Here is a 57,671-nt window from a genome sequence, read left to right as displayed (position 1 = left end):
GGAAGTTAAGGCGTCCAAGGGTCGTCAGAAAAGTTCTGCTACACCAATGCTGGATCAGTACAGCCGTGATCTGACAGAACAGGCAAGTCAGGGAGAACTGGATCCGGTCATCGGAAGAGAAGAGGAAATAAAACGTATTATTCAGATTCTGAGCAGACGTACAAAGAATAATCCCTGCTTAATTGGAGAACCCGGAGTAGGTAAAACTGCCATTGCAGAGGGATTAGCGCAGAAAATTGTCGCCGGAGCAGTCCCCAGGACTATTCAGGATAAGCGTGTTGTAACATTGGATCTGGCAAGTATGGTAGCAGGATCTAAGTATCGTGGTGAATTTGAGGAACGAATTAAAAAAGTTATAAAAGAGGTAATGGATTGCAAAGATGTTCTTCTTTTCATAGATGAACTCCATACAATTATTGGAGCCGGGGGAGCAGAAGGCGCTATGGATGCTTCTAATATTTTAAAACCATCCCTTTCCAGAGGAGAGATACAGCTAATCGGTGCTACAACAATCGAGGAGTATCGCAAGTATATAGAGAAAGATCCTGCGCTTGAACGTAGATTTCAGCCGGTTACGGTAGAGGAACCAACAGAGGAAGAAGCAATAGAGATTTTAAAAGGACTGCGTCCGAGTTATGAGAAACATCATCGCGTCATCATCACAGATGATGCTATAGAATCAGCTGTAAAGTATTCTATGAGATTTATAAGCGACAGATTTCTGCCGGATAAGGCCATAGACCTGATCGATGAAGCTGCATCCAAAGTTCAGCTGAAGGGATATCAGGTTCCTGCGAATCTGGAAGAACTTCAAAATGAAGTATTTGATCTTGCCCAGGAAAAGGAAGAGGCAATCAAAGAAGGTGATTTTGATGAGGCAGCCAGACTGAAGAAGGAACAGGAGACCAAAGAAAAGAAGTTATCCAATCTGCGTAATCGAATTGAAAAGAAAAATGCTGCTAAGCAGCTGATGGTAGAAGAGCCTGATGTTGCGGAAGTAGTATCTATGTGGACGAAGATTCCGGTACAAAAACTGGCTGAAAAAGAAACCCATCGTCTGCTCCGCTTGGAACAGACACTGCATCAAAGAGTCATTGGACAGGATGAAGCAGTGACAGCGGTTGCCAAGGCCATCAAGAGAGGCAGAGTCGGATTAAAAGATCCCAAGCGTCCAATCGGTTCATTTTTATTTCTGGGACCAACCGGTGTAGGTAAGACTGAGTTGTCCAAAGCGGTTGCAGAGACTGTTTTTGGCAGTGAACAGGCTATGATTCGAGTTGATATGTCTGAATACATGGAGAAACACAGCGTTTCTAAACTTGTAGGTTCCCCTCCGGGATATGTAGGTTATGAAGAGGGTGGGCAATTAAGTGAAAAAGTACGTCGTAACCCTTATTCGGTCATCTTATTTGATGAAATTGAAAAGGCTCATCCGGATGTGTTTAATATCCTGCTTCAGGTATTAGACGACGGGCATATAACAGATGCGCAGGGGCGGAAGATAGATTTTAAAAATACAATTCTGATTATGACTTCCAATGCAGGTGCACAATCAATTATCTCTCCCAAAAAACTGGGTTTTGCCGCAGTTGATGATGAGAAGCATAATTATAATGTCATGAAGGGCAATGTTATGGAAGAAGTTCGCCGGATGTTTAAGCCGGAATTCTTAAACCGTATTGACGAAATTATAGTTTTCCATTCTTTAAACAAAGAAAATATAAAGAGCATTGTTGGACTTTTACTGAAAGAATTTACGATACGATGCAAGGAGCAGATGAATATTACTTTAAATGTACGGGATTCTGTAAAGAGCTTTATTTCGGAAGAGGGATTTGATGATAAGTATGGAGCAAGACCATTAAAGCGGGCAATTCAAAATAAGATAGAAGATGCATTAGCAGAAGAAATCCTGGAAGGAAAAGTGAAATCAGGGAATACGGTAAGCGTTGGGTTGTCAAATAAAGAAATTAAATTTTATATAAAATAGAGTGGAAGCCACCCATTAAATTTTCATGAAGAATGAATAAATCACTAGCATATTTCTCCGTTTTATGATAAAATTTTAAGAACAATAGAATAGAGGATAACTATCAACGAAATACTAGGAGGGCATACTAATGTCAGTTGTAAAAGAATTAATACGTACAGAAGATGACGGAACAATTAGTTTCGGGAATTATGAATTGGACCAGAAATCAAAGCTTTCTGATTTTGAATATAATGGAGACTTGTACAAGGTAAAAACATTTAAAGAAATCACCAAGTTAGAAAGAAATGGAATGTTCGTATATGAATCAGTTCCCGGAACTACCGTAAATCATCTTTCAGCAGATGCAAATGGGGTCAGTTTTGAAGTAGAGGGACCAACAGATGCACAGATCACAGTTGAACTGGAGGAAGATACTGCTTACGAAATCTTTATTGATGACGAGAATGCCGGAAAGATGCAGACAAATCTGGGCGGTAAGCTTTCTTTAAGCGTAGAATTGGATAATACTGATAAAGCTTTTGTTAAAATCTTGAGAGCTTAGAGCCTGTTTTTCAAACACGTTCTGGTACGTTGACGTATTAAGGCTTTGTAAATAAAGTAAAATGGAAGTCCGGACTTTTCACAAATACTGTGAAGATGCCGGACTTCTTGCGAATAGAAAAGAATTATGAAAGGAGGAATTTATGGCTAAAGGAAAAACGACCGTATTTTTTTGTCAGAACTGTGGGCATGAATCCAGTAAATGGTCAGGCCAATGTCCCGCCTGTAAAGAATGGAATACATTTACAGAAGAGGTGATTCAAAAGACTTCTTCCGTGAAGGCGGTAAAAAAGGCAAATGAGATAGAACCAATGAAACTTACCAGTATACAGATGAAAGAAACTGACCGGATGCAGACTGGAATCATGGAGCTTGACAGAGTGCTGGGGGGAGGGCTGGTACAAGGGTCTTTGATTTTGGTCGGAGGAGATCCGGGAATTGGAAAGTCAACATTACTGCTTCAGGTGTGCAAGAACCTGACGGATAAGGCGGTCAAAGTATTATATATATCCGGGGAAGAATCTTTACAGCAGATTAAACTAAGAGCCAGCCGGATTGGAGAATTTAAAGATTCTCTTCTCATTTTGTGTGAAACAAACCTGGAAATTATTCAGGAAGTAATCAAAAAAGTAAATCCGGAGGTTGTTGTAATAGACTCGATCCAGACTATGTATCGTGATGAGGTGAGTTCCGCACCGGGAAGTGTTTCTCAGGTAAGAGAGTCTACGAATGTTTTTATGCAAATAGCAAAAGGGCTTGGGATTTCTATATTCTTGGTTGGACACGTTACCAAAGAAGGTGTAGTGGCCGGACCCAGAGTACTGGAGCATATGGTGGATACCGTATTATATTTTGAAGGTGACCGCCATGCCGCGTATCGAATCCTTAGAGGGGTAAAGAACCGGTTCGGATCCACAAATGAAATCGGGGTATTCGAGATGAGGGATATTGGATTGGTGGAAGTAGCAAATCCATCGGAGTTTATGCTAAATGGTAAACCGGAAGGTGCATCCGGTTCGATTGTGGCATGTTCTATGGAAGGAACTCGACCGATATTAATAGAGATACAGGCACTGGTATGTCAGAGCAATTTGGCTATTCCCAGGAGAACTGCAGCAGGAACTGATTATAACAGGGTGAATTTATTAATGGCTGTATTAGAGAAAAGGCTTGGCTTGCACCTCTCGGCATGCGATGCCTATGTTAATATTGCGGGTGGAATCAAAATGAATGAACCAGCAATTGACCTTGGAATTATCATGGCAGTTGTATCCAGTTATAAAGATCGGGCAATTGATGAGAAGACAATTGTTTTCGGGGAAGTAGGATTGAGCGGCGAGGTGAGGGCTGTCAATATGCCTGAACAAAGAGTGCAGGAAGCCAAGAAACTTGGATTTGAGACAGTAATTATGCCTAAGGTTTCACTAAAATCTGTTGAAAAAATTAAAGGAATACGCATTGTTGGAGTACAGACGGTAAAAGATGCGGTTAATTGTATTTAGTAAATAGTCATCCAGTGATTGGTCTTCATAACAAAATAGATAATAGCATCATTACTTAAGGATGTAGCAGTCAAAGGAAATAAACTGCTATGTCCTTATTTTTTATCGTTCGGCGCGGAAGAAGAGTGTTTTTTAATATTTTAAGACTAATTTTAACAAATACTCAGATATACGTTAAAAAATAAGGTGTTGACACTCTCGTGGCGTAATGGTTTACGATTAGTTTGAAAGGAGGTAAGGGTGAAAGAAAATTATAATGATAAAGAAATAAAAATGAAAACAGTTAAAGATGTGTCAGAAATAACAGGGATTAGTATCAGAACGCTCAGGTATTATGATGAAATAGGGTTGTTAAAGCCTACACAATTAACGGAAGCAGGTTATCGTCTTTATGATAACAAAGCATTAGAAAAATTGCAGCAGATTATGTTCTTCAGGGAAATAGAAGTGCCATTGGCTGATATAAAGGAAATCATGGAGAAGCCCGGATTTAATAAAGAACAGGTACTATTAACGCAAAAAAATTTTCTAGAAAAGAAGCGAAATAGTCTAAACGGGATTATTGAACTAATAACGGATGTGATGAAAGGGGTTAATACAATGAGTTTTGAAGCATTCAATGATAGTGATATAGAAAAAATTTTAGACCACATGCTGGAATGCATGTCTAGGGAAGATTTTTTACAACAAATTAAAAAATTTGGCAGTGTAGAAAAAATGCGTGAACAACTGCAAGATAGCCTTGAAAATGAATATACTATGGCAGATTTGATCAAATGGTATGGAAGTAAAGAAAAAGCAGTAGAGGCTGCATTACAGTCTACAGGAAAGAAAGAAGATTTTGTACCTCAGCAAAATAATAATGATGAGATCTATAGACAATTTTCGATGGCAAGAGAAACAGGGAATATAGACCAGGAACAAGAAGCGGTAGCAAAACTTGCAGAAGTATACAAGATTTTGTTTAAGTTAGATAATGCCAGATCAATTCTTCTCGATTTAGCGAAAGAGTATTCCAAGGGAGAAAATCTGGCGGAAGCGACCGATGCTCAGTACGGGAAAGGAATTGCCAAATACATCGCGCAGGCAATCCAGTATTATTACGGAGTATAAAGATATGTAAGTATAAAGTTTAGCTTTTACATGGGTTTTTAATTTCTATCACCTGTCTGAATATTGATTACTGATATTGTGCATTACATTTTGCAGGGAATTTGTTCTGTAAAAGCAACAATTAACTATGTCAAGGTTCTAGTACTACAGCGAACAATTTCATCTTAAATTGGTTTAGCTGATTAATGACGCTTTGTGGATGTAGGTAGTGTACGGAAAGATGGGTGTGGGAAACTGGCATGGGCTCCGTCAGCTGGCCGCAGAACTGGTATTTTCTAACCTTTCCGAAGTGCTTTTTGGCGGCACGCGGGTATTCACCGAGAAATCCTGATGCATTTCTCGGTTCAGTACCCGCTTAGTATCCGATGGTAGCCAGTCGAATACTATCCGCCAAAAAACACTTCGAAAAGGTAAGTAAATACTCAGCTCAGCTCTACGCTTCCTATGCCCATACCAGTTTCCCACACCCATCTTTCCGAGATAGCATTCGTTGATACAAAGCTGGTTTTCTCAGCAGGTTGGAACCCCTGGGCTGTGGCAGGCTGTTCTTTTTTGGATGCTGCGCTATGTTTCGGCTGTTTGCGTAAAAGAAGATGGAAGTTTGCTCCTTTTTCTGATTACAGACAGAATGAAAAACAAATTCCGTCCTCAAGATCAGTTGCTTTACTCCAATCGCGTCCGGCATGCCACAACCCCAGGATCCCATCATGCTGAGAAAACCAGCTTTCCGTACACTACCTACATCTACAGAGCGCCATGCCTCAGCTAAACCCAAATTCAAGAAACTGTTCGCTCTAGTAATTTTAGAACCAATTCTCCATAATGTGTGACGCACAGTTGTCAGAAAGCGATTTTAAACGCTCTAGGATTTCTTGGTTTTTAGAAAAGTGGGATATAAGGTAATAAAGGGAAGCTAATAAATAGAAATTGAATCAATTGTGCAAAAAATATGAAAAAATTACAAAATAAGTGTTGACAGATCGGTTTCCAGGTGGTATCATAACAAAGTTGTCTCAAACAGACAGCAAAGAACAAAATCCGACACGAATGTAACACGAGAAATCGACTCGAATAAAGTTGAAAAAACTCAAAAAAAGTGTTGACAAATGATTTACAAAATGGTATCATATAAAAGTTGCTGTGAGAATGGCGACGAGATACATAAAAAACTTTTAAAAAAAGTTGTTGACAAAGACTTGGCGGTGTGATAGGATATAGAAGTTGCGCTAAAGAGTACAACAACAAAGAAAAGCAAGCAGAACCTTGATAATTGAACAGTGAAACAACCTTGAAAGATTCTATTAAAAGAGATTTCAAAATTAAGAACCGTATCAGAAATGATACAACCTTAAAACAGTAATAAAGGGATAAAATTAGCTAGTAGTTGATTTTTGAACTAAGATCAAAACTTTATTTGAGAGTTTGATCCTGGCTCAGGATGAACGCTGGCGGCGTGCTTAACACATGCAAGTCGAGCGAAGCATTAAAACCGATTTCTTCGGAAAGAAGTTTTAATGACTGAGCGGCGGACGGGTGAGTAACGCGTGGGTGACCTGCCTCATACAGGGGGATAACAGACAGAAATGTCTGCTAATACCGCATAAGCGCACAGTGCTGCATGGCACAGTGTGAAAAACTCCGGTGGTATGAGATGGACCCGCGTCTGATTAGCTAGTTGGTAAGGTAACGGCTTACCAAGGCGACGATCAGTAGCCGGCCTGAGAGGGTGAACGGCCACATTGGGACTGAGACACGGCCCAAACTCCTACGGGAGGCAGCAGTGGGGAATATTGCACAATGGGGGAAACCCTGATGCAGCGACGCCGCGTGAAGGAAGAAGTATTTCGGTATGTAAACTTCTATCAGCAGGGAAGAAAATGACGGTACCTGACTAAGAAGCCCCGGCTAACTACGTGCCAGCAGCCGCGGTAATACGTAGGGGGCAAGCGTTATCCGGATTTACTGGGTGTAAAGGGAGCGTAGACGGCATGGCAAGTCTGGTGTGAAAGGCAGGGGCTCAACCCCTGGACTGCATTGGAAACTGTCAGGCTGGAGTGCAGGAGAGGTAAGTGGAATTCCTAGTGTAGCGGTGAAATGCGTAGATATTAGGAGGAACACCAGTGGCGAAGGCGACTTACTGGACTGTAACTGACGTTGAGGCTCGAAAGCGTGGGGAGCAAACAGGATTAGATACCCTGGTAGTCCACGCCGTAAACGATGAATACTAGGTGTCAGGGAGCAAAGCTCTTTGGTGCCGCAGCTAACGCAATAAGTATTCCACCTGGGGAGTACGTTCGCAAGAATGAAACTCAAAGGAATTGACGGGGACCCGCACAAGCGGTGGAGCATGTGGTTTAATTCGAAGCAACGCGAAGAACCTTACCAAGTCTTGACATCCTCTTGACCGGACAGTAACGTGTCCTTTCCTTCGGGACAAGAGTGACAGGTGGTGCATGGTTGTCGTCAGCTCGTGTCGTGAGATGTTGGGTTAAGTCCCGCAACGAGCGCAACCCTTATCTTCAGTAGCCAGCAATTCGGTTGGGCACTCTGGAGAGACTGCCAGGGATAACCTGGAGGAAGGTGGGGATGACGTCAAATCATCATGCCCCTTATGATTTGGGCTACACACGTGCTACAATGGCGTAAACAAAGGGAAGCAGCCCTGYGAAGGTGAGCAAATCCCAAAAATAACGTCTCAGTTCGGATTGTAGTCTGCAACTCGACTACATGAAGCTGGAATCGCTAGTAATCGCGAATCAGAATGTCGCGGTGAATACGTTCCCGGGTCTTGTACACACCGCCCGTCACACCATGGGAGTCGGAAATGCCCGAAGTCAGTGACCCAACCGTAAGGAGGGAGCTGCCGAAGGTGGAGCCGGTAACTGGGGTGAAGTCGTAACAAGGTAGCCGTATCGGAAGGTGCGGCTGGATCACCTCCTTTCTAAGGAAAGAATGAGTAAAGGTTGTTTTACTGTTCAATTATTAAGTAATAAAAAGAGTATTCTGGGAAGCCGGGCAAAAGCCGGGCAGAACAAAATGCAGAAATGAAATTACTATAATAATATAAAATTTCTGGTGGCGATGCGCTTAGGGGAAACACCCGTACCCATCCCGAACACGATGGTTAAGACTTAAGCGGCCGATGGTACTGCACTGGTAACGGTGTGGGAGAGCAGGTGGCTGCCAGATTTAAAGAGGGCTTATAGCTCAGCTGGTTAGAGCGCACGCCTGATAAGCGTGAGGTCGGTGGTTCGAGTCCACTTAAGCCCACTAGGTTTTAAGCTAAGATAATTCCTCGGCAGAGGAAAGGTCCACTTAAGCCCGCTAGGTTAATAAAACCTGTCAATTAAATAAGAAGTAACAACCAAAGGAATATATCCATGGGGGTGTAGCTCAGTTGGGAGAGCACCTGCCTTGCAAGCAGGGGGTCAAGAGTTCGAATCTCTCCATCTCCATTCGGTTTTTTGAAATGGCAGCATTTGACTGTTAAAATTTAAAAAACCACGAAAAGAACATGTACCTTGAAAATCACATATAGAAATAATCAAAAATATCTAAATTAGATAAGACATCCGAGGTAGTTATCTTTTAAAAAAGGTAATTATTTTAAACTAGCAACAAAACTAAACCAACACCGAACAACGCTATGTGAGGTGAAAAAATGGTTAAGCGAACAAGAGCGCAGGGTGGATGCCTTGGCACTAAGAGCCGATGAAAGACGTGATAAGCTGCGAAAAGCTTCGGGGAGGAGCAAATATCCTACGATCCGGAGATATCTGAATGGGGAAACCCACTTGAGCAAACCTCAAGTATCCATACGCCAATACATAACGTATGGAAGGGAACCCGGGGAACTGAAACATCTAAGTACCCGGAGGAAAAGAAAGAAAACTCGATTCCCAAAGTAGCGGCGAGCGAAATGGGAGGAGCCTAAACCGGAATGCGTGCATTCCGGGGTTATGGACTGCATAACGTGACTTGAATGGTAAAAGAACGGTTTTGGGAAATCCGGCCAGAGAGGGTGAAAGCCCCGTATTTGAAACCAGAAGAGAGCAGGCAGTATCCAAAGTACCACGAGACACGAGAAACCTTGTGGGAAGTCGGGGGGACCACCCCCCAAGGCTAAATACTACTTAGTGACCGATAGTGCATAGTACTGTGAAGGAAAGGTGAAAAGAACCCCGGGAGGGGAGTGAAAAAGAACCTGAAACCCTGTGTTTACAAGCTGTGGAACCACTTTATATGTGGAACCGCGTACTTTTTGTAGAACGGTCCAGCGAGTTACGCTGGCTGGCAAGGTTAAGCACTCAAGGTGTGGAGCCGGAGGGAAACCAAGTCTTAATAGGGCGAAAGAGTCAGTCAGAGTAGACCCGAAACCGGGTGATCTATCCATGTCCAGGTTGAAGTTACCGTAAAAGGTAATGGAGGACCGAACGCACATCCGTTGAAAAGGGTGGCGATGAGGTGTGGATAGGGGAGAAATTCCAATCGAACCCGGAGATAGCTGGTTCTCCTCGAAATAGCTTTAGGGCTAGCCTCATATTAGTCTAACGGAGGTAGAGCACTGAATTTCCTAGGGGGCGTCAAAGCTTACCAAAGAATATCAAACTCCGAATGCCGTATAGATGATGTATGGGAGTCAGACTGCACGAGATAAGTTGGGCAGTCAAAAGGGAAAGAGCCCAGACCTCCAGCTAAGGTCCCAAAGTGTGTGTTAAGTGGAAAAGGATGTGGGATTTCGAAGACAACTAGGATGTTGGCTCAGAAGCAGCCATACATTAAAAGAGTGCGTAATAGCTCACTAGTCGAGAGGTCCTGCGCCGAAAATGTCCGGGGCTRAAACACAACACCGAAGCTGAGGAATGACATAGTCATTGGTAGAGGAGCATTCTTAACTGAGACGAAGCTGTACCGTAAGGAGCAGTGGATTGTTAAGAAGAGAGAATGCTGGAATGAGTAGCGAGAGGAAGGTGAGAATCCTTCCGGCCGAATATCCAAGGTTTCCAGAGTAAAGCTGATCTGCTCTGGGTAAGTCGGGGCCTAAGGCGAGGTCGAAAGACGTAGTCGATGGACAACAGGTTGAGATTCCTGTACTATAGTATAACAGAACTGTGGGGACACAGATGGAAAGCACAATCCGGGAATGGAAAAACCGGTACAAGCGGGGTAGGAGTAGTAAAGGCAAATCCGTACTACAATCTGAAGACGTGACGTGGAGCGAACTAAAGTAGCGAAGTGTGTGAGCCAGCTGTCAAGAAAAGCCGCTATTGTTTATATTATACCCGTACCGTAAACCGACACAGGTGGATGAGGAGAGAATCCTAAGGCCGACGGAAGAAGCATTGTTAAGGAACTCGGCAAAATGACCCCGTAACTTCGGGAGAAGGGGTGCCTCGAAAGAGGCCGCAGAGAATAGGCTCAAGCAACTGTTTAGCAAAAACACAGGTCTATGCAAAACCGCAAGGTGAAGTATATGGGCTGACGCCTGCCCGGTGCTGGAAGGTTAAGAGGAGATGTCAGCGCAAGCGAAGCATTGAATTTAAGCCCCAGTAAACGGCGGCCGTAACTATAACGGTCCTAAGGTAGCGAAATTCCTTGTCGGGTAAGTTCCGACCCGCACGAAAGGCGTAATGATTTGAGCACTGTCTCGACAATGCATCCGGTGAAATTGAAATACCAGTGAAGATGCTGGTTACCTGCGCCAGGACGGAAAGACCCCATGGAGCTTTACTCCAGCTTGATACTGGGATTCGGTATTGCATGTACAGGATAGGTGGGAGACTGAGAATTCACAACGCCAGTTGTGAAGGAGTCATTGTTGGGATACCACCCTTGCAGTATTGGATTTCTAACCAGCCACCGTGATCCGGTGGTGGGACAATGTCAGGCGGGGAGTTTGACTGGGGCGGTCGCCTCCGAAAGGGTATCGGAGGCGCTCAAAGGTCTTCTCAGAATGGTTGGAAACCATTCGCAGAGTGCAAAGGCAAAAGAAGGCTTGACTGTGACACCGACGGGTGGAGCAGGTACGAAAGTAGGACTTAGTGATCCGGTGGTATAAAGTGGGATTGCCATCGCTCAACGGATAAAAGCTACCCTGGGGATAACAGGCTTATCACTCCCAAGAGTTCACATCGACGGAGTGGTTTGGCACCTCGATGTCGGCTCATCGCATCCTGGGGCTGTAGTAGGTCCCAAGGGTTGGGCTGTTCGCCCATTAAAGCGGTACGCGAGCTGGGTTCAGAACGTCGTGAGACAGTTCGGTCCCTATCCGGCGTGGGCGCAGGATATTTGAGAGGAGCTGACCTTAGTACGAGAGGACCGGGTTGGACTGACCTCTGGTGTACCGGTTGTTCTACCAAGAGCATGGCCGGGTAGCCAAGTCGGGAAGGGATAAACGCTGAAGGCATCTAAGCGTGAAGCCCCCCTCAAGATGAGATATCCCCCGCATAAGCGGTAAGACCCCTTGAAGACGACGAGGTAGATAGGTTAGAGGTGGAAGTGCAGTAATGTATGGAGCTGACTAATACTAATAGGTCGAAGGCTTATCCATAAGGTTTAGGATAATGTCAATAAAGTTGATATGATCAACGAAGTTGGTAATGCAAGAACGGATGATAATTTGATGAATTTCTATGTGTGATTTTGAAGGTATATGCATGTAAGGCAGCTAAGGATAGCTGCTTTTTTTGTGCGCTTTTTTATAAGCTCGAGATTAATTTATCTACGGATCAGGTGCCGTATGGGACTAATAATTATATTGTAGATTCCAAGGTAATGTATTAAACTGTAGGTGATATTAGGAGGGAACATATTAGGAGGGAACATATTAGGAGGGAACATATCAGGAGGAAACATATTAGGAGGAAATATATTGGGAGGGAACATATCAGGAGGGATCATATCAGAAAAGGAGGAGGTAAGAAGGGCAGGATTTATTGAAGTAATATTGAAGTAATAATATTTTAATTACCAATTGGCTCTTCTAAAAGATGAATATTATGTGGGATAATCTATTACTGATGATGAAGCAGTTGAAAAATATGAAATTGAAGAGGAAGATTATGATTTCTCTTATATTTGTCAGCGTATTTGCAATATTATGTTCAGGTATTGCTGGTATTATTATTTTTAAGGAGATTATGGTAGAAAATGCTGAAAAGTTATCGAATAACCTGGTAAAGCAAATTGCTTATAATCTGGATGAACGTATTGGGGAGTTTGAAAGTACATCATATCGAATTGTTAATTTTCAGAGTACAAAGGAGTTACTGTCGCAGAAAAATATTGAAGATGATTCTGTCGAATACGTGGAGAAGAACACGAACTTTGCAGATACAATTATACAGCAGCCATCCCTTTATCAGTATTCCAGGGCAGCGATTCTAGAATCAAAGTATGGAATGGTATATCGGTTTAGCAGAAGCGGAACTGAGGTACAGGATATGTCAGATGCTAAAAAGAAGCTGAATGATCTAAGGGGATTAGTGACAAAAAGCAGTCCGATTGCATGGACGGTGCTGGATGGTGAGATTGTATTTGTAAGAATGATTGTAAATGACAAGAATTTTGAGGAAAAGGGATTGCTGTGCTTTTTTATGAACCAGACCTTTTTTGACTTTATTGACAGGGGAGACGAGCTGTTATCGAATGAGAATCTTATTATTACCAATGCCCATTCAGCAGTATTGCAAAACTATTGTTATGATTTAGAGAATCAATCTTTACAGGGAATTGTATTTGATGAAGATAAGGATTATTTTCTCAAAAACTACAGAGTGAGTTATGAGAATGAGGAATATCAGGTAACAAGTATTTTAAGCAGTAAGAAGCAGTGGCATGTTATAAGTCTGATAAAAGTGCGGGAACTGATGAAGAAAGAGGAGTTTATTTTTCTGGCAGCTGCTCTAATTGCACTGGTGAGCATTGGATTTGCAATATTATTTACCTGGATTATATCCAAAACGATTACCAGGAATTTAACACTTATGGAAGAGAATATGAAGAAGATTGAAAAGGGGGATTTTAAAGCAAGAGTCCGGCCGGTTAGCTATGACGAAATTGGTATGCTTGGATTACAGTTTAATTATATGTCTGTTCAGATTGAGAATCTGATTGACAATTTAGCAAAAGAGAAATTTGCTAAAGAAGAGGCCGAGTTTAATGCACTTCAGGCACAGATTAATCCCCATTTTCTTTACAATACGCTGGGATCTGTGAAATGGCTTGCTCACAAGAAAAATGATCCGGAAGTGGAGAAAATGGTGGATTCTGTAATATCCCTTATGCGTTTTGCTATAAAAAAGACGGATGCTTTCATTACGGTAGAAGAAGAAGTAAACTACATTCACCAGTATATATTTTTACAAAAGGCGAAATATGGAGATGCTTTTCAAGTTGTTTATGAAGTGGATCCTCTTGCTAAGGAATTTAAGATGCTGGGGTTTATATTGCAGCCATTAGTAGAAAACTCTATCTATCACGGGATTGACATGTCTACGGGTGAGGGAGAAATAAGGATAAAGGTATCAGCAGAGGATCATTCTTTAGTCTTAAGGATTGAGGATAATGGAGTAGGATTCTCAGAAGAAAGGCTGGATGAGATTTTGCATAAAGAGAAAAAGTATAAGGGTTTTAATAGTATAGGTATCAAAATTGTAATGGAAAGATTATCTGCATATTACAAAAATGCTTATGATTTCCGAATTACTAGTGAAGAAGGAGAAGGAACGAAGATTGAAATCAGACTGCCATTGTATCAGGAAACGAAGGAGGTAGAGCTTTATGAGCAGTTATAAAGTACTAATCGTTGACGATGATCAAAATTTCAGATATGCAGCGAAAGAAATGATACCCTGGAAAAAGTATAATTTTGTTATTTCAGCGGAAGCTGTAAATGGAAAACAGGCATTGGAGCTCATGCATCAGGAGATATTTCATCTGGTTGTTACTGATATGAGTATGCCGCTTATAAATGGGGTAGAGCTTATCCGAATGGCTAAACAAGAATATCCGGACGTGTTGTTTGTAGCATTAAGTGCTTACGATGATTTTGAATTTGTGAAAGAATCTCTAAAATGCGGGGCTGAAGATTATATTTTGAAATATGATATGGAGGAAGAGAAAACCGAGCAGGTGATTATGGAAATGAAAAATAAATTGCTGCACATGCAGAAGTCGAAAGCGCATCAGCAGTTTATAATGCAAAAAGAAAACTTTTTTATTGAAGGATTCCTGAAAAGTATTGTGGAAGGAAAGGAGTATTCCAGGGAACAGTTAAGGACATGTATGGAGCTTTTAGAAATTGGAAGTGAAGTGCAAATCAGTGTTATAATTATTGAAACAAACCGGGACATGGGGAAAGATACGATTAATACTTTAAAAATAATCAGGCCGAAGCGTTTAGCGTTTTGTCCGATAGATGAATGCAGATGTTTTTTAATATATGACTTTGGCATTTGTAAAAGTATGAGTGAGGTGCATGAGAAAAAGCAGAAATTTATGATGGATATCTATCATCACTTAAAGGATAAGGGATATCAGGAAGTTACATTGGGGGTAAGTGATTTTTGCTACAGATGGGATGGAATAAAGCTGGCTTATAAACAGGCAGAATCGGCATTTGCAAGAAGTGTTTACATGGGGAAAGATCAGATTTATGATTACGGGTCTCTGAGTACAGTTATAGAATCGTCTGTAGTGAAGGTGAGTTATGAGTCTCTGCAATATGCAGTTTTTCATCAGGACATGGAAGGACTTACAGTCGAATTACACCATTTGGGAGAGCAGATATTGCGTGAGCAGCCAGCGGTGGAGTATTTGAATAAACTGTTGCAGGATGTCTATATCTTTATTTATACGGAGGTCTTGAAAAAGAAATCAATTAAGAGAATATCTGCGGGTGATTTGGACGGATTAAAAGAATGTTTGGAGAAAGAAAACAGCTTCCTTGGTAAAATGGAGGCACTGAATAATTACTTACGACCGGTTTACGCAGTCATGATGGCTGGAAAAAAGGCTTATAGCAAAGATATTACCCGTGCGATTACATACATACGGGAACATTTTAAAGAAGATATTAATTTGAGGGAGGTAGCTGGTTATATTGGACTCAGCGAAAATTATTTATCTAATTTGTTTAAGAAGGAGACGGGAGAAAATATGGTGACATATATGAATCGATGCCGGATTGAACTTGCCAAGGAGTTGATTACAAATACAGGTATGAAAGTATATGAGATTGCAGAGGAAGTCGGTTTCAAAAATACTACATATTTCTCCACGATCTTTAAGAAAATGACTCATATGACGGTGCAGGAGTTTAAAAACCATAAATAGTGAATGAAATGGATAATTTGTTAATTGTTCCGCTGCCGTTACAGGACTTACAATATACCTATCAAAAGGAACAGGAGGAATTGAAAATGAAGAGGGTTTTAGCAACGGTTATTGTAGGTACATTGCTGGCTGGATTGTGCACGGGCTGCGCTGGGACACAAAATGAAGCAAAGGCGGGGAATAAAGAGGATAAAAATGTTACGATTACCTGGATGAAAAATACGGGGCAGGATACAGATACACAATGGGAAGATGAAATGGCAAAGAAGTTTATGGAAGAGAATCCGAATATTAAGGTGGATATCCAGAGGCTGGCATTTGATAATTATGTGACATCCGTACAGACGAAAATCGCAAGCGGCGATGCGCCGGACCTTATGTATGTGGAGGGGGATTTATTAAAGTCTTTTGCAAAGAACGGATACCTTACGGATCTTTCTAACGAAGAGTTTATGAAGAACTTTGATAAGAAGGATCTTGCGAGCCTTACGGTAGATGATAAGATAATGGCAGTATCTAACTCCTTTGGTACGATGTGCGTGACCTATGACAAAGATTTGTTCAAACAGGCAGGAATTCAAGAGGTGCCCAAAACAATTGATGAATTTGATGCCGCTTGCCAGAAGCTGCAGTCAGCCGGTATTGTACCTATTGCCAATGGATTTAAAGAGTCCTGGTGCATTTCGGGGAATTTGCAGACGGATTATATTACCTCGGTATTGGCGCAGGATGAAAATGCGATTATTGATGTGATCAGCAGACAGAAAAAATTTGTGGACAGTGATCTTTGGAGAGATGAATTTCAGCGTTTTACAGATCGTTTCCAATATTCGAATGATGATCCGTTTGGGACAGACTGGAATGGTGCCGGTGATTTAATGGCAACTGGAAAAGCGGCAATGATTTTGTGCGGAAACTGGGCTGTTACACATGTGCAGGGAAAGAATCCGGATGTTAACCTTGGGATCTTTGCCATGCCTTACAGCAATGAGGCAGATGATACGGTTATGGTCATTCAGTCCGCAGCATCCGGATCGGGTGTTTACAGCGATTCACCGAATAAAGAGGAAGCCCTTAAATTTCTTGCGTATATTTCATCTCCGGAAGCGGCGACCAGAGGATCGGAACTATCTCACACGCCAACGATTGTGAAGGGAGCAAAAGCACCGGAGGATGATCCTGCATTACAGGATATCAATGCTTATGTGGAAAGCGGCAAGACGTTCAGTCAGGGGTCTATTGACCATAATTTCCCAAATGAATACAGAACGGCACTTGAAACACTGGTTTCTAAACACTTGCTGTCGGAAGAGAAGGATGTAGAGGCATTATTGAAGAACCTGGATGAAGAGTTTGACCGTATCGCAGGGGCTGAAGGTAAATAGAATAATTCCAGTATTCCACATCCCGGTATTTGGGATGTGGGAACAGAAAGGATGAAGAAATGAAATCAAACAAGAGTTATCTTCTATTTGCATTGCCGTCTGCCATTCTATTTATTTTTGCTATTGTAATTCCTTTTATTATGGGGATTAATATTGCGTTTACGGATTGGGATGGCATTTCTCAAACATACAATTATAATGGCTTGCAGAATTTCAAGACGTTTTTTACTGATAAAAGTGTACTGCAGCCAATTAAGAATACTTTCATTTATGGGATTGGGTACACCGGACTGAATAATATTTTATCTTTAATATTGGCATTATTATTGAACAGATGGATTAAAGGAAGTAAGGTTTTAAAGACGGTGTTCTTTATTCCGATGGTACTCAGCTCTGTGCTGGCTGCATTTGTATGGGGATTTATTTACAAAGATGTATTTTCGGCAGTATTTGGGATACATAGTTTGTTAGGAAATCCGTCTACGGTAATTTCAGGGATCATCGTGATTGCACTTTGGAATGCAGTTGGATCTAATCTGATTATTTATATGGCTGGGCTGGATAACATCCCGGATATGTATTATGAAGCATCGGCGATAGATGGTGCAACTTTATGGCAGCAATTCCGGTATGTGACTCTGCCCATGCTGATTCCTACATTTACGATCTGCATTACGTTAACATTTACTACCGCCCTTCGTGAATTTGGTACAGTAATGGCTGCAACCGGGGGAGGTCCGGCAGGGTCTTCCGAAACACTGGCTATTTATATATATAAAAATCTGTTCTCTTTCCAAAAAGCAGGATATGGGCAGGCAGTATCTTTTGTTTTCATGGTGATGCTGGCTCTCATCGGGACGCTTATGCTGAGATTCTTCAGAAGAAGAGAGGTGGAGTACTAAGATGAGAAAAAAATTCACACCTGGTGTAATTGTTGCTAACATTGCTGTATATTTGCTGGCAGTTGTCTTTCTGGCTCCATTTCTGATCAGCATTCTTTTATCTTTTAAGACCCCACAAGAAACAACCGGCAATGTTCTGGGGCTTCCAAAGATATTGCATTTTGAAAATTTTGCCCAGGCAGCGGAACAGGCTAAAATTGCTCAAAGCTTCTTAAACAGTATCATTATTACAGTGGGGACGGTTGCACTTATTGTATTATGCGCATCTACTGCGGGATATGCAATCGGCAGGTTCTATCATAAACGTTCCATGAAAATCTATGAAATGGTATTAATGGCATCTATGATGCTTCCCTTTCAGACCGTAATGATTCCGATTTATAAAATGTTCAAATCACTGGGGATGCTCAATACCCATATGGGAGTTATGATTATTGTTGCCGCAGTAAATCTTCCTTTTGCAGTGATGCTTTATACAGGATTCGTAAAAGCACTTCCGGTGGAATTGGAGGAGGCAGCGAAAATGGAGGGGTGTACTGGAGGAAAAATTTTCTGGAGTATTATATTTCCTCTTTTAAAACCCATTACCTTTACCATTGCAACGCTGATGACACTTTGGACCTGGAATGAATTTAATGTATCGCTGTTGGTTTTGCAAAAAGATACGGTGAAAACAATTCCGATACAGCAGTATGTTTTCTTTGGTCAGTATTCATCAAATTATAATCTGGCTTTTGCAGCCGCGGTATTATCCATGATCCCGGTGGTTCTTTTCTTTATTTTTGCTCAAAAATATATTGTAAAGGGATTAGTAGATGGTGCAGTCAAAGGCTAGACCTTAATATATAGAAGAAAGATGGTAGAACTATGACAGATAATTATGGCAAATTTAACGCACAAGAGGGCAGTAACAGTCAAAGAGCACGGTGGATCTGGTATCCGGGTGATTTTGAGATATATCACGCATTAAAGGTGAATACCAGGAGAGAAGAAAGGAATATTATGTGGCCGGCATTCTGGCGCCTTGATGATTGCTGCCACAATGTGAGATTCCGAAAAAAAGCAGTTTTTGAAAAGGAAACCAGAATCTGTGTTTATGCAAATGGAAATGGATATTTTGACGTGGATGGAAAAAAATATCCATATGGGGAAATGATTCAATTGCCGGAAGGAGAACACGACTTTTTGGCGGTTGTATTCCATTTGGAGGGGCTGCCGGCACTCTATGCAGAGGGAGCGGATGCGGCCAGTGATTCTTCCTGGGAAGCAAATATGTACAGTGATGAATGGGTGCAGGCAGGTTTTAATGAGCTGTATTTTGATAAAAACAGAACGCCCGACATATTCCCGTTTTCATATAAGGATATCGTGCCAATTTCCAAAGAACGGTTGGAAGAAGGGATTTTATACGATTTTGGGAAAGAGATATTTGCTTCGGTTTTGATCAGAAGCAGCGGAAAAGAAGGGGTACTTAACATTTATTATGGGGAATCCAGAACGGAAGCGCTTGATAAAGAACATTGTTACCTATATGAAAAGACTGATCATGTACAGGAAGAAAAGGTATTCCGAAACAGAGCCTTTCGCTATATTCTGGTGGAGACCTCAAACGAAATTGAAGTATCTGCAAAAGAAGAATATCTTCCCCTTGAACCGGTGAAAAGGTTTCAGTGCAATGATGATTTATTAAATAGAATTTGGGAGATATCGGAATATACCTTCCATTTGAACAGCAGAGAATTTTTTCTGGATGGGATTAAGAGAGACCGTTGGATTTGGTCAGGGGATGCTTATCAGGCATATAAAATAAACCAGTATCTTTACCAGGATAAGGATATAAGCAGGCGAACGATTCTGGCACTCAGAGGGAAAGATCCGGTAGAATGTCATATTAATACGATTACAGATTATTCTTTTTTCTGGATAATGAGTGTATATGAATATTATCTGGGATATGAAGATAAAGAATTTTTAAAATTGATTTATCCTAAAATGAAAAGCCTGATGGAATTCTGTATTGGCAGAACGGATGCTGAAGGGTTTATTGTAAAGAAATGCAATGACTGGATTTTTATTGACTGGGCAGATATTGACAAAGAGGGGGCTGTATGTGCAGAACAGATTTTGTTTGCAAAGAGTCTGGAGGCCATTTTGCTATCGGCTGAAATTCTGGGGATTGAGGAGTGCGGTTACCGGGAACGTCTGGAAAAATTGTGCAGAGATATAGATACGCATTTCTGGGATGAGAACCAGGGTGCATATATCAGCAGTTTTTCATCCGGTAAAAAACAGGTAACCCGCCATGCTAATATCTTTGCAGTGCTATATGATTTTGCAGATGTGGATAAGAAAAATAAAATAATTAAAAATGTGATTCATAATGAACAGGTCCCGCAGATTGTTACACCTTATTTTAAATTTTTTGAACTGGATATGATGGGAAAGATCGGGGAGTGTCAGTATGTTTTGGACCAGATCCGGAACTATTGGGGCGGAATGGTTGAAAAAGGAGCCACCACATTTTGGGAAACCTATGATCCGGGTGAAGATGAAAAAGAGCGTTATGCAATGTATGGCGATCCTTATGGAAAGAGCCTCTGCCACGCATGGGGAGCCAGCCCGATTTATCTGCTGGGGAGGTATTTCAGGAGAGGGTGCTGATAAAATGGGGGTGCTGATTAAAGAAACGATTTGCAGATTGAGATGCTTTCCAATGGAAAGTATCTTTTTTTGTGCGCAATTTACTTTTGCTATCATATAGTAATAAGAGCCTATGCAGCGAGGAGAACAAGGATGATAACCAATATTTATGATTTTGGGATAATCGGCGGGGATATGCGCCAGGTTTATATGGCTCAGATATTGGCAGAGCAGGGGTACCGTGTCTGTGTCTATGGTTTATGCAAAGATATAAGCCTGGATAAAAAGACGGACGGGATCAAGGGAGAGCCTGTTCTGTGTGAAAAGTCTTTGACCAATGCCGTTCAAAAGTCAGGGATTATAATTGCACCGGTTCCAATGACTAAAAATAAAATAGATTTGAACAATCAGACTGGAAAAGATGATTTGCGTTTAAATGTACTGATGGAATCGTTAAAGGAAGGACAGTACTTTTTTGCAGGCTGCATTCCGGAAAGCTTTCAGGTTATGGCAGCGGATAAAGGTGTTGTATGCTGTGATTTTATGAAAAACGAAGAATTGGCGACATACAATAGCATTGCTACTGCGGAAGGATCCATTGCGGAAGCTATTCAGAAAAGCCCACTGAACCTCCACAAGAGCCATTGTCTGGTACTGGGGTATGGAAAATGCGGTAAGACACTTGCGGCATATTTGAAAGGTATGTTTTGTAAGGTTACTGTCTGTGCAAGAAGGCCGAATGTCCGGTCCGAGGCTTCTGTTTTAGCAGATGAAGTAATTGACTTTGATGAAATTCAGGATAATCTTAAGCAGTATTCTTTTATATTCAACACAATTCCCAACATGATAATGGACCGTAGTTTATTAAAGTCCGTTAAAAAACAAGCGATTATTATTGATATAGCATCCGCTCCCGGAGGAGTTGATTTTACGGCAGCGAAAGAGTTGGGAATTCCGGCATGGCTTTGTCCGGGGCTTCCTGGAAAATATGCACCCGAGTCATCTGCAAGAGCAATGACTGACGTATTGATGCAAGTAATGCAGTAGCATGTTAAGAAGGAGTGAAGTGATATGTCTTTAGAGGGTAAAAAAATAGGGGTTGCTTTTACAGGATCATTCTGCACGTATAAAAAAGTATTTGAAGAACTGAAAAAGCTGGTGGATGCCGGTGCTGAGGTACAGACTATCTTTTCCAATGCCTCTCAGACGATTGACAGCAGATTTGGAAAAGCCGCAGATTTTGTAGCGGATGCGGAGAAAATCACAGGTATTAAACCTATGATGACAATCAATCAGGCGGAGCCGATCGGTCCTAAAAGTCTGCTGGATCTGCTGGTTATCCTGCCTTGTACCGGAAATACCATAGCTAAGCTTGCCAATGGTATTACAGATACCCCTGTTCTTATGGCGGCTAAGGCGCATCTGCGTAATGAAAAGCCATTAGTTGTATCTGTTTCCACAAATGATGCATTGGGAATGAATATGAAAAATATCGGACTGCTTTTAAATGCAAAGCATATTTATTTTGTTCCTTTTGGTCAGGATGACCCGGTGAAAAAGCCGAATTCAATGGTGGCGCATACGGAACTTTTGATTCCGGCAGTAGAAGCGGCACTTCAGGGCAGGCAATATCAGCCGATTATTCAGTAAATAAAAGTACGTTGTTAGAAAGGTTAAGGTGATGCTATGTGTGGAATTGCCGGATTTTGTAATCCGTTTACGGAATTTGCCAAGGAGGAAAGAAAATGGAGGGGTATTCTGGAGAAAATGAATCAGGTACAAAAGCGCAGAGGACCGGACGATGAGGGAACTTATCTGAATAAGGGGTGCGGTCTTGCCCATGTGCGTCTTTCCATTATCGATTTGGTCACCGGGCATCAGCCAATGATAAAGAAGGCAGAAGCCAGAGAGTGTGCCATTGTCTACAATGGTGAGATTTATAATATGGGCGAATTGAAAAAAGAGCTGCAAAACGAAGGCGCCTGTTTTGAAACCACCAGCGATACAGAAGTGATACTGGAAGGATACATGCTTCATGGAGTGGACTATATTAAGAGATTAAATGGAATCTTTGCGATCGCAATCTGGGATGCGAATCAGGAGAGTTTATATCTGTTCCGTGACCGTCTGGGCGTAAAGCCTTTATTTTATACAATGGCAGGTGAGACCCTGGTATTTTCTTCAGAGATAAAAGGGTTGTTTGAATATCCCCAGATCACTCCTGTTCTGGACCGGGATGGCTTATGTGAGATTTTTGCACTGGGACCGGCAAAGTCATATGGCAAAGGTGTTTTTAAAAATGTAATGGAAGTTCTGCCGGGGCAGTTTATCCGATTTGCCAAACACACATGGGAGCAGAAGCCTTACTGGGAACTGGTCAGTAAACCCCATGAGGATTCATTTGATGAGACGGTGGAGAAGACAGCCTGGCTGTTAGAAGATTCTGTGAAAAAGCAGATGCTGTCCGATATTCCGATCAGTACGTTTTTATCCGGAGGTGTAGACAGCAGCCTGGTTACGGCAATTTGTGCGAAAGAACTGAAGAAGCAGGGAAAAGTACTGAATACATTTTCTTTTGATTTTAAGGATAATAAGAAGTATTTTAAATCAAATTCATTCCAGCCCAGTGAAGACAGACCATGGGTTGATCAGATGGTGGATTATTGCCAGACAAACCATCATTATCTGGAATGTGACAATATAGAATTAATCGATTACCTGTTTAAGGCGGTGGATGCCAGGGATCTTCCCTGCATGGCAGATGTAGAATCCTCACTTCTTTATTTCTGCTCAAAAGTGGTAGGTATAAACAGCGTAACCCTGACTGGAGAATGTGCCGATGAGATTTTCGGAGGGTATCCATGGTTCCATAAGAAAGAGGCTTTTGAAGCAGATGCATTTCCATGGTCCATGAGCATGGAGCCCAGAAAGACGCTGCTGTCTGAAGATGTCATCCGCCAGCTTCATATGGAGGAATATGCTCATGAAGCATATCAGAAGACCATTCGTGAGACTCCTCTGCTTCCTGGAGAAAGTAAGGAAGAGAAAAGAAGGAGAGAAATTGCATACCTGAATCTGCGGTGGTTTATGGTGACTCTTTTGGATCGTATGGATCGTACCAGCATGTACTCCGGTCTGGAAGCAAGAGTTCCCCTGGCTGACCACAGAATTGTGGAATATATCTGGAATGTCCCATGGACAATGAAGTGTCCGGATGGTATTGTAAAGGGGCTGCTGCGTTCAGCAGGTGCAGGAATGCTGCCGGATGATGTATTGTGGAGGAAAAAAAGTCCGTATCCCAAGACCTATCATCCGGAATATGAACAGCTGCTTGGCAAACGTCTGCAGGAAGTGATTGCAGATCCAAATGCACCGATCAGGCAGCTTCTGGATACGAAAAAAGTAAATGATTTTGTGAACAGTCCTTCTGATTACGGGAAACCATGGTATGGTCAGCTCATGGCGGGACCGCAGATGCTTGCTTTCATGCTTCAGGTGAATTACTGGCTGGAGCAGTATCATATTCAGATTGTGTAGCGTAATAAAATGGGGGAAAGAGATCACTATATCTTTCCTCCATTTCTTTGCTGAGGGAAAATGTTTTAGGGTTATTGAAGCATTTGCGATATAGTTTCTTTACAGGCAGCGGAAAGAGAAGTATAATATGTTCAAGTATGTTGGGGATAAACTAAGGAGGAAGAGCATTTGATTATAGGTATTGTAATTGTTGCCGCAGTTTATACGTTATTAAACGTATATCTGGCATGGAGGTATACGCCCTTTATTCGGGCGGTTATACCAAAGCTGAAGTTCTGGTGGGTAGCAGTTGTATTTGCAGTTTTGGGATGCAGCTATGTGCTGCCATCCTGTTTGCCTATGTGGGGATGGGTGAGGATTGCCGGTGCAATAGGCTGTTACTGGATGGGTTTTTTTGCATATAGTATGTTATTTTTTTGTGTTTTAGAGATCGTAAGACGTTTGGTGATGCGTCGGCTTAGTGAGAAGGGGCGTGGGAAATATCAGGTAATTTCTGCGGGTGTGGTATTGCTGCTTTGTACTCTATTAATCATTGGCGGGAGAATGCATGCCCAGGATATAGAAAAGATTAACTATGATATTACGCTGGAAAAAAACTGGGATGGCCCGCCGCTTAAAGTGGCTCTATTGTCCGATGTGCATCTGGGACATATTAATGGGGAGAAGAGAATGGAGCAGATTGTAGAAGCAGTGAATGCGGAACAGGCAGATCTGGTCTGTATAGCAGGTGATTTGTTTGACAGCAGTTATGAGGGGGTACGTAATCCAAAACGAATCGCAGAACTGATTGGTATGATAGAAAGTAAATATGGTGTCTTTTTATGCTGGGGGAACCATGATGCAGGCACAGGATTCGCAGACATGAAAGAATTGATAAAAAAAACAGGTGTCCATATTTTAGAAGATGAAATTTTTACGATTGAAGGAGTCTGCACCATTGCAGGGAGAAGAGATTCGGCACCTATTGGTAGTCAGGGAAGTGATCGCAGGGAGCTGGGAAAAATCAGTGAAATAAGCCAGGGAGAAGAACCCTTGCTGGTATTAGACCATCGGCCATCTAATGCCGAGGAATATGAAAATGTGGACTTGGTTATGAGTGGACATACCCACGCTGGCCAGGTGTTTCCGTTTAATCTGCTGACCCGGCTGAGTGAAAAATTTAACTACGGTTATTATACTACGGAAAAAGGAGTTCCGGTAATTGTAACATCGGGCATCGGCACATGGGGACCTCCGTTACGTATTGGCACAGATTCCGAGCTGGCAATCATTCAGCTGCATGGGAAATAAAAATGCGGAAAAGAAATGGGAATATACACAGAAGCAGCAGCTGTCAGTGATGGGCTGCTGCTGTAATTTATGGAAAAATGAAAAAAATTTGTGGAAAAATGCAATTTTGTATTGAAATTATATGTAATTTGTGGTATAAATAATAAGTCGGTAATTTACAGAGGGGATTGGTCAAGTGGTATGACAGAAGTCTCCAAAACTTTTAGTGGGAGTTCGATTCTCTCATCCCCTGTTAACTGATAAGAACACCTTTCCAAATGGAAGGTGTTTTTTGTTGTCTCAAATGAGCAAGCTGTCTAGACATGAAAAAGCATTCTCTGAGCAAAAGCATTCCGGTATTCAGAAGGAGAAAGTCCGGATATTTTTTTATAAGCCCGGGAAAAGTTATGGCTGTCCAAAAATCCCAGTGCATGTGCAATTTCTGAAATGGATTTATTCGTATCGGTGAGCATAAAGTTAGCGGCATTGATTTTATTTGTCAGGATAAACTGTTTCAGCGGAATTCCCGCAACAGTGCTGAATAAATGAGAAAGATATTTTTCATTATAGCCAAAGTGTGCAGCGACATCCGATACTTTTAAGTTTTGATTTATGTTTAATTTTACAAAATCAATGATATCATGATAGATCTGTTTCTGTGTCTTTCTGGACTTTCCCAGAACTTCCTTTTTAGTATAAAACTGACTGAATAATTCACATAAAATTACGGTTGACATATAATTCAGGATCACCGGCTTATATGCATTTTTAACAGCATCCTGCAGCTGTTTCATTAATACAATGATTTTCTCCTGGTTATCGGCAGTTCCCTGTCTGGGAATGCATATGGTATCTTCCGGCAGATCGCAGACGCAGGACAATAAAGCATTGCCGGGTATGTCTTTTAAGACTAAAGGAGAGCCGGTTTCAAAATGCAGCCAGTAGAAAGAACACCGGGAGGGACGCAATCCCCGGCGGTGGTTATTGGGAGCGGGAAGGGGTGGCAGTAAAAGAAATTCCCCCGCTGATACGATAAAATCCTCCTTGTTATAGGTTAAATATAAAGTGCCCTCCGTCATGACGAAAAGTTCGTAGTTATGCAATAACAGATCTTCGTGCACCCAGTGATTGGAAGGTGCTTCAAATTTTCCTGTGAAATGATAAGATATTGGTTTTTTGATGGGAAATTCAAATACGTACATGTAATTCTAACACCTCCATAAGTATATTTAATAGAACATTTAACGATTTAGCAAAGAAATAAAATCTTCAACAATGCTAAAAAAGAGATAAAACTGTGGATATTGTACAATGAAAATATAAAAAAGTAAAGGAAAATGTTCGATGTGTACATAACGATAGAAAGAGTGTCAAAAGGATAGAAGATAAGCAAATAAAAAAAAGAAGTGACTTTTTGATACTTTTTACAGGAAAGTGATATTTACGAATCCCCAAACTCAGAGTATATTAGCCACATAGAGATGAGAAAGAAAATTAGGAGCCAAAATATGAATACAGAGAAGAATTGTCGAAATATAGCAATCTATGAATTTGCTTATGATAAAATAAAATTAACAGATCCAGAATGGTCACATGCCTTCAGACTGGAAGAGGAATATCTGGCAACCCTGAATCCGGACCGTCTGCTGGCGGGTTTTTTGGAAACGGCGGGATATCAGTCAAAAGCTGAGAGATATCCGGGATGGGAAATGACCGAGATACAGGGACATACTCTGGGGCATTTTCTTACAGCAGCTGCCCAGATCTATGCATCTGCTAAGAACCCCTTGTGGCTGGAGAAGATGGACTACATCATAGAGGAACTGTACAGGTGCCAGCAGGAGGATGGGTATTTATTTGCATCTTCCAGAGAGATATTTGACCGTGTGGAAAATGGGCAACCAGCATGGGTTCCATGGTATACCATGCATAAGATACTCAGTGGAATTATCAAGGTATATGAGATTACCAATCATCAGACCGCATACCGGATAATGGGAAGGCTTGGTACCTGGATAGCAGATCGTACCGAAGGGTGGACAAAGGAAATCAGAGACCGGGTTCTGTCAGTAGAATATGGAGGCATGAATGACTGCCTGTATGATTTGTTTTTGATTACCGGTGAGGAACGTTTTGCACGAGCGGCACATCAATTTGATGAACGGACTTTATTTGAGGCTTTGCATGATCAAAAGGATGTTTTAAATGGGCTTCATGCCAATACCACAATACCCAAGATACTGGGAGCTTTAAAGCGTTACATGGTATTTGGAAAAACCGAAAAATTTTATTTGGTAACGGCACAGAACTTTTGGGAGATTGTTGTAAAACACCATACTTATGCTACGGGAGGGAACAGCGAATGGGAACATTTCGGTGAACCGGATGTGCTGGATGCAGAACGAACAGCATGCAATTGTGAGACCTGTAATACATATAACATGCTTAAACTTTCACTGTGGTTATTCCAGATCACAGGCGATAAAAAATATATGGATTATTATGATCATACAAAATTAAATGCCATATTAGCGTCTCAGAATCCCGAAACGGGAATGACAATGTATTTCCAGCCTATGGAGACCGGATATTTTAAAGTATTTACAACGCCTTACAGCAGTTTCTGGTGCTGCACCGGAAGTGGGATGGAGAATTTTACAAAACTGCAGGAGGGGATTTATTTTCATAATGAAGAGGGGATTTATATCTGCAGGTATGTGAGTTCAGATCTTGTATGGACAAATGGAAGAATTGCTTTGAAAATGGAAGTTGTAATTCAGGAAGATACATTGGCAGTCAGGATTAGATTTGCAGAGGTACCCGGTCGTAAATTCAGCTTGTATCTGAGAATTCCGGATTGGCTGGAAGAGGATACGGAGTTATTTCTGAACGGGACATATCTAAAGGGTGAAATCCAAAACGGATATGTATTTATTTCCCGGGAATGGGTGCAAAATGATATGCTGGATTTGCATATGAAGATGACATTGAAAATACAGGGACTGCCGGATAATGAACGGGTGGCGGCATTTTCATATGGTCCTTATCTGCTGAGTGCAGGTCTTGGCAATGTTATGATGGATATGACGGTAACCGGGGTTGACGTATTCGTTCCCCAGAAGGAAATTACTGTGAAGGATTATCTTATACTGCAGGATGTAGAAATTAATGACTGGAAAAAACATATAGAACGGTATTTGGTAAAGGAAAAAGGGCGGGTTGCTTTTCGTTTGAACAATCAGGGGGAGGAACTGATTTTCACACCCCATTATGCCAGGTATCGGGATCGATATGGTATTTATTTCAGACTGTATAAAAAGGAATCCAGGGAATTGGTAAATTTACTGGAAAAAGAAAAGCAGGCGAAAAGGTTAAAAAATGTTATGACGGATGTAATTCCAGTTGGAAATGACCAATATGAGCTTGCCCACGGCATTAAAGGGGAAAAGACAGATACGATGCGTCTTAACGGACATCCCTACCGCTTTTGCAGGGAAGATGGATGGTTTTCTTACCGGATGAAATTACAAAACGAAAAACAGGAATTGTGTATGACCTTGTGCGGTCAGGATGTGGGAAATTCCTATCGGATTGTTGTGGATGGTGTAACACTGGTGGAAGACGTAGTTAAGAAAGAGAAAGATGAGTTCTATCAGGCTGCTTATCAACTGCCTGTAATGTCAAAACCCGATCATGAAAAAATCATTACAGTTAAATTTCAAAACTTAACGGGAGAAGGAACTTTCCGCATTTTTGATGAGCTTTATCTGAAAAAATGCGATGAAATAAATAAATAAATGGAGGTTGTGAACATGAAAAAACGAACAACAGCAATTTTACTGGCATCTGCTATGGCATTTACATCATTGGCAGGTTGTGCAGGAAGCAGTACCGCTACCGGAAACAGCGGAGAAACCGGGCAAAACTCTGAGGCAGCAGGAAAGGACAGCGATTCAGATACGGGAGGCAGCGGGGAGAAAACAAAGTTAAAAGCAGTGTTTGTGTCCCATGCACTGACGAAAAGCGTAGAGGATATGAAATGGCTGCAGGAATTAGAAGACCAGTGCAATGTGGAGATAGAATGGGAACAGATCTATCAGGACTGGGAAACGGTTAAATCTACCAGATTTGCTTCCGGGGATATCCCGGATATACTGTTTAACGCTACCACGGATTCAGACTATACCAAGTACAGCGGATTGTTTCAGGATATGTCAGAGCTGATTGAAACAGACGCTCCGAATATCAGGGAAATGTTTACGGCTGAGCCGGATACGCAGATTTTGGCACAGACGCCGGAAGGACAGATATTTGGGATACCGAAATGCCAGAGCAAGTGGCCGGATACCAATACAGTTTTATTTATTAATAAACAGTGGCTGGACAATCTGGGGCTGAAAGAGCCGAAAACCTTCACTGAGCTGGAGACAGTCTTAAAAGCATTTAAAGAACAGGATGCCAATGGAAACGGAGATCCAAATGACGAGATTCCGCTGGATTTTAATGCTTATGGCGGGAATAATGCATGGTTCAACAGTGCGTATTCCCTGTTAAAATTATTGCCGTCCATGGGAATCCAGATGACCGATATTGTGACAGACGGATATTTTGCAGAAGATGCAAAAGTAAAATGTTTTGCTGTGGATGAACGCTATAAGTTATTCATGAAATATTTGAACAGGCTGTATGCCCAGGGATTGATTAACAGTAATGCAATTACAAATGATTACTCCGCATTTCAATCTCTTTCAAGGGGAAATGAAAACGGAGAAGCCGTTGTAGGCTGTGTCTTTGGATGGGAAGAGACGGACAAATTTGGTCCGGAGTTATATAGCCAGTATACTGCGCTGGCGCCTCTGGATTACGATATAGACTGTGCGCCCGGGACTTATGATACTCGCTGGAGTTATGACTTTGACCAGCTGAATATGCAGGCGAACCGTGTTGCGATGAGTGCAAAGTGTAAGGATAAAAATGCAGCTATGAAATTTATAGATGGATTCTATGATAAAACCAGAAGTGTTGAGACATTATTTGGAGGTATCAGTGACGGATGTCTGGAAAAGACTGACGATAATAATTTTAAAGTACTGCCGCCTACGGATCCGACTACCGATGCAGGAACCTGGAAGTGGACAAACACCTTTGCAGACTTCGGCCCATTATATATCCGGAAAGACTGTAATATCGAGATGTCAGAGGATATGAACAATGCGTTAAAGGAGAGAGAGGTATATAAAGATGCGCTTGCAAAGGTAACGGATCAGGATTATTACCCGCAGCTCTTTATGAAATATTCTGAAGAAGATCAGAATACCATGGCACTCACCCAGGCAAATATCAATAACATTATAGATAATTACTGGTCTTTGTGGATGACAGGAGAATCGGATATCGATGCAGATTGGGATACTTATGTAAAAAATGTAGAAACGGCAGGGCTTGAAGATGTACTCAAAATACGCCAAAAAGCTTTCGATGATTATCTGGCAAAATAATAAAAACCGCGGGATGTGATCAGACTGTTCATCCCGCGTTTTCACCTTGAATTGTGATACAGCGAGAGGAGTAATATTTATGGTAAATGTAAAAAAATATTTCAGACGCAATTGGCAGTTATGGGTCATGCTGTTCCCTGCTATGTTATACATATTGATATTTTGCTATGTGCCCATGTACGGTATCCAGCTGGCTTTCCGGGAATATGATTTTTCTAAGGGGCTGACGGGCGGTGCATTTGTAGGATTCAAATATTTTAAACAGTATTTTGAAAGCCCTATGTTTTTCTCGACTCTGAAAAATACATTTGTAATTTCCTTTGCCAGTATCCTTGTGGGATTTCCCATTCCAATTATTCTTGCGATGGTGGTAAATCAGATTCGGAATAAAAAGTGGAAAAGGACGGTACAGACAACGGTTTATATCCCCTATTTCATATCTGTAGTTGTACTGGTTTCCATGCTGCGGATTATGCTGGCGGACGACTCCGGTGTCATAAGCAATTTCCTAAAAGCAATCCATCTTGTGGGAAAGGATGTGAATCTTCTTGGATCAGAGTCCACATTCATGCCGGTTTATGTGCTGTCTGGGGTATGGCAGACTATGGGATGGAACAGTATTATTTTCATTGCAGCATTGGCTTCTGTGGATACGCAGCTTTATGATGCGTGCAGGATTGATGGCGCCAACAGGTGGCAGACTATGATTCATATAGATCTTCCGGCAATCATGCCGACGATTATCATTATGCTGATTATGAATATGGGAAATATCCTGAATGTAGGTTTCGATAAAGTGTTCCTGATGCAGAACAGCTTGAATCTGGGCGCATCCCAGGTAATTTCTACTTATGTATATACGGTAGGAATTAAGTCATCCCAGTTTAGTTTTGGTGCGGCAGTGGGTTTGTTCAATACGCTGATTAATTTTGTTTTCCTGATGGCTACCAATGCAATCGCAAAGCGCAGTACAGGAACCGGTCTGATGTAAGGAGGGGATTTAATGGGAAAGAGTAAAATGAAATACAAAAGTCCGGCTGACAGAATCTTTGGGGCAGCAGTGATAATCTTAAGTATCCTTGTTTTTGCAATTGTTGCCTATCCTCTTTGGTTTGTTCTGATTGCATCTGTCAGCAATTCCAATCTGGTAAATCTGGGGAAGGTAACTATTCTGCCAAAAGATATCCGGTTTTATGGATATCAACAGGTCTTCCAGGATGTGAGAATCTGGAGAGGATATCTGAATACAATCATTTACGTAGTTCTTGGCACACTGCTGAATATGGCTGTTACCATGCCGGCAGCCTATGCATTGTCCAGACCGGACTTCAAAGGACGTGGAAAAATTATGTTCTATTTTGTTTTTACCATGTTTTTCAGCGGAGGGCTGGTTCCTCTGTATATGACAATCAGTTCACTGGGGCTGATCAGCACCAGAACGATTTTGATTACGATTGTGGCAGTAAATACGTATAACCTGATTATAGCAAGAACGTTCATAGAGTCCTCAATTCCCAATGATCTTTATGAGGCTGCGGTGATTGACGGATGTTCTCATTTTAAATATTTCTTTAAAGTGGTTATGCCGCTATCTAAAGCGGTTGTGGCTGTATTGGTTTTGTATTATGCAGTGTTTCATTGGAATGATTTTTTCAATGCCCTGATGTTTAACAGTAATAATAAGTTTGAACCATTGCAGATTGTCCTGCGGCGGATCCTTCTTTTAAATGAAGCATTTGCCAGTGGCAGCGGTGCAGTAGGAGGCGGTTATGCCCAAAGCTCTGCTGACCAGGTGAAGTATGCGGTGATTATAGTATCCACACTGCCGATTTTATGTGTGTATCCGTTTATTCAGAAATATTTTGAAAAAGGGGTTATGATCGGAGCCGTGAAGGGATAGCTGCGCCTAGAGAAAAGGGCGGATAGGTTTAGCGGGTGGAGATGATGTACGGCAAGGTCTAGCAAACCAACGTTAGCGAGTCTTGGGTGCTGTCTGGTAACAGGCAGGGCTAGGTGTAGGCAGTTAGGAAGCAGTATATGAACTGAAATTTCAGGTGAACATGTATGGCTTTCGCCCAAACCGGAGCTTCTATGTGGCAGTGAAAGAGATGTGCATCAGCATGGTACGAAAACGCATCAATTATGTAGTAGATGCAGATATCCAAGGATACTTTGAGCATATAAGCCATGAGTAGACACTTAAAATTGGTGGATATTATATCCATTACCCATACTTTGTCTGATGAAGAAGTAAGGAGGGAGTGTTGGAATATGGAAAGTACCAGACAAATGAAGCAGGACCAGCACAGGGTAACATTATCTAGAGCAATTTACCAGGCGGTAAAATCGAGAACGTTTAAATTCATTGTATTTTCAACGAAAATAAGGTATTTGTATTAGATTTTGTAAAATTCGATGTCGGCTGGGAAAAAATAAGAAAATCCTTGATTTTATAGGGGAATTGGGATATAGTGGGAAGGAAGAATGTTGAATATTGGTTGGATTAATAGTAATATAGGATGTATTGAAACTTAGAACAAGGTTTGCACGTGGTTGTTACCGTCGATTAATAGTAATATAGGATGTATTGAAACATAAACAACTTTATCGCACCCTCAACTTTATGCACGATTAATAGTAATATAGGATGTATTGAAACTTCAGTTCCTTAACATCTAATGCGGCTATGTTTTGATTAATAGTAATATAGGATGTATTGAAACAACGGAATACAAAACGGAAATATCTCCGTAAGATGATTAATAGTAATATAGGATGTATTGAAACGAAATCAGCTATGATGATGAGCAGGATGCGGAAATCAGATTAATAGTAATATAGGATGTATTGAAACACGATCCCATAACCACTGAACTTAGAATGCTGCACCGATTAATAGTAATATAGGATGTATTGAAACCACTCGGATAATTCCGAAATGGCATGAAAGCTATGATTAATAGTAATATAGGATGTATTGAAACAACCGACTGCATGATCGCCATATAATCCGGTTGTTGATTAATAGTAATATAGGATGTATTGAAACATTTATTGGTTAATGACAGGAAAAGAAGAAAATAGATTAATAGTAATATAGGATGTATTGAAACCGTCATCGATAAACGCGGTTTCAAGCAGGTAGTGATTAATAGTAATATAGGATGTATTGAAACTTCCATCAACCACAGCAGCCTTAATGCCTTGCGTGATTAATAGTAATATAGGATGTATTGAAACTGAAAGGAAAGGTGAACTAAATGGCGCTTGGTGGGATTAATAGTAATATAGGATGTATTGAAACAGAGAGGCTTTGGCTTTGATGTCATTTACTTGTTTGATTAATAGTAATATAGGATGTATTGAAACGCAGATCGGATCGGATATCTTCATAGTCCGTGCAGCGATTAATAGTAATATAGGATGTATTGAAACTAAAGCTGGTCATATTTTTCCACTGCGTCATGGTTGCGATTAATAGTAATATAGGATGTATTGAAACTAAACTTTCTTAACATATTTATTATTTACAGAAGATGATTAATAGTAATATAGGATGTATTGAAACGGCGTTGGCTTTAAGTTAGTCGCTGGCGGTTCTGGGATTAATAGTAATATAGGATGTATTGAAACTTTGTTTTTTTGTATGCTGATAGCCACGATGTAGCGATTAATAGTAATATAGGATGTATTGAAACGCAAATCTGGCCACAGGTCTTGTATTTTGTCGAAGGATTAATAGTAATATAGGATGTATTGAAACATGTATGTTTGCATCCACAATCCGCCCGCATTTGGGGATTAATAGTAATATAGGATGTATTGAAACCTATCCCCCAGATTACAACGCCTATAACTGCAGGGATTAATAGTAATATAGGATGTATTGAAACGAATATCAGAAGCAGGAGCATTATCTATCAAGATGAAAGATTAATAGTAATACAGGTTATATTAAAACAGTTCTTCTACAGTTTTAACAATTCTGTTTCAAGATTACTCATAATATAATATATCCTAAAACTTCTTCGTATATATACTAATAACTACTAGCAACCAAATAATTAATCATAAAATCATCCACCAATGTAAAATCACAATTAAAAAGAAAAAATGAATTGACGTCTCCCCAATTTTATGGTATAAATAACAAGTCGGTAATTTTACAGAGGGGATTGGTCAAGTGGTATGACAGAAGTCTCCAAAACTTTTAGTGGGAGTTCGATTCTCTCATCCCCTGCTATTACAGAACAAAAATAATCAACCGGAAGGTTGGTTATTTTTTTGTCTAAAAACGAAAATGTGTAAGAGGATGGCAATGTGTGGAAAAGTAAACTTTGTCAACATTTATCGAAAAGCACTGCAAAATCCAATATATTTCTGTAATATTAAATCTGGAATATATGGAACGGATATTGTATAATATTCAAACTGGTGTTTTGCCAGGGAAACGAAAGGAAATTTATAAAGGGGGATTCATTTTTTCATGGAAAGAGATATGACGGTTGGAAGACCGGCGAAGCTTATTTTGTCGTTTGCATTACCGGTATTTATTGGAAATGTATTTCAACAGTTTTATAGTATGATTGACTCGGTTATCGTGGGACGGTTTGTTGGAGTGGATGCTCTGGCAGCAGTTGGTGCTACCGGGACAATTATTTTTTTGATCTTAGGATTTTTAATGGGAATGACGACCGGATTCACGGTCTTAACAGCCCAGCGTTTTGGCTATGGCGATACGGAAGGTATGCGTAAGACGGTTGGATCGGCTATTATTTTATCTGTGTTCGTTACGATTGTTATTACGTTTGTCAGCGTGATATGGCTGAAACCGCTGCTGCATTTAATGAACACACCGGAAAATATTTTCCAGGATACATATACTTATATGATGATCACAGCATGTGGATTTTTCACACAGGTTATGTATAATCTTTTTGCCAGCATCCTGAGGGCGCTGGGAAACAGTAAGGTGCCGCTTTATTTTCTTGTGGTATCAGCGCTTTTAAATATTGTATTAGACCTGGTATTTATCATTGTATTCCATATGGGAGTTGCAGGAGCAGCGTATGCTACCGTTATCTCACAGGGAGTATCCGGTGTGCTGTGTATACTTTATATAGTATTTAAAATTCCAATGCTGAAATTAAAAAGGGAACATTTCAAACTGGATTTTTATTGTGTAAAGAACCAGCTTGGCATTGGTTTGCCGATGGCTCTTCAATTCTCTATTACAGCAATTGGTACAATTATGATTCAAAGTGCACTGAATACCCTGGGTTCCAGGGTAATTGCTTCTTATTCTGCTGCGTCTAAGATTGAAATCTTTCTGACTCAGGCTTTTAGTGCTCTGGGAGTTACGATGGCAACCTATTGTGCACAAAATAAAGGGGCAAATAAGATATCACGTATCCGGCAGGGAATTCGCCTGAGTTTAATATATACCATTATCTATGGGGTTTTGGCCGGAGGCGGTATTATTCTCTTTGGAAGGCATTTGGTTAATTTCTTTATTGTTGGACAGCCACAGGATATTATGGGGTATACACAGACATATTTTGTGATTTGCGGTACATTTTATCCGATTCTTGGAATCATCTTTACATTCCGAAACGGACTTCAGGGTATGGGTTACGGTTTGATGCCTATGGTTGGAGGCGTGGCTGAATTAGCTGCAAGAGCGGCCGTGGCAGTGATTGCTTCCGGTATTGGTTCTTATGCAGGTATCTGTACGGCTAATCCGATTGCATGGGTTGCAGCTAATATTCCATTGATCATCGCATATTTTGTGATTTTGAAACGGGAAGAACAGAGAGTAAGATAGGAAAAGTTAAGAGATAGCGATTTTTTGTAAAATGTTGTATGCGGTGTGTTTACATCGCAGATACTGATTTTGCAAAGGGTCGTTATTTTTTTTTGCGAATTTTCAGAGTAATTTCAGTTTGTAAGAGTATGATGGAGTCGTAAAATGAAAAAATCATACATGCAAGCAAAAGGGAATGAAATGAAGAATAGGAAACGTATAAATAAACAGCGAAGGTATTGGAAATGGATACAGATAGGGGCAGTAGTGACTGCAATAGTCATGGTCACTGCAGGAACCGGGTTTCAGCATTTTGTGGATGGATCGGAAAGCAAAAACGTTACAAACAACAGGAATACAGTGCAGGCAGCAGGTCTTACCATTTTAGAACCGGAGGACACTACCAGCGCTGATATCTCTCTGTTAGCGTCGGTGGAAGAGAGCAATGAGGATTTGATAAACAAAAATATTTCCTGGGAGGAATTGGAACTAAACCTGCAATCCTGCCTGAATGGGTATGATGGAGACTGGAGCCTTTATATCAAAGATTTAGCTGAGGACAGGAGCATCAGTCTGAACAGCCATGAGATGCAGGCGGCAAGTCTCATTAAGCTCTATATTATGGGAGCCGTGTATCAGCAGGCAGAAGAAGGTGGATTGATTCTTTACGGAAACCAGATAGCAGAAGAACTGGATCAGATGATAACCATCAGTGACAACGAAAGTGCAAATGAATTGGTACGTGAGCTGGAACCGGAAAGTGAATTTGCAGATTGCCTGGAAAAGGTGAATAATTATATTGAAACAGCGGGATTCTCAGATACAAGACAGATTAATGGAATCGGAGATGTTTCTCTGTGGAGCGGAGAAGGGGTAAATACAACGTCTGTAAATGACTGCGGGGAATTTTTAGAAGGTGTCTATAATAAGACATTGGTTTCAGAAGAAGCATCAAATGAGATGCTGTCCCTGCTGCTGCAGCAGGAAGTTGATTATAAAATACCGGAGAGCCTGCCATCAGATGTTAAGGTTGCAAATAAAACAGGGGAAACGGATGATTGTGAAAACGATTGTGCGATTGTGTATTCCGACGGGGGAGACTATATTATATGTGTTATGTCCGAGGGGTGGACATCCGATGATGAAGCAGTGGCTAATATACAGAATATAAGTCAGATGGTATATGGGTATTTTAATCTTTGAAACAGAGGATTGGAATAAAAGTATGGAGAGTATAGTTATACATAGCAATAGGGGATCCGTGACAATCTGTCCGGATCCCTTGTTTTATAAATAGATTATAATCCCATATTTTTTTTATATATCAACAACAAACCTTTCAACAGAAGTTCATCATCCAGAATAATATCTTCCACACAGTGGATAACAATACTTTTAGCCAGTCCGCCGGTTGCCACAACCGTTGCTTTTTGCCCTAATTGTTTATTGATTCTGGTTATCATGCCATCGATCATGGATGCATTTCCATAGATCAAACCACTTTTCATACATTCAATGGTGCTTGTACCAATTAATTTTTTCGGTGCTTCCATGCTTATTTTCGGCAGTTGGGAAGTGCGGCTGGTCAGGGAGGAGGAAGAAACTTTCACTCCGGGAATGATCATGCCTCCAATATAATTTTTTTTCGCGTCCACTACAGAAATTGTAGTAGCGGTTCCCATGTCAATAATAATCAGGGGCAGCGGGTATTTGTGAATGCCGGCAACTGCATTGGCAATCAGGTCACTTCCTACAGTGGCAGGGTTGTCCATTAAGATATTCATGCCTGTTTTGACTCCGGGACCGATAATCATGGCAGAGTGTCCGGTGATTTTCTCGGCAGCATCCCGCACAATATTCGTAATCGGGGGTACAACGGATGAGATAATAGAGCCGGTTACCTCTTTTGGGGTCAGGGCATACATTTCCAGGACATTTTTAAAACTTATGGCGTATTCCAATTCCGTTCGTGTATGGTCTGTGGAAAGACGTTCCACGAAGAGGATTTTATCATTTTTAATGCATCCGATAACAATGTTTGTATTTCCTATATCAATGGCTAGAATCATAAATGTATCTCCTTTTGCAACTTTTGTGAATGTATAATCTGGAGTCTGTTTGAAAATTGCATTTCATGTATCTGCATGTTCCGGTTAACGGTATTATTCAAGCACACTCTGGCAGTTAATTTACTGATGTGTGATTCTGGATTTTAAAAGAATACGTCCAATCAGGGCAACCAGAATAGCAGCAACGATTGCTTCCGGCACACCATTGATTCCAATGATGGAAAGGATGAATGTGTATACTGCATCAGAAGCTACTTTATTGGCTGTGGCATAAGCATCTTTGAAAAATACAAAGATCAGGTTCATAACCAGAAGCGTATTTGTCAGGGATCCAATCAGTCCGGCTGCCCCCAGAGATACCAGAAGACCGGAGCTGCTTTTTCTGGTCAGCCGGTAAAGCCCGTGATATACATAATAAGGTACAATACCAACTAAAATTCTTGGAACGAAACAGATAATAACACTGCCAATGCCGCCATGTATATCGCCAAGCGTATAAAATGGCGAAAAAACAAAGGACGTAACTGTTGGATTAATCGTATTATTAATAAAGCTTGTCAGTCCAAATACAAACCCTAAAAGGGCACCTTTTTTCGGACCTAATAAAAGACAACCGATAATTACCGGTATGTGGATAATCGTCGCTCGCGTAAAGCCCAGCGGGATATACCCCAGAAATGGTGTGAAGGCAAGGATTATAATCAGTGCTGCGAACAGTGCAACCTGTACCATGCCCAGTGTGCGAGGTTTTCTCGCCATTACTGTGTTTGTGTTATTCATTTTTTTCCTCCTTGTTATTATTCCCGGGATTGTGTCTTAAAAATCATTTTTAGGACACACTTTTATGGGATACAATACAATTACGGCGTTAGTATAGCACGATCAGTGTCCAAAAACAAGATTTAAATTACAGGTGCATTTTATAGAAAGATATGTTAGAATATTGGCATGAGTTTTCCAAAATACTCAAATAAACGCTATCAATGCCGATTAAAAAGTTTATTTCCGCGTGCAGCAAGCCAGCCGGACATGTCCGCATGTTCATCTGGTGGCTGCTGCGAGGGTCAGATAACCGCCGCTTGGGCATGGTATCTGACTTGATAATATATACAGGATTTGAGAGGAAGAACAAACAGATGTTAAAAGGAAAAACTGTAATTTTAGGAGTAACAGGCAGTATTGCGGCATATAAGATTGCGAATCTGGCAAGTATGCTGGTCAAACTGCACTGTGATGTACATGTTATTATGACCAGAAATGCGATGAATTTTATTCATCCGATTACCTTTGAGACATTGACGAATAACCGCTGTCTGGTAGATACATTTGACCGGAATTTTCAATATAATGTGGAACATGTGGCACTGGCTAAAAAAGCGGATCTGGTTCTTGTGGCTCCTGCTACGGCAAATGTTATCGCGAAACTTACTTACGGGCTGGCAGATGACATGCTGACAACTACCGTTCTGGCATGTACCTGTAAAAAAATAGTGGCACCAGCCATGAATACCCGTATGTATCAGAATAAAATCGTCCAGGATAATTTAAGAAAGCTGGAAATGAATGATTTTGAGGTGATCGCCCCGGCTACCGGAATGCTGGCATGCCAGGATGTGGGAGAAGGAAAGCTGCCGGATGCAGAAGTACTTCTGGATTATGTTCTAAAAGAAATCGCCCATGAAAAAGATATGGAAGGCATGAATGTTTTAGTAACCGCAGGTCCTACCCAGGAAGCGGTAGACCCGGTTCGCTATATTACCAATCATTCTACCGGAAAAATGGGTTATGCAGTTGCCAGAGCCTGTATGTTAAGAGGTGCAAAGGTAACTCTGGTTACGGGACAGACAAGCGTTGGGAAACCGCCATTTGTAGAAGTAATTCAGATTGAGAGCGCAAGAGAGATGTTCGAAGCGGTCTGCAGCCGTTATGAACAGCAGCAGCTTATTATCAAAGCAGCCGCTGTGGCAGATTACCGTCCTCAGTTTGTGAGCGAAGAAAAGGTGAAAAAATCCGGGGAGAAATTGGTTCTGGAGCTTGAACGAACAGATGATATATTAAAGTTTTTAGGTGAGCACAAAAAGCGGGGACAGTTTCTCTGCGGATTCTCCATGGAGACTGAAAATATGCTTGAGAATTCCAGGGGTAAGCTCCACAAGAAAAATCTGGACATGATTATTGCAAATAACCTGAAAGAGGATGGTGCTGGATTTGGTACGGATACCAACGTGGTAACAATTATAACAGAAAAGAAAGAAATACCGCTTTCCATCATGTCAAAAGAAGATGCGGCAAACTGTATTTTAGATGAGATCATGGTTGAAATCCGGGGGAAACAGAAGGGTTATTGTTAGAATGTGTTTGAAAAAACAGTGCCCGCCTGATCATACAGTCTGCGCGCTGCAACCGTGGAAGTTCAGAAATGTCTGGGAGGATTCATATGAAGAGCTACGAAACAGTCTGGGAAATATATAATCAATGTTCCAACAATCAAATGCGGGACATCTTTGTGGATGAAATTGATACAGAAGATCCGGAACAGTTCATCCTGGATAAATTTAAAGGGAAAAACGTATCCTTTGAGAAATCCGTTTTAATAGACGGCACGATCGTCTTTGATATTATGGCATCCGGAATTAAACAGCGTTATTCTTTTACAGAAATATAAGAAAATTGGGTGGGTACATTTAGATGTATCCACTTTTGCAAATAAGAAATGTGAAATCACAGGAGGAAAACATGGAACAGATATTTGCGTCGTTGAAAGAGCAGCAGGTAAGCGAAGGGCTGTTAGCGGATATAGAAAAGTTCCGGAAGAAATACCCGGCAGAAGAGAGATTTACAAACCGTATTGTAAAGCCGCAGATACCGTTTCTTGGAAAAGAAGTATTTGAAATGGCAGCAACAGCCCTTCTTCAGGGCGAAAATGTATTACTTTCCGGAACTAAGGCTACAGGAAAGAATGTCCTGGCTGAAAATCTGGCATATATATTTGGAAGGCCTTCCTATAATATATCGTTTAATGTGAATACAGACAGTTCCTCTTTGATCGGAACGGATACATTTAAAAATAACGAGGTTCAGCTGCGTACCGGTCCGGTATATGAATGTGCCGTAAATGGCGGCTTTGGAATTTTTGATGAAATTAACATGGCAAAAAATGATGCGGTATCCGTATTGCATGCAACCCTGGATTACCGGAGAATGATCGATATTCCGGGATATGAAAAAATCGAACTGCACGAAGCGGCTCGTTTTATAGGAACCATGAATTACGGATATGCAGGTACAAAGGAATTAAATGAAGCGTTGGTTTCCAGGTTTATGGTAATTGATATGCCTCCGGTTACAGAGGAAACGCTTCTGCAAATATTAATAGAACTTTTCCCGGATGCTAAAGAAACCGGGCTGAAGCAGCTGACAGGTGTATTTATGGATTTACAGGAGAAAGCTTCTAATAATGAGATTTCTACAAAACCGCTGGATCTTCGCGGATTGATTGGAGCGATCAAAACGATTCAGGCAGGTCTTGCGCCGGAACTGGCTATACGCATGGGGATCATCAATAAGAGTTTTGATATATTTGAACGGGAACTCATTGAAGATATCGTAATGACGCGTATTCCGGAGGACTGGAGCAGTGCCAGTATATTTTGAAGATATAGTCACTGGCAGTATAACAGTTTTGAGGTAGACAGATGACAGATTTAGAACAGAATACAGATCCCCTTGAGGATGAAATAGAGATAGAAAACCGAATAAAGAATCTGATGTGGACAGTAAGCGGCGATTACCAGCTGGATGTAAAGCTGGATGTGGCTTCTTTTCGCAAGTCTAAATATTTATCCCTTTATGATGCAATAAAGCAGGGAGCTTTTGCCCGCTTTTTTGACAAAGATCAGTTTGCGATGTATATTGTTAAGAAGGTATACTACGGTGCAGAAGAAGCCCAGCTTATGAATATTGCGCAGATCTGCGTTGATGCTGCATCTGTCAGAAAAGTATCAGCGGAACGGCCGGGAGTGCCTAGAATACGTAAAAAAGCGTTTGAAGCCATATTAGATTATGACTTTGGGAAAATGACCCAGTCTTTTATGGGCAGAGTAAAGATCTGTCTGATGCGCCAGGCGCTCACCGGTAATCTCACGGCGGAGAAGATGATTCTGGATACGGCAGAGACGGTAAGGCAGCTTGAAGAAGTACAGGATACCATGGAGATTATTAAAACGGTGGATCATCTTTATAACACTGTAGTAGACAAAAATTTTGTGAAAAAGCATGGGGACCTGGAACACGTTCTTGCGGTTACATTTGAGGATCTGAAAGAGTTTGACTGGAAAGACCTGTTAGAAGAAGACATGTATGAAGATTTGCTGGAACAGTACCTGGAGCAGGTGGGCAATCAGGTTACTTCCTTTGATGAAATGCAGGAAGAAGAGTCTTTGGAGCAGGAAAAGAAAAAAAGCGGTCAGCGTGTAATTATCCTGGATGAGAAAGCAGCTGCAAAAGTCTATGGGTATATTGAATTGACTTATGGCCGTTCATATTTAAATCCGCTGGAACAAAAGCGTATCAATCACCGATTGTGTACCGGAGCCCATGCAGACTGCAGCCTGTATTATACCGATGGTGTATTGGAAAATACAGTACGTGTAAATGCACAATATGTAAATGCCAAAAAGCAGGCGGATAAGAATCGTCTGGTCTATCATAACAGCAAAACGCTTTCCAGACGCAATATTGAAATTATGACAGATAATCTTAGACGTTCCCTGATGCTTCGCAATGAGATCGATTATGTAAAATCGGATTATGGTCAGATTGTTCCAAGCCGCCTGTGGAGGGTGGGCAGGGCAGATTCCGGGAAGCTCTTTACAAAAGCATGTAAGCAGAATTCTTCGGAATTTGTAGTGGATATTCTGATGGATGCCAGCGGATCCCAGAGGGACCGTCAGGGGCAGGTAGCACTTCAGTCGTTTATAATCAGTGAGGCGCTTAGTAACGTGGGGATTCCTCACCGGGTTATGAGTTTTTGCAGCTTTTGGGATTATACGGTAATGCAGCGTTTTCGTGAATATGACGAGAGCAGAAGTGCAAACCGCAAGATATTTGAGTATACCACGTCTTCGAATAACCGTGATGGTCTGGCAATCCGGGCGGCAGGTGATTCCCTGTATCAGCGGGAAGAAGAAAATAAAATTTTGATTGTATTAAGTGATGGCAGGCCGAATGATGTGATTGTAAACCGTCCAGGCAGTCGGAATCCCAAACCGTATCATGGGGATTATGCAGTGTCAGATACTGCTTTCGAGGTGCGAAAGCTTCGGAATATGGGAATATTTGTATTGGGAGTATTTGCAGGGAAAGAACATGACCTGGCAGCGGAGAAAAAGATTTTCGGGAAAGATTTTGCATATATCCGTGATATCAGCAGCTTTTCAAATGTCGTTTGCCTTTATTTAAAGAAGCTATTGGAATGGTAGTAGAAAGGAGTAGATGTTTATGAAAACTTCAAAAGTAATAAAAGCAGCAATTGCAGCAGGGATCGCAGCAGTAGGCGCAGGCTCCTATGCTTTCTGGAGAAGGGCAGTGCCCAGAGTGGAAAATCCACCCAGACATGCAACGGAAGAAGCGAAAGCGGGAACTCATTGGGAAACAACCCTGCCGTTTATACGCAACAGGCTGGCATGGCTGGATCAGCAAAAAACTGAGCCGGTCAGTATCACTTCCTTTGACGGACTTAAGTTAAAAGGTGTGCTGCTTCCGGCGAAAGAAGATTCAGAAAAAGTTGTGCTGGCAGTACATGGATATACCAGTTGTGGGGATAATGAGTATGCAGCCATGTCCTATTTCTTCCATGAAAACGGTTATCACGTTCTGTTGGTGGATGACAGAGCACATGGCGCCAGCGAAGGTAAATATGTGGGATATGGTTGTCTGGACCGGGAAGATGTTTACCGCTGGACACGTTTTCTGCATGACCGTTATAATGGAAAATGTTCTATTTACCTGCATGGAATATCAATGGGAGCGGCAGCTGTACTAATGGCCAGTTCCATAAGTCTTCCTCCTTCCGTAAAGGGAATTGTGGCGGACTGCGGATTCACATCCCCCTGGGAAGAATTTGCGTATCTTTTAAAGAATAAATATCATTGTCCGGTATATCCGGTTTTGCCGGTAGTGAATCTGATTAATAAATTTACAGCCGGGTATGGTTTTAAAGACTGTGATGCCAGAAAAGAAGTAGCGAATACAGACATTCCTGTATTCATTATTCATGGCGATAAGGATAGATTTGTTCCCGCCAGCATGGGCAGAGAAATCTACGATGCATGTGCGTCCAGAAAACAGATCTGGATTGTAAAAGGAGCCTCACATGCGGAAAGCTATTATATTGCAAGAAAAGAATATGAAGAAAGGGTTCTGGATTTCCTGAAAAGTCTTGGCTAGAGCAGTCTCTAGAGCGTAGGACATTGGTGAAATCAGAATTGGCAGAATGATAAAAATAACTCGTAAGAAACTATCAAAAATGCAGATTATTGCACTGGGATTCTTTCTTCTGATTATGGGTGGAACACTGCTTCTGATGCTTCCTGTTTCCAGTAGAAATGGGACCGTAACGCCGTTTTTAGACTGTATGTTTACAGCAACGAGTGCCTCCTGTGTCACAGGGCTTGTAGTGGTTGATACGTATACCCACTGGAGTCTCTTCGGCCAGATTGTCATTATTACAATGATACAGATTGGCGGGCTTGGGTTTATGACATTTGGAGTGCTTCTTGCAATGGCTTTGCACAGAAGGATTGGCCTTCGGGAAAGGGGCTTGATATCTGAGAGCCTCAATGCCATGCAGCTTGGCGGAGTGGTGGGATTCGTAAAAAAGATATTGATTGGGACCCTGATTATAGAAGGAACCGGGGCAATACTGCTTTCCATTCGATTTATTCCGGAATTCGGGCTGATTGAAGGAGTTGGAAACGGAATTTTTCATTCCATATCCGCCTTTTGTAATGCAGGATTTGACCTGATGGGGAAATATGAACCCTATGCTTCCCTGACGCAGTATTCCGGGGACTGGCTGGTAAACCTGACAATCATGTCTCTGGTTATTATTGGTGGAATTGGATTTTTGGTGTGGGATGATATTATCATTCATAAATGGCATTTTAAGAAATTTCATGTACATTCAAAAATTGTTATCATTACAACCGGTATTCTGGTATTTGGCGGAGCATTTCTGTTTGCCATCTTTGAGAGAAATAATTTATCAGCCCATATGGGGAATGGAGAAGCTTTTCTCACCGCGATGTTTGATTCAGTAACAGCTAGAACGGCTGGATTTAATACAACCGATACTGCGGCGCTGTCCCAGAGCAGTAAGCTTCTGACAACCATTTTGATGTTTATTGGCGGCAGCCCCGGTTCTACAGCGGGAGGTATCAAGACAACTACGGTTGTGGTATTTATCATGTACATGCGTGCATCCATGATGCGGACCAGAGGAATTAATATATTTAAGCGCCGGATAGATGATGAAGCCATTAAGAAGGCAAGTGCAGTTTTGTGTATTAACCTAATTCTTTCTTTGGGGGCAGTAATGCTGATTTGTACCATTCAGCCCCTGCAGCTTACGGATGTAATGTTCGAAGCCATGTCCGGTATCGGTACGGTAGGCATGACCACTGGGATTACCAGAGAGTTACTGCCGGTTTCAAGAATTGCAGTTATGATACTAATGTACTGCGGAAGATTAGGAAGTCTGTCATTTGCTCTTTCCTTTACAGAAAGAAAAAAGATATCTCCAATCGAGCTTCCTCAGGAAAAAATACTTGTAGGATAAGGAAGGAGCTTAAAGCTTGGAATTTAAAATCAATAATAAGAAAACTATTTTTATTGCAATCGCTTTTGCTATTGTGCTGTATTGGGGGTTGAATAATCATGACTTACTCTTTCGGGGGTTAAGTTATGTCATCGGCATTTGCTCACCAATCATTTTGGGTGGTGCGATCGCATTCGTGCTAAATGTGCCCCTTCGGTTTTTTGAGAAGTACCTGGGAAAAGTGATTAAAGATAAGCAAAATGTCCTTCGTTTTACCGGCATTATCCTTTCATATGCCCTTGCGATCGGAATTATCGTATTTGTTATTATGACTGTAATTCCGGAAATGGTAAACACAGTGAAGTCACTGAATCAGGGATTTCCGCAATTTATAGACCAGTTAGACGGCTGGCTTAAAGGTCTGGCGAAGAACTATCCGGATATTACGGACTATATCTCAAAATTAGAAGTGAATTGGCCGTCTATCGTAGAACGGGTGCTGGGAGTCTTGCAAAGCGGGGTTACAAATGTATTGTCTTCCACTCTTGGAGTGGCAACATCAGTGATCGGTGTGCTGACAACTATCATGCTGGGGGTCATTTTCTCTATTTACATTTTGGCACAAAAAGAAAAACTGGGTACCCAGTTCCGTAAAATTTTGTATGCTTATCTGCCTCAGGGCAAGGCGGACCGAATTACGGAAATCGGACATCTGACAAGCAGGACATTTACCGGGTTTATTTCGGGGCAGTGTATGGAAGCCTTGCTCTTTGGACTGCTCTGCTATATTGGAATGTTAATATTCAATTTTCCATATGCGATCAGTATTTCGGTACTGATTGGATTTACAACCTTAATTCCGGTGCTTGGAGCGTTTATCGGTACCGGACTGGGAGCGCTGCTGATTCTGGTAACCAACCCAATTAAAGCACTTTGGTTTGTTGTATTTATTATTGTACTTCAGCAGATAGATGAGCACTTTATGTATCCGAGAGTTGTTGGAAATTCCGTAGGGCTGCCAAGCCTCTGGGTTATGATTGCTGTAACTTTGGGCGGAAGCCTGATGGGACTTTTCGGAATGCTGGTCTTTGTACCACTGGTATCAGTCCTATATGCACTGTTCCGGGAGTCCGTATATGGAAGATTAAAAAAGAAAGCTGTCCCGGAAGCTAAGTACATTGAGTCTGTAGGAGAGAAAATTCAAAAATCAAAAAATCAGAAATGATGGATATAAAAAGATAATAAGTTTTAAGGAGGAAAAATCATGTCAGAAAAAGAATGCAGCAATTCAAGCTGTACCAAAGAAAGTTGCGAAGGGTGTCCAAGCAAGAATCCGAAAAGTTTTCTTGTGGAACCTAATATCTATACGGAGATCAAACATGTAATCGGAATCGTCAGCGGTAAGGGTGGAGTTGGTAAATCTATGGTTACCGCATCTCTTGCAAATAAGCTGACCGCTCAGGGGTACCGGGTAGGAATTCTGGATGCGGATATTACCGGTCCGTCTATTCCTAAAATGTATGGACTCCACGGTCCTGCACAGGGCGACGATCAGGGAATTTATCCGATGCTCGCTAAAAATGATATTAAAGTTATGTCTGTAAACCTTCTGCTTCCGGACGAGGAAGCTCCGGTAATCTGGAGAGGTCCGGTAATTTCTAATATGGTAAAACAGTTCTGGACGGACGTAATCTGGGGAGAACTGGATTATCTGCTTGTGGATATGCCTCCGGGAACAGGTGATGTCCCCCTTACGGTATTCCAGTCACTTCCGGTAGATGGAATTGTGATTGTATCTTCCCCGCAGGATTTAGTACGTATGATCGTAAAGAAAGCATACAGTATGGCGAAGAGCATGAACATCCGGGTGCTTGGAATCGTTGAAAACTACAGCTATTTAAAATGTCCGGATTGCGGCAAAGAGATTAAGATCTTTGGAGAAAGCCATATTGAAGACATTGCAAAAGAGCTGGACGTAGAACTGTTAGGCAAAATGCCGATCGATCCGGAATTCGCAAGAATGGCGGATGAAGGATGTTTTGAAGAGGCCGAAAATGAGTATATCAGTGATGCTGCAGAAGCATTGCGGAAAATTAAATAGTTATGATATTACATGCAGTGGCTTTTTCAGCACTGCATGTTTTGCATATCAGAGGGTAAACTACATACTATTTGCAGATATTGAAAATTTTGGAATAAAAACCACCTGAAATGAAATAATAAATTCAGAAAATACTTTGCATTTATGGAAATATATGTTATCATATATGAACAAATGAACATATGTTATAGAAAGAGGAGGAGTATGGATGAGAATGAGTATTATGCAAATAAGTGGAGTTATTATTCTAATATGCTTTTATGGGGCATACTTTTCAAAAATGCTATTTCAGAGAAAAAAGGGAATAAAGACAAATCAGATGGGAAAAGGCAAAAAAGACTTTGTTACGCTTTTGGTGGAAAGAGTATTGGGTGTGTTGACGGTACTTATTGTTTTTTTTGAACTGGGCAGTATATTAAAAGGAACACACTGGTATTTTAATGAATTCATCCGGATTGCAGGCATTATTGCGGCAGCAGCAGGAGTAGTAATCTTTATCATTGCTATGTGGACTATGAGAGACAGCTGGCGTGCAGGGATACCGGATCAGGAAGATACCAGTATGATAACAGAAGGCATCTATAAATATAGCAGGAATCCTGCATTCTTAGGATTTGATCTGATGTATCTTGGAATCTTAACCGCATTTTTTAATCCTGTACTTTTGGCCGTGACGGTATGTACGATTCTGGTGCTTCATCTTCAGATCTTACAGGAAGAAAAATATCTTGAGATTGTGTTTGGCGAAGAGTATCTTGTCTATAAGCAGATAACGGGAAGATATTTTTGCTTTTTCTAAGGGTTCATCAACAAATAAAAAACGAATATATGTTCGAAAAAAAACTTGCATCCCGGACAAACGTGTGCTACAATAGACACAAACAAATGTTCGGGGTGTGATTTTATATGAAGATTCAGGAATCGATGAGTGTATATGACAAATTACAGATTTTATCGGATGCGGCGAAATATGATGTGGCCTGTACTTCCAGCGGTGTTGACCGCAAGGGAAATGGAAAAGGAATCGGCAATTGTATAGCCCCGGGAATCTGCCATAGTTTTTCAGCAGACGGCAGATGTATATCGCTGTTAAAGATTTTATTTACAAATGAATGCATATTTGACTGTAAGTACTGCATCAATCGAGCTTCCAATGATGTAGTGCGTACTTCCTTTACACCGGAAGAAGTATGTGAGCTGACAATGGAATTTTACCGCAGAAATTACATTGAAGGGTTATTCTTAAGTTCCGGGGTACTGCATAATCCAAATTATACTATGGAGCTTCTTTATCAGACTTTGTATAAGCTGCGCAATGAATATCATTTTCAGGGATATATCCATGTGAAAGCAATTCCGGGGTCCTCCCAGGATTTAATAGATAAGACCGGGTTTCTGGCAGACAGAATGAGTATCAATCTGGAACTCCCCACGTCTGAAGGTCTGAAGAAGCTGGCGCCTCATAAGTCACGCAAAACAATTCTGGCACCTATGCGGCAGATTCAGAGCAGACGGGAAGAGAACCGATATGACGTGGCGGTATATCGAAGTGCACCAAAATTTGTGCCGGCAGGACAGAGTACCCAGATGATTATCGGAGCGACGCCGGAGAATGACTATGAGATCATCTCGGTAGCAGAGTCCCTGTATCAGAAGTTTGACTTAAAGCGTGTGTTTTATTCTGCATTTGTGCATGTGAATGAAGACTCAAATCTGCCCATGCTGCCGGGGGGACCGCCCCTTTTACGGGAACACCGGCTGTATCAGGCTGACTGGCTGCTGCGTTTTTATGGATTTCAGGCGGGAGAACTGCTATCAGAAAAACGGCCGAATTTTAACGTGCTGATTGATCCGAAATGTGACTGGGCATTGGGGCATCTGGAGAATTTTCCAATAGAAATTAACCGGGCAGATTATTTTACATTACTACGGGTACCCGGAATAGGAACAAAATCGGCAAGAAGAATAGTGCAGGCAAGAAGATTTGGGAATCTGAAGTTTGAGGATTTAAAGAAGATGGGAGTAGTACTCAAAAGAGCATTGTATTTTATTACCTGTCAGGGAAGAATGATGTATCCTGTTAAAATTGATGAAGATTATATTCTGCGCAATCTGTTAAGCGTGGGAGAAAAGCTTCCCTTTGAAGCAAACGGATATCGCCAGCTGAGCCTGTTTGATGATTATAACGTAGATGCAAATATGAATGCTTATGCACAAAAGCTGATTGTTCAGGCATAAGTAATTTAAGAACGCTCTATAGAAATCAGGAGGTAAGCATATGGAGAAGACAATATTCAGATGTGAAGACAGTACGGATGGTATCTTTACCGGAGTGTACGATGCTTGGGCCAGCAGGCTGGGGCACGGCAATGTGGCACTGCAGACAGGAACGGATGTTAATTATGAACTTTTTGCAAGGTATGTGGATGTTCCGGTGGATCATGAGAAAGCATTTAAGGTAGCCAGAACAATACGGGAAAAGATGGTGGAAGAAGATTATGAGGCGCTTTATCAGGCCACCCTGTCCAAAGAGAATGACAAAGCAGATGCAATTTACCGCATGATTGTGCTGGGGCTTAGCGGTAATTACCGGGGACCGGTGATACAGAACCTGGGAAACCCTCATGTATGTAAAGTATTTGAGTTATCCCGAAGCGTGGGGAATGAAGCACATCACTATCTGGGGTTTATACGGTTTAAGGAACTTCAAAATAAAATACTCAGTTCTGTAATCGAGCCTGAAAATAAAATTATTCCTATAATCGGAGATCATTTTGCCAATCGTTTTCCCAATGAAAATTTTTTGTTATTTGATAAAACTAATCAGATGCTTATGGTGCATGAGATTGGAAAAGAGTGGGTAGTGGTTGCCGGCGAAGTGAACGACCCGGAGGATTTATACCGGGCATCGGAAAGGGAGCTGGAGTTTCAAAAGCTTTGGAAAGGATTCTGTAACAGTATTGGTATCAAAGAACGTCAGAATCAGCAGCTGCAACGTAAACTTGTACCATTAAAGCGAAGAAAACACATGCTGGAATTCTAATTTTAATATGTAAAATTTTGGAAGAAATTCATAGATAATTTGCTGGTGTTGTAGGTAATCATCAGAGTTGGAAACGAAATAGAATAGTTATAATTCATAGATTGAAAAATTCTTTTCTAATATAATTGGATAAAATGACGGAGCGAAATCGATACCATAAAAAGATCACAAAAATGCAGTGTTGACAAATTCTTTTTGACATGACATAATATGGCAACAAATAAATTAGTCAAACATGGTTAAGTGAGGTGAAAAGTATGTCAGAAAGGAAAATTAAGCTTTCCGAAATCAATGAAGTAAAGGAATTTGTATCAACTGCAGGTAAATGTGATTTTGATATCGATGTATTCTATAACAGAGTTGTCATTGACGCCAAATCTATATTAGGCGTGCTAAGCTTAGACCTGACACGTGTACTTACTGTAAAATACGGCGGAGAAGATATGCAGTTCGAGAATGTATTAAGTAAGTATTGCGCATCTTAGAGCGGGTTTGAATATTCATTTCCGCCATCTGCACGCCCCACTTCGGGGGGATTTACCCCGAAAAGCCGTTTCACATCATATGGAAAAGCAAGCGCATAATCTTGGATAGAGGTTATGCGCTTTTTGTGCTATAATGAGAACCATATACGAACATACTATCGTTAGTACTGTTTTAAGAACGATTTTCAGGAATCGGTTGGAAGAGGAGACAGGGAATTGGATGTAATACGGATTTCAGTGCGTAATCTGGTAGAATTCATTTTGCGCAGCGGTGATATAGATAATCGAAGAGGGGCGATGGCGGACAAAGAAGCTATGCAGCTTGGCAGTAAGCTGCACCGGAAAATCCAGGGTCAGATGGGGGCGGCATATAAGGCAGAGGTGCCTCTGAAACATTTGGTGGAGTTTGAAAATTTTGCAATCAGTATTGAGGGAAGGGCAGACGGAATACAGGTAGATGAATCAGGGGTCATGATTGATGAGATCAAAGGTGTTTACCGGGATCTGGAGTTTTTGAATGAACCGGTGGGGGTTCATCTGGCACAGGCAATGTGTTATGCCTATATTTATGCCAATGAAGAGAAGCTGGAAAATATAGGAGTACAGATGACCTATTGTAATCTGGATACAGAGGTGATAAAGCGGTTTTACCAGGAATACAGATTTGAAGATCTGCAGGAATGGTTTCAAAAACTGGTGGCGGAGTATCAGAAATGGGCGGTTTTTCAAAAGGAATGGAGACAGACACGGACAGATTCTATCAGGGAGATCGCATTTCCCTTTGAATACAGAGATGGGCAGAAAGGATTGGCTGGTGCTGTTTACCGCACGATCCAAAGAAAAAAGAAATTATTTATTCAGGCTTCGACCGGGGTTGGCAAGACGATTTCAACGGTATTCCCTGCAGTGAAGGCGGTGGGGGAAGGATTAGGAGATAAGATATTTTATCTGACTGCAAAAACCATTACCAGAACAGTAGCGGCAGAAGCCTTTGAACTTTTAAAAGAGCAGGGACTTCAGTACAAAGTGATTATCTTAACGGCAAAAGAGAAAATATGCCCTTGTGAAGAGACTCTTTGTAATCCTCAGGACTGCCCCTATGCAAAGGGCCACTATGACAGGATCAACGATGCCGTCTATGAACTTCTGAATGAAAAAAGCCGGTTTTTTCGGGAGGATATTTTGGAGCAGGCAGAAAAATGGATGGTATGTCCCTTTGAATTATCATTGGATTTATCCGTATGGGTAGATGCCATTATCTGCGATTATAATTATGTATTCGATCCCAGAGCCAGTCTGAAGCGCTTTTTTGGGGAGGGGATGCAGGGAGATTATCTGTTTCTGATAGATGAGGCCCACAACCTGGTGGAACGTGGGAGGCAGATGTTCAGTGCAAGCCTGTATAAAGAAGAGCTTCTGGAGGTTAAAAGAGCCGTTAAGCCATACAGCAGGAAACTGGAACGCCAATTGGAAAAATGTAATAAGATTATGCTGGAAATGAAAAGGGAGTGCCAGAATTATGAAGTTTTAGAAAATGTAGGTCCTCTTGTCATTGCATTAATGAATTTGTGTGCTGAAATTGAAAAATTCCTGGAGGAATCGGAACAACCCAGTGTAAAAGAAATCATTACAAATCTTTATTTTGAAGCAAGGGCATTTTTGGATACCCATGAGCGGTTGGATGAAAATTATGTCATATATTCAGAAATGGAAGAGGATGGACGCTTCAAGGTAAAACTTTTTTGTATAGATACGTCAAAAAATATCCAGGAATGTCTGGATAAAGGAAATAGTACCATATACTTTTCGGCAACGCTGCTTCCCGTAAAATATTATATGGAGCTGTTAAGTGAAGCAGAAGACGACTATACAATCTATGCAGAATCATCCTTCGATCCCGGTAAAAAAAAGGTATTAATCGGTACGGATATCAGCAGTAAATATACCAGAAGAAGTTTTGGCGAATATCAGAAAATGGCATGGTATATTAAAAAAACCATAGAGGGACAGAAAGGGAACTATCTGGTGTTCTTTCCGTCGTATAAGCTGATGACAGAAGTAGAGGAAATCTTTCGGGAAGAGATGGGAGAAGATGTGATTTGCATATGCCAGAGCAGCAATATGAAAGAAGAGGAACGGGAAGAATTTCTGCAGGAATTTGAGCGTGAGCAGAAGAACAGTCTGGTAGGGTTTTGCGTAATGGGCGGGATCTTTTCCGAAGGGATTGATCTGAAAAGAGACCGTTTGATTGGAGCACTGATCATTGGTACCGGATTACCGCAGATTTGCAATGAACGGGAAATTCTGAAAAATTATTATGATAAACGGAATATGGATGGATTTTCTTATGCATATCTGTATCCGGGAATGAATAAAGTATTGCAGTCAGCGGGCAGGGTAATCAGGACAGATGATGACCAGGGGGTGATCATGCTGTTAGATGAACGGTTTATGCAGAGGCAGTACCAGTATCTGTTCCCAAGGGAGTGGGATAACTATGAGACTTGCCGACTGGATAATCTGGAGGGGAAGCTGGAGGCGTTTTGGCAGGAAAGAAATGCCCCGTAAATTTTAACGAAAAACCCTCCTTGCCATAACTACCACCAGGTGGTAGAATAAAAAAGAAGTTAAACCTAAGAAATAATCACAAAAGCATGGAGGAACCTATGAGCAACGTTAGAAGAGTGTACGTGGAGAAGAAGCCGGCATATGCAGTGCAGGCAAAAGAATTAAGACATGAGATTCACAGTTATTTAGGAATCAGTTCATTAACAGGTGTTCGTGTATTGATTCGTTATGATGTGGAGAATATCTCCGACGAAGTTTATAAAGCTGCCTGCAATACGGTATTTTCCGAACCGCCGGTAGATACCTTATATGAAGAGAGTTTTGATATAGCAGATGGGGCAAAAGTGTTTTCGGTAGAATTCCTTCCGGGACAATTTGACCAGAGGGCAGATTCCGCAGTACAGTGTGTAAAGTTCCTGAATGAGGATGAAGAACCGATTATCCGTTCAGCTACTACCTACGTATTGGAAGGAAGCATTAACGAGGAAGAATTCGAAGCAATCAAATCCTATTGTATCAATCCTGTAGATTCCAGAGAAACTGACATGGTAAAGCCACAGACTCTGGTAACGAAGTTTGATGAGCCTGCAGATGTGAAAATATTTGACGGATTCACCATAATGGACGAAGAAAAGTTAGAAGAGCTTTATGGTTCTTTAAATCTGGCTATGACATTTAAGGATTTCAAACATATCCAGAATTATTTCAAGGGTGAAGAAAAAAGAGATCCTTCCATGACAGAGATCCGTGTACTGGATACATACTGGTCCGATCACTGCCGCCATACTACTTTCTCAACGGAATTAAAAGATGTAGTATTTGGAGAAGGTTATTATAAAGATCCGATCGTTGGAACTTATCAGCAGTATTTAAAGGATAGAGAAGAAATCTTTAAAGGAAGAGACGATAAATTTGTCTGCCTGATGGATCTTGCTCTGATGGCGATGCGCAAGCTGAAAAAAGAAGGAAAACTGGAGGATCAGGAAGAATCAGATGAAATCAATGCCTGCAGTATTGTTGTGCCGGTAGAAATCGACGGTGTGACAGAAGAATGGCTGATCAACTTTAAAAATGAAACACATAACCATCCGACTGAAATCGAACCATTTGGCGGTGCGGCAACCTGCCTTGGCGGAGCGATCCGTGATCCTCTCTCCGGACGTACTTATGTGTATCAGGCAATGCGTGTAACAGGAGCGGCTGATCCTACGGTGTCTGTTAAAGAGACTTTAAAGGGAAAACTTTCCCAGAAGAAGATTGTAAGAAGCGCAGCACACGGCTACAGTTCCTATGGGAATCAGATCGGACTTGCAACGGGACTGGTAAAAGAAGTTTATCATCCGAATTACGTTGCTAAGAGAATGGAAATCGGTGCAGTCCTGGGGGCAGCTCCAAGAAAAGCCGTTATCCGTGAGACATCTGATCCGGGTGATATTATTATCCTGCTGGGCGGACGTACCGGACGTGACGGCTGCGGCGGTGCAACCGGATCATCCAAGGTACATACGGAGGAATCCATTGAAACCTGCGGTGCAGAGGTACAAAAAGGAAATCCACCAACGGAACGTAAAATCCAGCGTCTGTTCCGCCGTGGAGAAGTAAGTAAGTTAATTAAAAAATGTAATGACTTTGGTGCAGGCGGAGTATCCGTTGCAATCGGAGAATTAGCGGATGGACTTCATATTTACCTGGATAAAGTCCCGAAAAAATATGCAGGTCTGGATGGAACAGAAATTGCGATTTCAGAGTCACAGGAGAGAATGGCAGTTGTAGTGGATCCAAAAGACGCAGAGCAGTTCCTGGCTTATGCAGTTGAAGAAAACCTGGAAGCAATCGAAGTGGCAGTCGTAACGGAAGCGAAGAGACTGGTTATGATCTGGAGAGAAAAAGAGATCGTTAATATTTCCAGAGCATTCTTAGATACCAACGGTGCTCATCAGGAAACCAGTGTCTCGGTAGATATCCCATCCGAGCAGGATAAATTCTTTGTAAGAGAAGAAGTAGGGGATGTCAGGGAAAAATGGCTGGATACGCTGAAAGATTTAAATACGTGTTCCCAGAAGGGACTTGTTGAAATGTTCGACGGTTCCATCGGAGCAGGCTCTGTATTTATGCCATTTGGAGGAAAATATCAGCTGACAGAAACCCAGGCTATGGTAGCGAAGCTTCCGGTATTAAAAGGAAAGACAGATACCGTAACCATGATGAGCTATGGATTTGATCCGTACTTATCAAGCTGGAGTCCATATCACGGTGCTGTATATGCAGTTCTGGAATCTGTTGCAAAAATAGTGGCAGCAGGCGGGGATTACAGCAAAATCCGTTTTACATTCCAGGAATATTTCAGACGTATGACAGAAGATCCTTCCCGTTGGAGCCAGCCGTTTGCAGCACTTTTAGGTGCATACAGCGCACAGCTTGGATTTGGACTTCCATCCATCGGCGGAAAAGACAGTATGTCCGGTTCCTTTAATGAAATTGACGTACCGCCTACCTTAGTATCTTTTGCAGTAGATGTTGCCAGTGACAAACACATAATTACACCGGAACTTAAAAGAGCCGGAAGTAAGCTGGTATTGTTAAAGATAGAGACAGATCAATATGATCTGCCTGATTATACACAGATCATGGATCAGTATGGCAGGTTCTTTGAAGATGTAAAAGCTGGAAAGATTATTTCCGCATATACACTGGATGCCAAAGGACTGGCTGCAGCAGTAAGTAAAATGGCATTTGGAAACCATATGGGAGTAAGAATAGAGCATAATGTAGACAAGAGAGATCTGTTTGCAGCAGGATTTGGTAATATTGTGGCAGAAGTACCGGATGGTAAAGTAGGAGAACTTTCCATTTCCTATACCGTAATCGGTGAAGTACTGGATACTCCGATATTTGAATATGCAGATACCAGGATCACTTTGGAGGAAGCTTTGGAAAGCTGGACCGGAACATTGGAAAAAGTATTTAAGTCTGTACCGGATTCTGAAGAATCAGATGTTCCTTCTACGATAAGTGTAACATCCGCAGTTGAAGATGCAGTGATCGAAAATGGTCTGTTTCATGGGAAAAATG

General features: G+C 41.4%; 39 protein-coding genes, 4 tRNA genes, 3 rRNA genes and 1 CRISPR repeat array (2 of these 47 cut by a window edge). Of the genes, 43 read left to right on the top strand and 3 right to left on the bottom strand.

Annotated elements, in window-relative coordinates:
• From QR40_RS02690 to QR40_RS02590, 21 genes are all read left to right on the top strand, one after another.
• Positions 1–1,990, top strand: partial view of an ATP-dependent Clp protease ATP-binding subunit gene (locus tag QR40_RS02690; protein WP_027293426.1) — the 3' portion only. Its footprint begins 464 nt before the window's first position; the window shows 1,990 of its 2,454 coding nt (coding positions 465–2,454); its start codon lies off the left edge, out of view; the stop codon is at positions 1,988–1,990.
• A 130-nt stretch (positions 1,991–2,120) separates the two neighbouring features.
• On the top strand, positions 2,121–2,534 hold the full coding sequence (locus tag QR40_RS02685; protein ID WP_027293427.1) for a hypothetical protein: 414 nt from the start codon (positions 2,121–2,123) through the stop codon (positions 2,532–2,534).
• Positions 2,535–2,676: 142 nt separating this feature from the next.
• Entirely contained in the window at positions 2,677–4,035 is a 1,359-nt protein-coding gene (gene radA / locus QR40_RS02680; protein ID WP_027293428.1) for a DNA repair protein RadA, read from the top strand.
• 240 nt (positions 4,036–4,275) lie between these two features.
• Positions 4,276–5,148 carry a MerR family transcriptional regulator gene (locus QR40_RS02675; protein ID WP_330373627.1) on the top strand — a complete coding sequence of 291 codons (873 nt, stop codon included), beginning with the start codon at positions 4,276–4,278 and terminating at the stop codon, positions 5,146–5,148.
• Between the two features lie 208 nt (positions 5,149–5,356).
• Positions 5,357–5,479, top strand: coding sequence for a hypothetical protein (locus tag QR40_RS32415; RefSeq protein WP_276325413.1), 123 nt, complete (start codon positions 5,357–5,359; stop codon positions 5,477–5,479).
• Positions 5,480–6,558: 1,079 nt separating this feature from the next.
• Positions 6,559–8,089 (top strand): 16S ribosomal RNA (locus QR40_RS02665).
• Between the two features lie 130 nt (positions 8,090–8,219).
• Positions 8,220–8,337 (top strand): 5S ribosomal RNA (gene rrf / locus QR40_RS02660).
• Between the two features lie 7 nt (positions 8,338–8,344).
• Positions 8,345–8,418, top strand: a tRNA-Ile gene (locus tag QR40_RS02655).
• Between the two features lie 112 nt (positions 8,419–8,530).
• A tRNA-Ala gene (locus QR40_RS02650) sits at positions 8,531–8,603 on the top strand.
• Positions 8,604–8,811: 208 nt separating this feature from the next.
• A 23S ribosomal RNA gene (locus QR40_RS02645) occupies positions 8,812–11,698 on the top strand.
• Together the 16S, 23S and 5S rRNA genes with 2 tRNA genes alongside form the textbook arrangement of a ribosomal RNA operon.
• A 490-nt stretch (positions 11,699–12,188) precedes the next feature.
• On the top strand, positions 12,189–13,943 hold the full coding sequence (locus tag QR40_RS02640) for a sensor histidine kinase (RefSeq protein WP_160295764.1): 1,755 nt from the start codon (positions 12,189–12,191) through the stop codon (positions 13,941–13,943).
• Positions 13,930–15,483, top strand: coding sequence for a response regulator transcription factor (locus tag QR40_RS02635; RefSeq protein ID WP_044293181.1), 1,554 nt, complete (start codon positions 13,930–13,932; stop codon positions 15,481–15,483). The genes QR40_RS02640 and QR40_RS02635 overlap by 14 nt, the downstream gene beginning before the upstream one ends.
• Positions 15,484–15,569: 86 nt before the next feature.
• Positions 15,570–16,868, top strand: a complete 1,299-nt coding sequence (locus QR40_RS02630) for an ABC transporter substrate-binding protein (RefSeq protein WP_160295763.1) — start codon at positions 15,570–15,572, stop codon at positions 16,866–16,868.
• A 59-nt stretch (positions 16,869–16,927) separates the two neighbouring features.
• The gene (locus tag QR40_RS02625) at positions 16,928–17,770 is read left to right on the top strand and encodes a carbohydrate ABC transporter permease (protein WP_027293434.1); all 843 of its coding nucleotides are present in this window, start codon (positions 16,928–16,930) and stop codon (positions 17,768–17,770) included.
• Position 17,771: 1 nt separating this feature from the next.
• Positions 17,772–18,605 (top strand): carbohydrate ABC transporter permease, encoded by an 834-nt coding sequence (locus QR40_RS02620; RefSeq protein ID WP_027293435.1) that lies wholly within the window; start codon positions 17,772–17,774, stop codon positions 18,603–18,605.
• A gap of 32 nt (positions 18,606–18,637) precedes the next feature.
• Positions 18,638–20,431, top strand: coding sequence for an alpha-L-rhamnosidase-related protein (locus QR40_RS02615; RefSeq protein WP_052430662.1), 1,794 nt, complete (start codon positions 18,638–18,640; stop codon positions 20,429–20,431).
• 132 nt (positions 20,432–20,563) lie between these two features.
• Positions 20,564–21,457: a dipicolinate synthase subunit DpsA gene (dpsA, locus tag QR40_RS02610; protein ID WP_044293179.1), complete on the top strand. Its 894-nt coding sequence runs from the start codon at positions 20,564–20,566 to the stop codon at positions 21,455–21,457.
• Positions 21,458–21,481: 24 nt separating this feature from the next.
• Complete coding sequence (locus tag QR40_RS02605; protein WP_027293437.1) at positions 21,482–22,060, top strand: dipicolinate synthase subunit B; 579 nt, start codon at positions 21,482–21,484, stop codon at positions 22,058–22,060.
• A 36-nt stretch (positions 22,061–22,096) separates the two neighbouring features.
• Positions 22,097–23,947 (top strand): asparagine synthase (glutamine-hydrolyzing), encoded by a 1,851-nt coding sequence (gene asnB / locus QR40_RS02600; protein WP_044293178.1) that lies wholly within the window; start codon positions 22,097–22,099, stop codon positions 23,945–23,947.
• Positions 23,948–24,115: 168 nt separating this feature from the next.
• Positions 24,116–25,237 carry a metallophosphoesterase gene (locus tag QR40_RS02595; protein WP_052377747.1) on the top strand — a complete coding sequence of 374 codons (1,122 nt, stop codon included), beginning with the start codon at positions 24,116–24,118 and terminating at the stop codon, positions 25,235–25,237.
• A 161-nt stretch (positions 25,238–25,398) separates the two neighbouring features.
• Positions 25,399–25,469, top strand: a tRNA-Trp gene (locus QR40_RS02590).
• Between the two features lie 64 nt (positions 25,470–25,533).
• On the opposite strand, the gene QR40_RS02585 is transcribed toward QR40_RS02590, so the two are convergent.
• Positions 25,534–26,418, bottom strand: a complete 885-nt coding sequence (locus tag QR40_RS02585) for a helix-turn-helix transcriptional regulator (protein WP_027293439.1) — start codon at positions 26,416–26,418, stop codon at positions 25,534–25,536.
• 306 nt (positions 26,419–26,724) lie between these two features.
• Here QR40_RS02585 and QR40_RS02580 point away from each other — a divergent pair, with 306 nt between their 5' ends.
• The 8 genes from QR40_RS02580 to QR40_RS02550 all read left to right on the top strand — a co-directional run bounded on the left by QR40_RS02580 (position 26,725) and on the right by QR40_RS02550 (position 37,720).
• Positions 26,725–29,013 (top strand): beta-L-arabinofuranosidase domain-containing protein, encoded by a 2,289-nt coding sequence (locus QR40_RS02580; protein WP_052430661.1) that lies wholly within the window; start codon positions 26,725–26,727, stop codon positions 29,011–29,013.
• Positions 29,014–29,028: 15 nt separating this feature from the next.
• A complete protein-coding gene (locus tag QR40_RS02575) occupies positions 29,029–30,714 on the top strand; it encodes a type 2 periplasmic-binding domain-containing protein (protein WP_044293176.1) in 1,686 nt (561 codons plus the stop codon).
• Between the two features lie 79 nt (positions 30,715–30,793).
• Positions 30,794–31,705 (top strand): ABC transporter permease, encoded by a 912-nt coding sequence (locus tag QR40_RS02570; protein WP_027293441.1) that lies wholly within the window; start codon positions 30,794–30,796, stop codon positions 31,703–31,705.
• Between the two features lie 12 nt (positions 31,706–31,717).
• A complete protein-coding gene (locus QR40_RS02565; protein ID WP_027293442.1) occupies positions 31,718–32,614 on the top strand; it encodes a carbohydrate ABC transporter permease in 897 nt (298 codons plus the stop codon).
• Positions 32,615–32,768: 154 nt separating this feature from the next.
• Positions 32,769–32,909, top strand: coding sequence for a hypothetical protein (locus QR40_RS31665; protein WP_160295762.1), 141 nt, complete (start codon positions 32,769–32,771; stop codon positions 32,907–32,909).
• Between the two features lie 306 nt (positions 32,910–33,215).
• Positions 33,216–34,675: a CRISPR direct-repeat array (repeat unit 30 nt; unit sequence GATTAATAGTAATATAGGATGTATTGAAAC).
• A gap of 208 nt (positions 34,676–34,883) precedes the next feature.
• A tRNA-Trp gene (locus QR40_RS02560) sits at positions 34,884–34,954 on the top strand.
• 246 nt (positions 34,955–35,200) lie between these two features.
• Positions 35,201–36,538 (top strand): MATE family efflux transporter, encoded by a 1,338-nt coding sequence (locus tag QR40_RS02555; RefSeq protein ID WP_044293175.1) that lies wholly within the window; start codon positions 35,201–35,203, stop codon positions 36,536–36,538.
• A gap of 180 nt (positions 36,539–36,718) precedes the next feature.
• Positions 36,719–37,720: a serine hydrolase gene (locus QR40_RS02550; RefSeq protein ID WP_160295761.1), complete on the top strand. Its 1,002-nt coding sequence runs from the start codon at positions 36,719–36,721 to the stop codon at positions 37,718–37,720.
• Between the two features lie 95 nt (positions 37,721–37,815).
• Here the strand turns inward: QR40_RS02550 and QR40_RS02545 are convergent, their stop codons facing one another.
• A complete protein-coding gene (locus tag QR40_RS02545) occupies positions 37,816–38,586 on the bottom strand; it encodes a type III pantothenate kinase (RefSeq protein ID WP_027293444.1) in 771 nt (256 codons plus the stop codon).
• A 120-nt stretch (positions 38,587–38,706) separates the two neighbouring features.
• Positions 38,707–39,366 (bottom strand): ECF transporter S component, encoded by a 660-nt coding sequence (locus QR40_RS02540; RefSeq protein ID WP_044293174.1) that lies wholly within the window; start codon positions 39,364–39,366, stop codon positions 38,707–38,709.
• Positions 39,367–39,722: 356 nt separating this feature from the next.
• Between QR40_RS02540 and coaBC the strand changes: the two genes are divergently transcribed.
• From coaBC to QR40_RS02470, 14 genes are all read left to right on the top strand, one after another.
• A complete protein-coding gene (gene coaBC, locus QR40_RS02535) occupies positions 39,723–40,937 on the top strand; it encodes a bifunctional phosphopantothenoylcysteine decarboxylase/phosphopantothenate--cysteine ligase CoaBC (protein ID WP_044293497.1) in 1,215 nt (404 codons plus the stop codon).
• Between the two features lie 86 nt (positions 40,938–41,023).
• Positions 41,024–41,251, top strand: coding sequence for a hypothetical protein (locus QR40_RS02530; RefSeq protein ID WP_027293446.1), 228 nt, complete (start codon positions 41,024–41,026; stop codon positions 41,249–41,251).
• A 71-nt stretch (positions 41,252–41,322) separates the two neighbouring features.
• On the top strand, positions 41,323–42,240 hold the full coding sequence (locus QR40_RS02525) for an AAA family ATPase (protein WP_044293173.1): 918 nt from the start codon (positions 41,323–41,325) through the stop codon (positions 42,238–42,240).
• Between the two features lie 41 nt (positions 42,241–42,281).
• Entirely contained in the window at positions 42,282–44,066 is a 1,785-nt protein-coding gene (locus QR40_RS02520) for a vWA domain-containing protein (RefSeq protein WP_044293171.1), read from the top strand.
• A 19-nt stretch (positions 44,067–44,085) separates the two neighbouring features.
• Entirely contained in the window at positions 44,086–45,033 is a 948-nt protein-coding gene (locus QR40_RS02515; RefSeq protein WP_027293449.1) for an alpha/beta hydrolase, read from the top strand.
• 46 nt (positions 45,034–45,079) lie between these two features.
• Positions 45,080–46,423, top strand: a complete 1,344-nt coding sequence (locus QR40_RS02510; protein ID WP_044289272.1) for a TrkH family potassium uptake protein — start codon at positions 45,080–45,082, stop codon at positions 46,421–46,423.
• 16 nt (positions 46,424–46,439) lie between these two features.
• Positions 46,440–47,627 (top strand): AI-2E family transporter, encoded by a 1,188-nt coding sequence (locus tag QR40_RS02505; RefSeq protein WP_044293170.1) that lies wholly within the window; start codon positions 46,440–46,442, stop codon positions 47,625–47,627.
• Between the two features lie 39 nt (positions 47,628–47,666).
• Positions 47,667–48,503 carry an Mrp/NBP35 family ATP-binding protein gene (locus QR40_RS02500; protein WP_027293451.1) on the top strand — a complete coding sequence of 279 codons (837 nt, stop codon included), beginning with the start codon at positions 47,667–47,669 and terminating at the stop codon, positions 48,501–48,503.
• Between the two features lie 208 nt (positions 48,504–48,711).
• A complete protein-coding gene (locus QR40_RS02495) occupies positions 48,712–49,302 on the top strand; it encodes a methyltransferase family protein (RefSeq protein WP_242858438.1) in 591 nt (196 codons plus the stop codon).
• A gap of 107 nt (positions 49,303–49,409) precedes the next feature.
• Positions 49,410–50,741 carry a putative DNA modification/repair radical SAM protein gene (locus QR40_RS02490; RefSeq protein WP_044289274.1) on the top strand — a complete coding sequence of 444 codons (1,332 nt, stop codon included), beginning with the start codon at positions 49,410–49,412 and terminating at the stop codon, positions 50,739–50,741.
• A 40-nt stretch (positions 50,742–50,781) separates the two neighbouring features.
• Positions 50,782–51,546, top strand: a complete 765-nt coding sequence (locus tag QR40_RS02485; RefSeq protein WP_044293169.1) for a TIGR03915 family putative DNA repair protein — start codon at positions 50,782–50,784, stop codon at positions 51,544–51,546.
• Between the two features lie 257 nt (positions 51,547–51,803).
• Positions 51,804–52,031, top strand: a complete 228-nt coding sequence (locus QR40_RS02480; RefSeq protein WP_027293454.1) for an HPr family phosphocarrier protein — start codon at positions 51,804–51,806, stop codon at positions 52,029–52,031.
• A 216-nt stretch (positions 52,032–52,247) separates the two neighbouring features.
• Positions 52,248–54,599: an ATP-dependent DNA helicase gene (locus QR40_RS02475; RefSeq protein WP_027293455.1), complete on the top strand. Its 2,352-nt coding sequence runs from the start codon at positions 52,248–52,250 to the stop codon at positions 54,597–54,599.
• A 98-nt stretch (positions 54,600–54,697) separates the two neighbouring features.
• A protein-coding gene (locus QR40_RS02470) for a phosphoribosylformylglycinamidine synthase (protein WP_044293168.1) crosses the window boundary here: on the top strand, positions 54,698–57,671 show its 5' portion. 824 nt of this gene lie beyond the right edge of the window; only the first 2,974 of its 3,798 coding nucleotides appear in the window; it begins with the start codon at positions 54,698–54,700; its stop codon lies off the right edge, out of view.

Source organism: Robinsoniella peoriensis (genome assembly GCF_000797495.1).
In the GTDB taxonomy this organism is placed as follows: Bacteria; Bacillota; Clostridia; order Lachnospirales; family Lachnospiraceae; genus Robinsoniella; species Robinsoniella peoriensis.
This window is presented reverse-complemented; position numbering and strand designations above follow the sequence as displayed.

Excerpts from the sequence above, each read along its gene's own strand:
- QR40_RS02685 (WP_027293427.1), top strand. The coding sequence starts at position 2,121 with ATGTCAGTTGTAAAAGAATTAATACGTACAGAAGATGACGGAACAATT.
- radA (WP_027293428.1), top strand. The coding sequence starts at position 2,677 with ATGGCTAAAGGAAAAACGACCGTATTTTTTTGTCAGAACTGTGGGCAT.
- QR40_RS02640 (WP_160295764.1), top strand. The coding sequence starts at position 12,189 with ATGAAATTGAAGAGGAAGATTATGATTTCTCTTATATTTGTCAGCGTA.
- QR40_RS02635 (WP_044293181.1), top strand. The coding sequence starts at position 13,930 with ATGAGCAGTTATAAAGTACTAATCGTTGACGATGATCAAAATTTCAGA.
- QR40_RS02630 (WP_160295763.1), top strand. The coding sequence starts at position 15,570 with ATGAAGAGGGTTTTAGCAACGGTTATTGTAGGTACATTGCTGGCTGGA.
- QR40_RS02625 (WP_027293434.1), top strand. The coding sequence starts at position 16,928 with ATGAAATCAAACAAGAGTTATCTTCTATTTGCATTGCCGTCTGCCATT.
- QR40_RS02620 (WP_027293435.1), top strand. The coding sequence starts at position 17,772 with ATGAGAAAAAAATTCACACCTGGTGTAATTGTTGCTAACATTGCTGTA.
- QR40_RS02615 (WP_052430662.1), top strand. The coding sequence starts at position 18,638 with ATGACAGATAATTATGGCAAATTTAACGCACAAGAGGGCAGTAACAGT.
- dpsA (WP_044293179.1), top strand. The coding sequence starts at position 20,564 with ATGATAACCAATATTTATGATTTTGGGATAATCGGCGGGGATATGCGC.
- QR40_RS02605 (WP_027293437.1), top strand. The coding sequence starts at position 21,482 with ATGTCTTTAGAGGGTAAAAAAATAGGGGTTGCTTTTACAGGATCATTC.
- asnB (WP_044293178.1), top strand. The coding sequence starts at position 22,097 with ATGTGTGGAATTGCCGGATTTTGTAATCCGTTTACGGAATTTGCCAAG.
- QR40_RS02585 (WP_027293439.1), bottom strand. The coding sequence starts at position 26,418 with ATGTACGTATTTGAATTTCCCATCAAAAAACCAATATCTTATCATTTC.
- QR40_RS02580 (WP_052430661.1), top strand. The coding sequence starts at position 26,725 with ATGAATACAGAGAAGAATTGTCGAAATATAGCAATCTATGAATTTGCT.
- QR40_RS02575 (WP_044293176.1), top strand. The coding sequence starts at position 29,029 with ATGAAAAAACGAACAACAGCAATTTTACTGGCATCTGCTATGGCATTT.
- QR40_RS02570 (WP_027293441.1), top strand. The coding sequence starts at position 30,794 with ATGGTAAATGTAAAAAAATATTTCAGACGCAATTGGCAGTTATGGGTC.
- QR40_RS02565 (WP_027293442.1), top strand. The coding sequence starts at position 31,718 with ATGGGAAAGAGTAAAATGAAATACAAAAGTCCGGCTGACAGAATCTTT.
- QR40_RS02555 (WP_044293175.1), top strand. The coding sequence starts at position 35,201 with ATGGAAAGAGATATGACGGTTGGAAGACCGGCGAAGCTTATTTTGTCG.
- QR40_RS02550 (WP_160295761.1), top strand. The coding sequence starts at position 36,719 with ATGAAGAATAGGAAACGTATAAATAAACAGCGAAGGTATTGGAAATGG.
- QR40_RS02545 (WP_027293444.1), bottom strand. The coding sequence starts at position 38,586 with ATGATTCTAGCCATTGATATAGGAAATACAAACATTGTTATCGGATGC.
- QR40_RS02540 (WP_044293174.1), bottom strand. The coding sequence starts at position 39,366 with ATGAATAACACAAACACAGTAATGGCGAGAAAACCTCGCACACTGGGC.
- coaBC (WP_044293497.1), top strand. The coding sequence starts at position 39,723 with ATGTTAAAAGGAAAAACTGTAATTTTAGGAGTAACAGGCAGTATTGCG.
- QR40_RS02530 (WP_027293446.1), top strand. The coding sequence starts at position 41,024 with ATGAAGAGCTACGAAACAGTCTGGGAAATATATAATCAATGTTCCAAC.
- QR40_RS02525 (WP_044293173.1), top strand. The coding sequence starts at position 41,323 with ATGGAACAGATATTTGCGTCGTTGAAAGAGCAGCAGGTAAGCGAAGGG.
- QR40_RS02520 (WP_044293171.1), top strand. The coding sequence starts at position 42,282 with ATGACAGATTTAGAACAGAATACAGATCCCCTTGAGGATGAAATAGAG.
- QR40_RS02515 (WP_027293449.1), top strand. The coding sequence starts at position 44,086 with ATGAAAACTTCAAAAGTAATAAAAGCAGCAATTGCAGCAGGGATCGCA.
- QR40_RS02510 (WP_044289272.1), top strand. The coding sequence starts at position 45,080 with ATGATAAAAATAACTCGTAAGAAACTATCAAAAATGCAGATTATTGCA.
- QR40_RS02500 (WP_027293451.1), top strand. The coding sequence starts at position 47,667 with ATGTCAGAAAAAGAATGCAGCAATTCAAGCTGTACCAAAGAAAGTTGC.
- QR40_RS02495 (WP_242858438.1), top strand. The coding sequence starts at position 48,712 with ATGAGAATGAGTATTATGCAAATAAGTGGAGTTATTATTCTAATATGC.
- QR40_RS02490 (WP_044289274.1), top strand. The coding sequence starts at position 49,410 with ATGAAGATTCAGGAATCGATGAGTGTATATGACAAATTACAGATTTTA.
- QR40_RS02485 (WP_044293169.1), top strand. The coding sequence starts at position 50,782 with ATGGAGAAGACAATATTCAGATGTGAAGACAGTACGGATGGTATCTTT.
- QR40_RS02480 (WP_027293454.1), top strand. The coding sequence starts at position 51,804 with ATGTCAGAAAGGAAAATTAAGCTTTCCGAAATCAATGAAGTAAAGGAA.